Here is a 57,671-nt window from a genome sequence, read left to right on the forward strand (position 1 = left end):
TGTTGAAGGCGAAGTGAATTACACCACCAACAACATGAAAACCTTAAAAACCAATGGCATTACCATCCGCCAGGATAGTCATAACCCCGGTTTAAACCTGAAAGGTAAAACCTATTTCATCGCCGGGTTAATCAATGGCTTTTACGAACCGCTGGCGTATGAAAATGACGGTAACTGGACACCTTATATTGGTCTCGGGCTCGGTTATGCGAAAGTCAAAAATACCCTGAGTTTTTATTATGCCACAACCCAATTCGCCAATGGCAACGACTCGGCCTCAGCGCCTATCGCACAAGGCATATTGGGGGTGAGCTGGTTTTTTGATGATGTCATTGCCTTCTCCATTGACGGCAGGTATATGACCACCAAAAAAATAACCGCACTGGATGAGCGGCTCACTGCCGGAACCATTAATCTGGTTCTTAACGTCGCGTTTGATCAGTCCGATGCCTGATTTAATCGCCCCTTCTTTATTATCCGCTGATATGACCCGTCTTGGCGAAGAAGTCGAGGCGGTTATTGGCGCGGGCGCGGACATGGTTCATTTCGATGTTATGGATAACCATTATGTTCCTAATCTGACCCTTGGCCCTTTTGTATGCCAGAGCCTGAGCAAGCGTTTTCCCAAGCTGGTGATTGACGTACATTTAATGGCGAATCCTGTCGATTCGCTGATTATGCAATTTGCCAAGGCCGGCGCTTCACGAATAAGCATTCATCCGGATGCAACAATTCACCTGGATCGTAGTCTACAATTAATACGTAGCTTAGGGTGCCAGGCTGGCCTGGTACTTAACCCCGCAACATCGCCTGACTGCCTGACCTGGTGCCTGCACCGTCTTGATTTTGTGCTGGTGATGACGGTTAATCCCGGTTTTGGCGGGCAACAGCTTATTCCGGAAATGGTTGAAAAAATCCGCTTTATAAAAGCACACTACCCTGCTCTGCCGATTAGCGTTGATGGGGGCGTTACTGTAGATAATATTCAAATGCTTGCTCAGGCAGGAGCGAGTCACTTTGTTGCCGGATCAGCAATTTTTTCATCTGCGGATTACAGTAAAACAATTGCAGAAATGCGGGCTAAAATCGGTTGACCAGGGAATGAAATGAAAAAACTTGTTTGTTTTTATTTGGCGGCTAGCCTGTTTGCCTTGCCCTCATGGAGCGGTGACATTTCTGGTCAGGCTTATACTGAACGGTTTAACAATTATTTAAAATGGCGTCAGAATTTACCGGCCCAGCCTGATAGCGAATTTCTGGCTTTTATCAGTGATGATACTCCTCTTGCCGTGAAACTGCGGGAGCGTTGGCTATATCAATTGGCACGGCAGAAAAACTGGGGGGAATTCAGCAAATACTATAAACCTACTGACGATATCGGGTTGCAATGTTTTGCAGGCCTTGCTGATTACTATCAGGACAGGCAAGCCCAGGCATTTGAAATTGCCAAACCATTATGGCTCAGTGCCGAATCAAGGCCGCAGGCGTGTAATCAGTTATTTGATTTAATGCTCAAAAGCGATAATTTCGATGAAAAATTGTTATCACAGCGTATAAACCTGGCGCTTGAAAAGCGCAATCTGGCACTGGCGCGATATCTGTTAAAACAATATCGACAACCACGGCACAAAGATGAACAATTATTAGTTACCATTCATCAGAACCCTGCCCGCATTACCCAAGTCACATCGGGTGATCTGCATGATGAGTTTTATCTCTATGGGTTGAAACGCATGGTCGCAATCAATATGGATAAAGCGATTCAATACTCCAGAAACGATCAGGCAAAAAAACTGTTATCGCCAGCCCAGAAGCAGGCTTTTCTAGCCCATGTGGCGTTATACAAAGCCATGCGTAACCATGATGATGCCAGCGATTGGTTTTCCAAAGTTCAGTCCAGTTACTACACTGATATTTTACTCGACTGGCAAATCCGTTATGCCTTAAAGCGCTTGCAGTGGAAAGAAGTCAAAAAACTGGCTAGTTATCAGGATCCGGAAAGTCCCTGCTGGCAATATTGGTTAGCTCGGGCAGAAGAAGCAACCGGCGATTCGGCCAAGGCAAAGGAAATTTATCAGAAACTGGCTGAAACCCGAAATTATTATGGCTTCCTGGCCAGCCTGCATTTAAACAAAAAACCGGCTTTCTGTAACGAAAATCCAATTAAAAACATGGCGCTGCTGAAGCCTTATCAACCTGTTATTGATAACATTAAATCGCTGTATTTTTCAAAGCAAACGGTAGAAGCATCCCGCATGCTCAATGATTTTGTCAGTGAGCTGCCTAAAGAAGATAAAAGCGCGGTGATATATTGGGTCTCCAATGAGCTGCAATGGCACGGCAAAGCGATTTATCTGAGCAGTAATGAGCAATTAAATAATCAGTTGGCGTTACGTTTTCCATTAGCCCACCATGAAACAGTCAGCGCCTACGCCAAGAGTTATCAGCTTCCTGCTGAATTTATTTATGCCATTATCAGACAGGAAAGTACTTTTCGCGATGATGTGGTATCGTCAGCTGGCGCACGCGGTCTGATGCAGATTATGCCGCAGACGGCCAGTCAGGTTGCCAAGCGGGAAAAAATCGCCTACACCGATAAAGCGCAACTGTTTTCAACGCAAAAAAATATTAATATTGGCGCCGCTTATTTAAAGCATCTGGCCAAGCGCTTTCGATACCATCCGATATTGGTTGCCGCTGCTTATAACGCAGGGCCGCGGCAGGTTAATTATTGGCTGAAAAACCATCCTCCAAAGCAAATTGATATCTGGATTGAAACTTTGCCCTGGCAGGAAACACGGAATTATTTGAAGAATGTGCTGGCTTTTTATGCTGTTTATCAGTATCGAATGCAGCAAAAGCCGGATTTGAAGATTTTTATGGAGCCGTTGTGAGTTGGAAGGCATTAAATTTCCGCATTTCACTACTACGTTCGGGCTGAGGAAGCGCTTTAGCGCTGTCTCGAAGCCTGTGGTACGGTGCCACGCCTTCGAGACAAATGCTCCGCATTTTCCTCAGGCCGAACGGCTATGGGCTTAAAAGCCCAACACTCCTTAAAATAAATTCAAGGCAAATATAGGTTGAGGCGTCTGTTCAACCGGTCTTTTATAACTGCCATCAACCATCGAACAAATTATCGTTACCAAATCATGAGACGAAACAATAGATAAATGCGTGTGCTTTTCCAATTTAATTAATGAATCAGGGTTATGCTTCACATATTCAGCAATATAAGCCAAACCTTTACGAACAATACCGTCTTCACCCGCTTCAAAAAAGTAGTACTTTACCGAAGAAACTAATACTTTCTTCGTAAGTTCACAAAGAAACTCGCTACCAGGCTGCATTTGTTCTACTGATGTAGAAAACCACGCTAAAAACTCAAAGGCAAGATCAGAACCGCCATATGGCGATGCGAGATTAAAAATTGCATGAACACGTATATTATGTTCCTGTGCCAGATATTCCGCAGCATAGCTGCATACCAGCCCGCCACGAGAATGGCCTAACAGGTAAACCTCCGTATAACCGGCGTCTTTAATTTGCTGTATTAACTGTGCGGCAAAGAATTCGATACCATGCCCCGCACCACGTCCTTCGAAGCTGACCAGATGAATCTTTGATACCGTTTTTGGTAATCCCTTTTCAATCAGACGCCTGGCGATAGGCCCCAGACCATAAGCTCTGTCGGCAGTGCCATGAACACAAAAAATACCTATTTTTTTACCGCTCTGTTCTGAATGGGCGGAATTGATATATTCAAGTTCACCGCCGAGGCTAGCCCAGAAGCGGGCATGGCCAAGGCCAACTGCAGTCATTTTTACTCTACCCGCAGTTTTTTTTAAACTGGAATACATAGCAGCGTCCTTGTTTTTGTTAATCCTGTAGGTAGAATGCCATGAAAATAAACTAACTTAAATGACTGGAAAAAATTTGTCATCCCCAGAGGCGCCTTCATCTGCCATTAAGTTAAGAAATTTGTCATCCCCGCAAAAGCGGGGATCCATCCATCAAACAAGGTAAGGAGCCAACTTGAGAAATGGATTCCCGCCTTCGCGGGAATGACAGAACTTTTATTCAACAAAGCCTTGCGCGGGGATGACGAATTGCTTAAGTTAATAGCACTGCCGCACAGACAGTAAACTCTACGGCCCTGATGGCCGCTCAGAAGGATCTGCCGCATCTATACCATAAATTTCTAAATTGTCGATAAGTAAAGCACGTTGTTTCTCTGTTGAGATACATGCCAGTAACTCACGCCATTGCTCGTGGATTTTATCGTTTTGCGTCAAGACATTGAAAGCATGGGTCGGTTCAGCGCCCAGGCCTATCATCTCTTTAACCCGTTCAAAATTACCTGCCGCTGCATAACCTTTTAAAGCTAAATTTACTATCAGCTTATAATTATCCGGTTGCTTTTCATATCGTTTCAGTAAACCATTGACTATACCAGGCTTATTCAATTTTGCTGCCCGTTCGGCAGCATCCAATAACAAGCGGGTATCGCCTGCCACCAATAATTTATCCAAATTATCCTCTTCTACAGCTTCCTGAATATTTTTAATAACAGTGTCAGACCATAGAGATACATTATTTTTCATTTCAGTCTCCATTAATGAGTCCTGTTGCCAGTTTTTGCTGCCGGCTCATCAGTTAATTCTTCCATATCCCCTGATTGAGGTGGTTTACTTGCCCATATTTTAACTGATTTCGCTGGCTCAACAGGCTGCGCGGCTGTTGGTTGATGAGCCGTTTCAAGTGTTAAGCCCGTCTTTTTACCTACTATAGCATAGGACTCATGAACCGTGTCATCCTCTACTTTAACTATCTCACTTGGCGTTTTCTGTGCTGGCGCTTCTTGCACAGGCTCAGACCTGGCACGGCTCACTCCGGTAATAAATTCGCCAAAGGTCATTGCACCGCTGCTCCAGGCTCGTAAATTAGGGAATAATATACCACGGCCAGCTACCCAGGCTCTGAAATCCGCAAATAACGGTTTTTGGAACCAGGCTTTGAAGCTGGCGCCAAAGCTTGGATAAAGGACGGCTTTACCATCATAAGCCGGATAGTATTTTGGTGTAACCGGTGTTTTGAGAGCAATAATTTTTTTAACATCAAAACCGGTTAACAACTTTTCAGCCTGCGCCGAAAACTCCAGTTTGCCTGCCGGATTAGGCTGTATCACTGCTGCCTGCTCTTTACTCGGACCAGCATTTAACTCAGCCTTTAATTCAGCCCAACGCTCAGTTACATAGCTCTCGTACTCGGCAAAATGATTTTTAATTTTATCCAGGTCAGGATCAACCTTATCCATTTCACTACCAATCTTGCGCCATGCCTCATTCCATTTCAGATTGGCCGCGCCAATGAATTTCGCCCATGTTCCATTAACAGCTTTCCGCTGGTTGGCATCAACTTTAGGGAAAAAATCATTAAAGAAATTATCAGTATACCTTTTCATATAATCGGCCGCTGTAAATTTAATTAATCGCTCAACCTGCGATTTACGGTCCATAATTGCCTGTTGCTGCCTGATATAAGCTGTTGATGCGGTATAAAAACCATCGGTCAGGGTTTTTTTACCCAGTTTTTCTTTTAGCTCGCGTTTGGCAACCACAATACCGGCATCGCCGTTCTTGCCAAAACGCCCTGCACGGCCAAATATCTGATACATTTCACGTTCTGACGGCAGAAAAGTCGCCCTTACTCTTAATCCACGTCTGTCCGCTTCGCCATGGAGCGGGATATCGGTACCACGTCCCATTTTACCGCCAGTCGACACAGTAACCATTCCCGGTAAACCGGCCCGATGTTTAATATGATCGGCTTCAACGGACTGCTCGGTTTTGGCATGAATTTGCGTTAGCAACGGATCGTCAGGAAAAGCGGCTTTAAGTTGCTCAAAAAGGGTGGTTGCCTCGACATCATTTTCACAAATCAGCAATACCGGCTGATTATATTTTCTGGCCTGTTTAATCTCTTTAATCAGCAGCGCAAGTTTGGCGCGCGGCTTTTCAGCGAGGTATAACGGGAGATCTTCCCGGTTTAGTCCTTTGTGTCTTGGTACGGTAATAAACTGCATGGGCGCATTATTGCCAGCGCCATACATCATACTGGCTTCCTGCTGTTCTTTAATCGAACCAGCTGTACCAGTCACCGCACACAGCATGCCCTGATCGTAATCATCCAGAAGCGCTTTACTCATCGTTGAGTAAACAATCTGTTTTTCATCATCAACATAAAAATCATGTGCACATTTAGCCAGTTCGTATTCAAACTCTGTTTCCGGCTCTTTGCCCTCCAGCTCCTTTTTACGCTTGTTCAGCAGCGCTTCAAGACATTGATGCACGCCTAATGAAAACCTGGCATGAGGATTGGCTTCATTTTTGGTGATCAAATGGGCCTGACTCACAATTTTCGGCCCGGTTGAAGTCTGAATTTCAATATTACTGCTCAGAACAAAATCCTTTTTGAAAGTAAGAGAAAGCGCGGTAACTGCCGAATCTTGCCAGATTTCAAGTTGCGCGTCGGAAACGCCTTTGAGTTTCTCAGTGCCGGGTTTGCCTTTTTTAATTTCAATATAGTCTTTCAGTAAGGTATTGCACCAATCAATATCGTTATAGTAAGCCTCTATGCGTTCCTGTTTCATTTCCGGATCAGAAAAGAAATCAAGCATCACATCATATATCCACGGCATACCGCGAATGGAGTCATCAGCCAGAGCGGAATAATTGTAGCGTAAATTGGCACAGTCAAAATAAACACTGTCGGCCTCATCAAGCATTAATGCACATTTGGTTTTGTCAGGATGACGGACCAGATGTCCTTTACCTTCGCTGGCTGCTTTATTGCGGCACAAGCTCAGATTATGGGCATCTGAAAAGTTAATTCCGCCGATTTTATATTCACTGGCCGGAGTATACTGATAGATCAGATTTGTTTCCGCACCCATAGCCTGGAAGAAGGGCTTGAATTCCAGATATTCACGTAAAGCCAGCTGAACATCTTTGGTCACGAAATCCACTGTTTTACCGCGGGCATACTGGCAAGCCACCAATAGCATCATAATTCTTGATTTACCTTCGCCGGTGCCGATTTCACTGGTGACATGCTGACCGGACTCAAGGGCAGAATGGATAGCCAGATATTGGGTTGTATGAATTTCAAATGAGTTGCCGTTACCGCCCTCTTTTCCTTTGGTGCGGTATAATAATTCGGCAACCAGCGCGGTTAACCGGGCATTGCTCAGCGGTGGTTGCAACAGTCCTTGCCGTGATTGTTCCAATTCCTGCCTAATCGCTGCCGAACCAAGTTCTTTAACTGCTTTAATTTCGTTATCCAGCTCAGCAATCTTTTCTGGGGTATAGTGAATGCCCGTCATTTTTTTCGCTTGCGAAGCCGCATAGTCCGGATTAAAACCGTTGTTCTCCTCGCGTGGGCAAGGTTGTTTGTCAAACTGTTGATAACGTTCGAGCAAATAAACGCTTTTTGGCTTTTGCTCCGGCTCAGCGGCATAAGCTTCTAACCACGCATTAAACTGGCTTAATGAAGGATAAGGCGCTGATTGATAGATCGCTTTCAATACGTCAACAAGCTCCTTATCGTCTTTTGATACATGCATTAATTGAGTTAATTCCGCCATTGTGCACGGTTTGCCGTTATTAATAAGCGAAGTCAAGATATTGAGAAACAGCACTTGCTCCGATTTTTCATGCGCGGTGTAATCAGGATGCGTTAACAGTTTCAATAAAGAAGTTGGCGTGTACTCGCCTGCTTCTTTATTAAAATGAGTGCATAATGAACGGACCATATCCGCGTTATCAATCGTAATAAACGCGTTGCTTAACAAATTGACGTTATTCCATGCAAGAACAATTTTGTCAAAATGTACCGCATTCCCCTGAAAATCTTTCTTTAAAAACGGGCGCAGGAAATTAATAATAATTTTCTTATCGCCTTTATAATGCTCGGCAGTGCGCTGGATGGTTTCGAATAAAGCGACAAATACCCGATCATATTGGCGGTACTGACGCTTGATATCGTCGATTTCCGCAATTGCAGCCCGAATCAATTTGTCATCGATCAAACTGGCTGATCCAGCAGCAACAACTGGTTCGGCGGCAACTGCAGTAACTGGCTCAGCCGGTATAGCAGGAGCCGGTGGTTGCTCCGTATTTTTGGCGCCAAAACCAAAGAAATTTTTTACCCCGTTAGCAAATGTGCTAGCCACTGAACTGACTGTATTAACAACCACTTCTACTGCTTTTTCAAGCACCCCCCGTTCTGGCGGCGCTACCGGTTTTGGATTATTAATGTCATGCAAATGATTTTTCAAATGCATGGTCATGGTCAGGTCATTACCATTATCTGGCAAGGCCGACAGCGCTTCAGTTAACTGCTGCTCCAGTTCTTTATTGGGGATTTTACCTGCCCGTGCAATTACCTCCAGTAATGGATTGTATTTAATCTCTCCTTGCTGTGTGATACCGGTATCTGCGTTAAGACTGTTCTTTTCTGATATCAGCAACAAATCAATCACGGGATTAATCAAATCCATTTTGGTAACTGCTTTTTCAACTCGGGCGTCTTCATTAGGCGATTGGACAAGCTTATTAATTGCCGGCGACAAACGGTTCAAATAAAGCAGCGTTTTTTCAAGCAGTCCTGTTACAGGTTTTGGTTCAAATTGCTGAGCCTTTTCTGCAAAAAACATGAATTCGTCAATCAGGTTATGTTGACGAATTACGGCTAATAATTCCTGAAATTTGTCAATGCCCGCATCGTTGATCAAATCAGGCGAGCTTATCCGGGTCAGAAAAACCATACGCTCTTTAAAAGGCATCTTATCAATAATGGCAAGGAGGCTTTTGGTGACAGGCAAATAGGAATCCGCTGAACCTGCCGCAGTAAAATTAGTTAATATCCCTATAATAAGGGATTTTTCTTCTGGATCGCGCCCGTTTAATAACGCATTTACCTCGGATGGAATTCCTTGCGAACGGTATTGCTCAAAAAATTTCTCAGGAAAATAATCTTTAAACCAGCTTTCAACTACCTGCTCAGGTTTCTCAAGCGCTTCATATTTTTCAATAAACTCACGTAATTCCTTAGCGCTTAAAGGTGGTTCGCCTCTATGTTTAATCTTTTGCAATATCTCGATTGCGCGATGAAAATGAGAACCATACTTATTACTTGCCTCTTCAAAAGCCTTATGGATTTTTTCAGCATTCTGAATACTAAGCGCCTTGGGCTCCGAGGTCAGACCAAACGTGCTGATAAGGCTAATTAAAAGCCCTCCGGCCCTCCACTTGCCTCTATCAACCGAAGAATCATTATCAACCTCAATTGGATGCCCATAAATGTAATCGCCATCATGCCCAGTCAACAATATGGCGCTGATATCAAGATGACGATAAAACAGCGACTCCTTCCCTGATGTATAATCCTGCTCCCTATAAAATGTCATACCTTGATAGATAGCCTGATCCAACGGATGTACCGTCATCATGTCAAGTATGTTACATTTTCTTGCTAACATTTCTGCGTTTGCTTTTATTCCCCATGCGTTTGCAACCGCTTTTGAACATAATTTTACTAGCTGATCCAATGAAGTAAGAGAGGGGATCTGATTCAAGCTAAAAAGGGTAACAATTATCTGCTCTCTCACCTTGCCTCTTGCTACTTTTAATACCGAAGGTAAAGGCAATTTATCAAGTGTGTTAATAATTTGCTGGCACTGTTGTTCCAATGCAGGTAAATTGTTTACATCCATTTGATCAACATTAGAACCAACAGTTGCTTGCACAAGAATCGACATGACCATTGCCTTCTCAGCATCTGTCCAGTTTTTAGAAGCTATGGTCTGCTCAATCGATTGATAAAAAGCCAGAGGTAAACGATCAGGTTGATGAGCCAGGTAGCGGTAATAATTTTCACGTGTTTTCTCAAGACTGACAAATGGCGTTGCGATGATCTTCCATCTTACTTCTGGCGATACAGCGCCATAGGCCAGTTTATAACGATCTTGAGGGTCACAATGCAGGGCTGAAGTTTTCATTTCCGGCACCACAAACGATGCGTCTCTTTCTGCAAAAGCTCTTGGAGCAGCATTACTATCCAAATCCAACTGGCTAATAGCCTGCCACTGCGCAGGTCGATCCTCTGATCGTGTTTTTGCTATGATAGACAGCATACGTGCCAACGCTGTCGGCATATTTTTTACCCCACTGAATTGCGGCGGCGTATCGATTTTCAGACGGTATGCATTAATTTCACTCATGAACGCTGTAAAACTCTGCAGCAAGGCAGGCAATTCCTCATAACCTGCGACTTCGGCATGTTGCTGTAATAACATCTTAAACCAGCTATATTCAACATTGCCTAGCGATTTAAGCAAATTGATTGCTCTACTGAGTTCGTCGTTTGCAATAAAGTCGCTAAATGAGTCCGATTTTGAAAACAGGATGGGATACAAATCCTTCATCAGCCTGGGATCAATATCTTTCCACTGCCTGAACAGTTGGGTTAAACCGTCAGCGGAATATTCGGAATAAACCTGCAATAAGGCATTTAACTGCTTGTTGCCAAAAGAAAGTTTTTTATCCCACTGCGCCAGCTCAGTTTTCTGTTCGTCATTCAACAACTGCCATAGAATATGCTGTTCAGGATCGTTTTCGGTAAGCTCGTTGGCAAATTTGATATAATTATCTAACGCTTCAGGAGGCAAGCGCTGAAATTTTTTCAGCAAGGCAGTGTAAGCCATACTATTGATTTCATCAGGCCCGTTGCCCTTAAATAGCGTTTTTACCCGCGTGGCATTGGCTAGCATATAATCCATTAATCCGCTATCCAGATTGCCCTGTTCATCAGTGGCCAATGTAAACAATGTTCTGATTTGTCCTTCATTCAATAACAATAACCCGGGCAGCGATTTTTTGAATATCGCTTCGCGCTCGCGGTTATATGGCCCCTCGACCATCTTTTGCCATTGCTGCAAAATTTGTCTATCACGGCCGTCATCAGGCTTGAGCTTGCCCTTGATTGTATTAAACGCAAATGTTGAAAAGCCCCCCTCTTTGTCCGCTCTTATTACGGGCCGCAAATAATCATTTACGGAGTCAATTGTTGGGTCATAATGGAGAGTTTTTCCGCCTTCATTGTTCTGGATTATGACAAAACCGGCAGCAAGCCGATGCGGATTCAAGCCATATTCAAACACATTGGCGTTATTTAATAATTGGGCGCCAGCGCTTGCCGTAACTTTATCAAAAAAGGCATTAGGGTCTTTATAAACCGCCTCTCCGCCTCGCAGCGGCTCGTCTGACCGGAGCATATCCATTCTGGGATTTGCATTATTGTTAATAACAATATCCCCATGCCAGCGATGCCAATTTTTACGGATATCTGATTCCGTCAGTAATTCTGCACCAGGCTTTAAAGTCAATTCGTTTCTGCTGACCCGGCTAATCAGCTCAGTTAACCCAAAACCTTCTACCCCGCTATAATCGGCATCAGCGCCATTAGCCTGTGCAATCTCGGTGTCAACCGCGACATCAACCTGTACCTCTTGCTCCTGTGCAATTTCAATTTCGATGGATGCTGCATCCGTGTTCTGTAATTTTGGGCGTGTGCGCTTCGTGCGCTTGGTCTCGGGCTTGGACTCGGTGGGCTCAGGGGAGGTTTGCTCTGTTGCAATTTCTTGCTGGCTTTGGCCTTTTAGCTCTTGGCCGCGCCTGGCAATTAAATGACTGGATATCGCTTCATCAACGCTACGTTGGAGATTGGATTCAAAATACGGCATTGGAAAATCAATTCTGCCAATTGCAACCTGGTTTTTCTCTTGAATAATAAATGTTGCTAAATCTTTCCAGTCCTTTTCAGACAGGAGTCCGTTTTTATCTACCAATACAAGTTTGCTTAATCCATTTTTCGATAAACCCGACAAGACCATTTTTAAAGTGTGGATATCAATATTTGCTCCAATATCAACAACTAGCTCATCAATAGCCAGCCCCTCCTCTTTGTTGCAATAAGCATTTAAACCATTAAGTAATTTCTTATCACACGGAGAGAGCTTTAACTGTTTTAAATGCCTTTCCTGTTCAATCAGCTTCTTCTGCAATTGGCTAAAGAATGATTCATATTCCACATCGCTTACTGAATCAGGCATGTTTCCATTATTGGGAAAAATAACTACCGTGTCACTGCCTCTCAAGCGGCCTATACACGCGCTGATCAGCTTATGGACAAGCTTTGGTTCAGACTGAACACGAATTTGGCTATCGTTTTCCAGAAACTCGACCAATCTCTCAGTCTGTACTACAGGGCCATCGTTGTTAAGCGCACTGAAATTTTCTGCTGCATTACTGCTCAGGATTGCATAATCCGCTTCGGGAATAACGTAGTCTTCAAGCAGCGCCTTATAAAATCCGTTAACCAGAGCTTTACTATCGCTTGGTAAATCGCGATATTCCCTGGCGATGTCATTAGCGGCTAGCCCGTCTACCTTACGGAATAAATTATGCAACGCACGGTAACCGCATGAATAGCCATCAGGCTGTCTGCCACTTTCTACTTTGCCGGTAATTGTCCAGTTTGAGAACGCATCATAGCTTCGGCCATTTGAATTTTGTTCAGAATATTTGAGCGCTTCCGACATCAGTTGTTTATATTGCTCTTCTTGTTCTTTATCAATCTGCATACTGTCAGTTAGCAGGTAATTAACGGTATGGTTTACCGGATCAACTGTAACAATTGCTGAAATCCAATGGCTTCCCTGGTCGTTTGTTACTCCCATAGCGCTATTATTCAGCAATAAGGGAATGACATAAGGCTGCGCCTGATCTTTGTGTTTTTCACGTTGAAAATGTAAGGCAGTGCCTAATGATTCCTTGTCAAGGAGTGAACGAACAATTTTGTCTTTGGTTCCGGTAACTTCAAGCATATCGTCAAAATCTTTATCGGCCAGCCATTCCTGGCGCGATAAGTTGTTACCCTGCTGTTTATATTTTTCCCTGATACCTAAATTATTCGGCACAGCATGCAATTCTCTGTTGCTGACATTAACGGCATACAAGCTGCGGATATTTTGTATTTCCTTAAGGGCCAATTGCTGATTAAAGCGATAACCTTGCTGGGCAGAGAGGCTTTTATCAAGGATCTGTTTTAACAATTCCCATTGTGCTTCGTGTAATTTGCGCGTTCGTGAACTTAAGCTTGCCAAAGGCTCAAGTGCAATCAACTCGTTATCGACATTTTTTTCTATGAATTCAATAGCAAGATTAAATTGCACCCGGTCCAATTTATCCGGTTCATTCTGCTCTCCTATTGAACTTTTATAATATCCAAACAGACTTTCAATTTGTTCAGGCGTCATTCGGAAGCACTCCAGTTGGAAATTGGGTTTGAGCTTTAATTAATTATAGTGATTATTTATTAACTATATATTAAGTAATGGAAAAATGCTTAAAAATAATGCTTGTGGTTAAAATAGTAATTATCAAGGATGTTGAGTTGAGTGTTGGGCTTTACAGCCCATGGCCGTCAAGCTAAGCCAGGTACACAGGAAATTAGAATAGTAAATGTACAAAATTCCTTAACTGCCTGCTATGGGTTTTACAGCACATATTCGTTCGGCCTGAGGAAAATGCGGAGCATTTGTCTCGAAGGCGTGGCACTGTACCACAGGCTTCGAGACAGCGCTAACGCGCTTCCTCAGCCCGAACGATATTGTGAAATGTAGAAATTTAATTCCTTAGCTTGACGGCTATGGGCTTTACAGCCCAACACTCTTTGTTGACGATGCCAGTATTTATAAAATCGAACACCAATTAGCTGCCGTCTCAGGTAAGACATTCTCCTGGAACACTTCAAGATCCCTCTCACATTCTATAAGCGTTTCATTTAGTTTTTGAAGAATGGGCTGCCGGTAACGAAACTTGGGATTGCTTTCAAATTCTCTTATACACTCAGCCAGTTTTTCCAGGAATTCGGTCAACTCATTTTTATTTAACTTATAATTATTGGGATGCTGGAATAAATCACGGAGCCTCAGGATTAAATGCCCTGGCGCATAACTTATCATCAGTGTTAGAAAAAACTCAATAACTTTATTAACAGTAAAAACCTCCACTATTCCCTGCTCTTTTAATTCCTTCAGATATTTTGTTCTTTTAGGCGAATTTTCATCCAATATAACTAAAAGAATTTCAAATATACCCTGGCAATTAATTAATGCCATGCTTGCTGTATTATGAGAAAGGCAAGCATTAACCGATGCGGCCTCATTTGGCCTCATGGAACCACCGCAATAGGGAGGAGTCAATAGATAACGTACTAACTGATGATTTCCTGACTCTGCAGCACATACTAAAGTATAATAATTTGGCTTTAAGCCCAGGCTTATTAAATAAGTTACGATGGCCAGGTTTCCTGACCTTGCGCCAAAATCAAGAGTGGATTTATCAGGTATTAAATTAAATTCTGAAATTATTTCTTTTAAAAGCTCAAGATCTCCTAAGGGGGCAATCCATTCATTAAGTTGAGCCAGGTCAATAGAAATACTGCTGTATATCAATAATATTTTTACATTGAATGAATTGTTTGTATATTGAGCATAATTAAGTAATCCCGGTGTTATCTGCCTCGGCACCCGGTTTAAAAGATATAAAAGCATATCGCTATTAGGTGAACGGGTAGCGCGAAAAACTTGTGAATCAGAAAATGGAATATCTAATTTTTCTTTAATAAAGAGCAGCATCTCAAGGCTGCCTGAACTGGCAGCAATATCTAATGAATGTGATTTCAGACTAGCGCCCAGATTAATTAATCTATCGACTAAATCTATATTACCTGATTCAATAGCCCCATAAAGAGGATATGTTATTTTCCAAAATCCATTATTATCCGGATTTAAACATTGATCTAAAGATAACTTTAGAGATTTTAAACGTTTTTTCTCCACCAGAGCCATTACTAATGTTTCGTTACCGGATTTTGCGGCAAAATAAATTAGTCGCTGATATAGCTTTAAATCAATGACCGTAAGTTGGGGAAGCAAAAATTGTACAAAATACTCATGCCCAGCCATTGCCGACAAGAATAAGAAAGAATATGTAAGCTGCTCTGATTCTTCACAGTATTTATGCCAGGTGAAATACGGGTGAAACATTGGAGGGATTATGGAATTTCTTTGGCTATCATAAAATGCCTTGGGAATATTTATACAGTCTGCAAATAAGCTTAATTCAGCCCAAAGACACCATTCCTCTGGTAAAACAATTTCAAAAAACAGATTGTCTTCATCAATACAACAAAGCAATTGGTAGAATTTATTTTCTTCTGATTGATAGGCATGTTGTAAATAGCGAGGTAATTTTTTTTGCCGATCAGCTAATGTCTTAAGTCTAAAATACACTTGCTCATAGGGCAGTTGGCTAATCTTACCTCCCGTCATAACTTGCTTTAATCTTGCAAATGCTTCTTTCATTTTAAATTCTGTGAGGATTTTGCTTAAAAATAGTGAGGAATTTTTATTACGGCCACTGATAAAAAATATACTTGAAGCTTGCGAGCGTTTATCATTTTTTGCGAAAAAGGATAACTTCATTTTGGCTTAATATTACTGGTATTGGAATAAAAACGGGTAATAGCAAAGTTGGCACGCTCTGCAGCCTGGTTAATCGCTTCGGCTGGCGATTTAATACCGGCAAAGACTGCTTCCAACGCTTCATCATTAATCAGCCGCACCTGGTTCTGCGGTACAGCCGCATATGAGATGGCGTTGCTCTCTTCCTTTGTTAAATCAACTTGTGCCAATTGCAGAGTCGCTTCCCCTTGTAACCGGCTATAATCGCCTGTTGTTCCCAACGGCAGGTAACCCGTTTGATGGTGCCAATGCTGCTGGGTATCAGGATGAGCGATAAATTGAAAAAACAATGCCGTGCCGCGATATACATCCTCTGACTGGCCGGCAACAACCCATAAGGCAGCCCCGCCAATGACATTATTCGATCGCGTGCTGGTAACTGTGTTGTCAATCGGGATAGCGGCCACACCCAGCGGAAATTTTACCAGCCCATCCAGGCTTTTATAGGCACCCGATGACTGGCTAAACACTGGACAATGACCACTGGTAAATAACACCGTCGCATCGCTTGCCCTGCCGCCATACTGGAAATAATGTTTTTTCTGCCAGGCCTTCAAACGTTGTAAATGATTGATAACAGCCTGATTATTATAAGCAACTTTGCCCTGGTTAGTAACCACAGGCAAGCCATTTAAAGCCGAATAAGATTCTATCTGTATCCAGCCGGGATAAGCGCTGGTATAAGCGCAGGAATAACCCGCTTTCATTAATTTGGCAGCGGCTCTCTCCATTTCGTTCCAGTTTGAAGGAAAATGATCGATCCCGGCTCTGGCAAACGCTGCCTTGTTGTAGTACATGACTGGGATTGATGTGTTAAACGGTAAAGCCTGCAGCTTGTCGTTTTTGCTGTAAAAACTGCGTAACGCGGGCAAAAAGTCGTGTTCCGGCAGGGGAAGTTTCTGCTCCCGCATTAAATCATCTACCGGCTTGACTATGCCGGCAGGTGAAAGCATGCTGGCAGTACCCACTTCATACACCTGCACAATTGCTGGCGGTTTACCAGCATGAAAGGCAGCGGCGAAGCTGGTTATTGAATCCGTGTATTCGCCTTTATAAACCAGCTTGATTTGATAAGCGGCATGCTCGTGATTAAATTGTCGGGCAAGCTGATTGATCTCATCCCCCAAGTGACCGGCAAGAGAGTGCCACATAACAATTTCAACCGGCTTTGCCCAAAGCAATGCGCTAATGCACTGCAAAACGAGCAACAGAAAAAAGCGTTTCATGACAACAGATCAGGGTAATCGCTAAAGACGGCATCAGCCCCCCACTCCAGCAATTTACGCGCCTGCCGCTTACGGTTTACAGTATAAACATACAGCTTATATCCCTGCGATTTGATTTCCTGAACGCGATCGGAAGTTAATGCCCGACGATTCATATGCACTGAATAACAACTCAAATCACGCGCTTTGTCATGCCAATTAATATCCCACTCATCCAGCAATAACCCCAGCGGCATTTCAGGCGCCAGAGAATGGCAAAGCGTTAATGCCTCCAGTTCAAAACTGGAGATCAAGGGCAACGGTTTGCCTGACGGCCAATAACGGTTAATATGGCTCAATACCGCAACCGCAGTCTGGGCTGCAGTTCCAGGATAAGGTTTAATTTCAATATTGGCATTGAGATTAGTAAAAGTAAGCCATTTTAATACTTCCCTGAAATGCGGGATTTTTTCGCCCTTAAAATGACGCGAAAACCATTTACCTGCATCGAGCGAACCTAAATAACTTGCGTCAACAAGACCAAACTCACCTTTACCATTAGTAGTCCGTTTTAAACTTTCGTCATGAAAAACAAAAGGTTCGCCGTCAGCGCTGAGCATCACGTCAAATTCAATAAAGGTACATCCTAAAGCCAATGCTTTATCAAAAGCCGCAATGGTATTTTCAGGCGCATACCCTGAAGCTCCGCGGTGCCCAATTACGCCATTACTGATTTGCAACGCTGCCACTCCCCTGTCTGTTTGAAGCCGCTTCAACCATAGCGCTCATAACCAGTTCATTACTCACAGCCATAGGAGCAGGCGCCGGCACGGCAGCCATTACCATCGTTTTCATTTCACGAGGCTGATAATTTTTAGGCTGGCCCTGGGGCTGGCCGTCGATAATATAAAGCCGGTTCACGCTATATTGCTGCGTAGTATAAACCTTGTTAAGCCTTGCGATCTCATCATTAACCTGACGATACAATTTTTCGCGCAGCTGATTTTTAATTTGTTCAACGTCCTCAAGCCCCGGTTTAAATTCTATGCTGGCAATAGTGTATGTCGCACCTGGCTTACTGACATCTTTGGCGGATTGATAAACATTAGTCAAATTCGCCTGCGGAACCCTGAGCTGCGCTTCAACAAACAATTTTTCGAGCCCCGAGCTATCCTGTGAGCGCTCAAACTGGGTAATATGCCACTCGCCAGCCGCAATTTTTGCCAACTTGCCCATAATCGCCGCTCTCGTCTTTACCAAATCGGAATCAGTAAGCGCGGCATTAACATTCACAGTTAACAACGCAGTCTGGGTAGTAACCCATTGTTTGGCAGAAACCTGAAAAACAACCTTATCCAATACCGGACGATTACCCGCCTCGGCACTTACAGCGGCAACTCCTAACAAGGAAAAAGCCAACATCCCGGCAGCTTTTCGCATTACTATCCCCTGACAATGATTAATGTGTTGCGATTATTGTAAATGAAATATATACAGCGATGCCATAGCAGCTGTTAATATTTCTTTTTTCGCTCCCGGCAAGATACTGTGTCATCCCCGCGTAGGCGGGGATCCATCCAGCAGACAAGGTAAGGAGCCAACTTGAGAAATGGATTCCCGCCTTCGCGGGAATGACGGTATCCTGACTTAAAGGCAGTAAGGCTTTCTCCCACTAAATTTGCGCAGCACAATGGCTAAATACAAACCAATATAACTGAATATCCTTTTTGAATCAGGACAAAATAAATTTAATTCATTGATTTACGAAGCGAATCAGTCTATAACATTGGCATAAAAAATTTCATGGAGCCAGAAAGATGATGTCCATTGAGAAAATAACACACACTGAAACTATCGCTATGCCCAGTAACGATTTTATGCAATATGCGCTTAGCCATGGATTTGGCGATCTGCATTTTAAAGCCGATCCAGCCACCGGCATGCAGGCTATTATTGCGGTTCACAACACCAAATTGGGCCCGGCCCTGGGCGGATGCCGCTTTATTGAATATGACGATCTGTTCAGCGCTATTCATGATGCCATGCGCCTTGCCCGCGGCATGAGCTATAAAGCAGCACTGACAAATCTGCCGCTAGGCGGCGGTAAATCGGTCATTATCAAACCGAAAGGCGGTTTTGATCGAGCTAGTTATTTCCATACTTTTGGAAAATTTGTGAATGAACTGAACGGCCGATATATAACCGCGTTAGACAGCGGTACCGAATTGACCGATATGGCGAATATTGCCAGCCAGACATCGTATGTTGCCAGCCGGCCGGAACATGGCGATCCTTCGCCGTCAACTGCCCTGGGCGTTTTCCGCGGCGTACAGGCAGCGGCTTCGTTTAAATTCGGCAACGATAACCTTAGCGGCCGCCATGTCGCCATACAGGGATTAGGTCACGTAGGATATAACCTGGCTCGTCATTTACATGAAGCCGGCGCAAAATTGACCGTCAGCGATATCAATAATGCAACTGTTGAGCGTGCCGTCAAAGAATTCGGCGCTACTGCAGTTACTGTTGACGCCATTCATAAAACAGATTGCGATATTTTCTCGCCCTGTGCTTTAGGCGCAATTATCAATGACCTGACCATTAACCAGATTCAGGCGCAAGTTATTGCGGGGGCAGCCAATAATCAGCTGGCGCATACCTATCATGGCAAGCTGTTGCATGAAAAAGGCATTTTATATGCTCCGGATTATGTGATTAACGCTGGCGGACTGGTATTTGCAGCCAGTAAATATCTCAATATGCCCGAAGATCAGTTGCTTCAGAAAGTTAACGGTATCGCCGAGTCATTGTTAGAAATATTCCAACGCTCCAGCGATGAAGACCTTCCGACCAGTGAAATTGCTGATTGCCTGGCGCAGGAGAAAATCGCCTGATGAAACAGTTGTTAATGACTCAGGAGCTTCACGACTACATGCTTGATGTATCACTGCGCGAGCATCCTGTGCTTGCCGCTCTTCGTGAAGAAACCGGAAAAATGGCGCTGGCCAATATGCAGGCAGCGCCAGAACAAGCTCAATTTATGCAGTTTCTTATTCGCCTCATCAGAGCGCGCAAAGTTTTGGAAATTGGTACATTTACCGGCTACAGCTCGCTGGCAATGGCCTTGGCCTTGCCTGACGACGGTGAATTGATAACCTGCGATATTAATCGGGATTGGACAGCGAACGCGCCCTCATTCTGGCGTGAAGCGGGCCAGGATCACAAAATTAAACTTAAACTCGCGCCTGCACTGGATACTATCAACGATTTGCTTGCGCAAGGTTATAGCCAGCAGTTTGATTTTATTTTCATTGATGCGGATAAAACAAATTACGTCAATTATTATGAGATGGCTTTAAAGTTAATCAATCCGTCGGGGCTCATTGCAATTGATAATATCTTTTGGGACGGCAAGGTAATTGATAACAATGAAACAGGCGGACAAACACGGGAAATTCGCCGCTTAAACCAGTTACTCAAGCAAGATGACCGGGTTGATGTCAGCTTATTGGCAATAGCCGATGGATTATTTCTGGTCAGACCGAAATCTTAACATATATACATGGAGCAGCAGCTATGGACAAGCATGCGGAAAGTAACCCTTGTGGATTGGATGGTTTTGCGTTTCTTGAATTTTCGGGCCCTGATGCGGATCTGCTCCACAAGCAATTCAGCGAAATGGGATTTCAACAGGTTGCAGTACACCCCGATCAGGACATCTGCCTGTACCAGCAAGATCAAATCCAGTTTATTGTAAACAATAGCCCTGACAGTCAGGCGCAAGCCCATGCCAGAACCCATGGCGCAGGCGCCTGTGCAATGGGTTTTAAAGTAAAAGACGCAGAAGCAGCCTATAATCATGCGATCAAAAATGGCGCGACTCCGTTTCAGGATTGCCAGCATGCCAACCATCACCTGCCGGCTATACAGGCGATAGGCGGCAGCGTGATTTATTTTGTTGATGACAAACACCAGCCTTTTAACTACCAATGGCAGAAACGCTCCCCTGCAACAAAAAGCAATTGCGGTCTGGTAGCAATCGATCATCTGACCCATAATGTCTATCGCGGCAATATGGATAAATGGGCGCAATTTTATGAATCTATCTTCAATTTTCATGAAATCCGCTTTTTTAATATTGTCGGTAAAATGACCGGATTAATCAGCCGTGCCCTGTCAAGTCCCTGCGGTAAAATCAAAATTCCACTTAACGAATCAAAAGATGATTTTTCACAAATTGAAGAGTTCCTGCATGAGTACAGTGGTGAAGGTATACAACATATCGCCCTGACAACTGACAATATTTACCATTCGGTACATACTTTACGCGATCAGGGCGTCAAGTTCCTTGATGTTCCTGACACCTATTACGAAATGATTGAAAATCGTGTTCCCTGGCATAAAGAACCTGTTGCCAGACTACAGCAGGAGCGGTTGCTGATTGATGGTGAAAAAACCGAAGACGGCGGTCTGCTGTTACAGATTTTTACTGAAAACGTGTTTGGCCCGGTATTTTTTGAAATTATCCAGCGTAAAGGGAATCAGGGGTTTGGCGAAGGTAATTTCCAGGCTCTGTTTGAAGCCATTGAGCGCGACCAGATCAGACGTGGAACACTGCACGAAGCGCATCAGGAGAAATAATGAAACTGGCGACACTAAAATCTGCCCGCAGCCGTGATGGCGAGCTTTGTCTGGTTAACAGACAGTTGACCAGGGCGGTCAAAGTCACTCAGATTGCACCGACATTACAATTAGCGCTTGAACAATGGCCAGATGTATCCGGCCAACTGCAAGAAGTTTATCAGGCGCTTAATAATAATCAGGCTAACGGTGTCTTTGATTTTAATGCTGCTCAGTTTGCTTCCCCGCTGCCGCGCGCCTATCAATGGGCCGACGGCAGCGCTTATGTGAATCATGTAGAGTTAGTACGCAAAGCTCGTGGTGCGGAATTGCCAACCAATTTCTGGACCGATCCCTTACTCTATCAAGGCGGTTCAGATACCTTTTTAAGCCCGACAGAAGCAATCCCGGTTGGCGACATTGATTATGGCGTTGACTTTGAAGCAGAAATTGCGGTGATAACCGATGATGTACCTATGGGCATCACAACTGAACAGGCTGGCAAACACATTAAATTACTGATGCTGGTCAACGATGTGTCATTACGTAACCTCATTCCCGATGAATTGGCCAAAGGATTTGGTTTTTTCCAATCGAAACCATCCAGTTGTTTTTCACCGGTAGCGATTACACCTGACGAGCTTGGTTCACACTGGCAGGATTACCGTGTTCATTTACCTTTGCTCAGTTATCTGAATGGAAAATTATTTGGTCAGCCAAATGCGGGCGTTGATATGACTTTTTCATTTGCCCGATTAATCGCGCATGCCGCCAAAACAAGAGCGCTCAGCGCAGGCAGCATTATAGGCTCAGGCACGGTATCCAATCTGGATCGCAGCAAAGGCTCATCCTGCATTGCTGAAAAACGAATGCTGGAAATTCTGGCAGACGGCAAACCATCCACGCCGTTTATGCAATATGGCGATACCATCAGAATTGAAATGCTGGATGATAACCAGCAAAATCTGTTTGGAACTATTGAGCAGACTGTAATACCTTATGAGGGTTAATTGTGAAACTTTATGACTATTTTCGTTCTACCGCAAGTTATCGGGTACGGATAGCGTTAAATTTTAAAAATATCAGCTATGAAAAGATTGCTGTCCATTTGATCAATAACGGCGGTGAACATCATCATCCTGATTATTTACAGGTTAATCCGCAAGGTCTGGTACCTACACTGGATGAAAATGGCCATATTATCAGCCAATCCCTGGCCATTATTGAATACCTTGAAGAAATCTGTCCTGAACCAGCGCTGCTGCCAGCTAATCCTTATAGTAAAGCCCAGGTAAGAAGCCTGTCGCAATTAATAGCCTGTGATATCCACCCGCTTAATAACCTCCGGGTATTAAATCAATTGCGCGAGCAATTTGACGCGAATGAAGAACAAGTCATGACCTGGTATCACCATTGGCTGAAGCAAGGCTTTGACGCATTAGAAGCCCGTTTGCAGGCAATACCGCATAAGAATCAGGTCTGTTATGGCACTGATGTTTCTATGGCGGATATCTGCCTGGTTCCTCAAGTATACAATGCGCGCCGCTTCAACTTTCCACTGTCTGCTTATCCATTGATTACCGAGATCGACGCTTATTGCAATACTCTGCCGGCTTTTGTCAAGGCTCGGCCAGAATAAGTGTGTTGGGCTTTACAGCCCATAGCCGTCAAGTTAAGGATTAAATTTCTATATTCCACAATATCGTTCGGGCTGAAGGAAGCGCTTTAGCGCTGTCTCGAAGCCTGTGGTACAGTGCCACGCCTTCGAGACAAATGCTCCGCATTTTCCTCAGGCCGAACGAATATGGACTGTAAAACACATAGCATTCAGTTAAGGAATTTTGTACATTTACTATTCTAATTTCCTATGTACCGCGGCTTAGCTTGACGTCCATGAGCTTTACAGCCCAACATTTAATGCATGATATTATCTGTTTGAAATCAACAAAAAATTATAGTATTGAATATTATAATTAACAAATGTACTATTAAAGCACAAAGCACTCTGGATAATCACAATGTTAGATGTAAACGCAATTTTTCAAGAACTCTTTAACACATACCCTGAACTGAAAAACTATTTCGAGAGCAATCCGCCAAAAACCAGATTGATAACGGATTTATTAAATACTTATAGGGTTAGTAGTATTGAAGGATCGCTTACACTGGTTGATATATGTGTTATTGGTGGAAAAAATGACCACATTAAGGCTTTGCCGTTTGAGACAATAAGAAAGGCAATGAAATATAATAATTATAGCGCTGTTTGTTGGGTTGCTCAGACAGGTAATATTGCCATTCTTCAGCACCTCGAAAAAGCCTTGGCAGCGGATCAAAAAAAATCTGCCTTGAACGTAAATAATTATATGCCTTTTGTTTTGGCAGCGGAAAATGACCATATGGACGTCATTAAATTCTTTGAAAACTGGTTGAAAGATGAGGACGAAGAGATAAGAATGGCCCTGAAGCGGTACGAATATAATGTTTTTCGTAAGCTTAGTCACACTGATAAACTCGACTTTGTTAAGCATTTTGAGAGCTATTTGACCGATGAGGATAAAAAAGAGCTTGCCCGTGCTTCTAACTATTATGTTTTACGGCAAACAAAACTGAAGAATCAACCGGAAATGCATGAACATTTCAAAGCCCATTTGCGAGTTGAAGATTTACTCAGTCAGGTTAAAACGATTTGTGATAATGAAGCGTATTGGAAAGATAAGGATTGTGATAACGCTGTAGCTCTGCCGGAGACAATTAAAGCAGTTCAAGCGATCATTAAGGAAAAAGACGCTGACCCTGAGGCATGTATTATAGCCATTCAACAGTACTGTCAAAAACAGCATGACCAGCATTCCCGGATGAGTCCTCGTATGTTCTCGGGTCATCAAAAATTTACTAATGAATTTTGTAGTCTGCTTGCAGAAATTGATATTCAGGATTTAAAGCCGAGTGCAGATAAGATCAGTCAACAACTTGATAGAAAATTTTCTGAGGCAATTAAATATCAGACCCATACGATGTAAAATATAATGGATCGCCATCTTCAATGACTCCAACCTGACGGCTATGGGCTGTAAAGCCCATATTCCATCTATCAAAAGCTATCCTTTTACACCCAAGCAAGATATAATTTAAACTAAGTGCTTTTTTTATACCCGAATGTTTAATCAATTTAATTTTTTCAACAACCTTTCTAATGAGCTCCTGCAGGAAATATATGCCCATATTCCAGCGTCAGAACTAGCCACAACCTGTCGCAGGATCAGTCTACGCCACTCAAGTGCGGCGACTATAGCTTTATTTAGAAGACGTGATAGCAATGCAGTTTATTATCAATATAAATTACTAAGATATTGGTCTGCAAAACCGCCAGAATGGATTACACCGGATATCGCCCGCTGCCTGTATTTTTCATTGCAAAATCCGCGAGTGGATTTCAAACATCGAGTTACTGGCTTACTGCTAATCGCGCGCAGCCTTAACACTGAACAGGAAACCGCTAAAATTACCCTTGATGAATCCAGGCAAATACTATGTTTGCTAATCGAGGGAGAGCTTGATTTATCATTTGTTAGCGATTCATTTAATGCGCTGTACATAGAGCGCTTATCGTCGCAGGTTATAGCTAAATATACCAGCCTAACAATTAGCGAGATGGAAAGGCATCTGTATGGCAGTCTGCAATTGGCCTGTCTGATTCAGAAATATTATACCCCGGTACAAAAAAAAGAAATAATCCAGCACATTATTATTGGCCTGACCCGAGAAACAGGATATACCCCCAATTTATTTTTGTTGTTCAAAGCAGTTATTGAATTTGCTTTGTCAGAAGAACCTGCCGATAAAAGCTCAGCGCTTATAGCCCAGGACATTATCAAACACATATTAAATTACGGTATTGTTGGTTATGTTGATCATTCATTACAAGTGAAAATACGGACCAAAACCCTCAAAAAACCCAACATAGCGGACGCTTTTTGTATCCCCAATTTGCTTACCACCGTCATGAATAATCTGAGTAATGCCAACAGTCAAATTTCTCTTACTGCATTTCTTTTTTTGTTAGTATTATTTGCGCGTTGTAATGAAGAACAAAGAACATTCATTATAAAAGAAATTATTCAGCACAAGAGCAAAATTAATCTCCCGCTGATTAACACCGTCAAATCTACCCCGCAAGCGGGATTAGTCATTGATGTCCTGATTAGGCAATTAATTCGAGCCAAAACCGGTTCGGAAATTTTTTCTGCCATTCACTACCTGGCCGAGCTATCGCATGATATAAACAATAACCAAAAAGAAAAAATCCAACGCTACTTGCGAAAGCTGATTGATTTAATTATTGCTGGCAATACGATTGATAATCAGGATACTTTTGATGTTATCTCCCAAGTCCATAAAATGGCAGCGCTTTATGATTGGAGCTCTGAACCCCGATACTATAATTCAGTACTGAATAGCCTCGATTCCGGGCAACCTGAAAGAGCGATCCGATTATTAATTATTTCCAGCGCCAATATGGCAAATGAGAAAGCGAAGCAGGTGCTAACAAAAATTGAGCCCATGCTTAAAGGACCTGAGCTGACATTCACACTCTGCATGTTATTGAGCCAGCACACCCATGCGAAAATTAAAACCCGGATTTGTGAAGCAGTTTTAAAACATATTACTGATTTAAAACGTCTACCGAATAATATCGCTAACGCCATTGATTTCTTTTCGTGGTCTCAGAAGCGGAAGCTTATTGAACTAATCAGTAATAATCCACAGCTTACATCATCTGCTGTAAATCTGCTCTGTAAACTGCTTTCCGAACAACCTTGGGATATCCGAAAAACAGCAATTAAAGCTTTTCTGGAAAAACATAACGGCCATGATATTAGGCAGCAACGAGCCGTAACACTCCCCTTGCTTAAAGCAGGACTCATAAACATTACCGACATTCAGTCCGACCGCCTGCTTAATCCAGTGGAAAAAATTATTTTTGGCACAGATATCAAAGCGCTGGAAAATCAGGTGTTAAGGGCAATCGAAGCGGCAGAAACCGAACCAGAACCTTCCAAGCCCCGGGTTCCGTGAGCGGATTTACGTGCTGAGGAGGGCTAGTTAGCCACTGCCATTAAGTTAAAGATGTTGTCATTCCCGCGAAGGCGGGAATCCATTTCTCAAGTTGGCTCCTTACCTTGTTTGATGGATGGATCCCCGCCTTCGCGGGGATGACACTTTACCTTTGGAGCTAGAACCAGGCTCTGCTCACCAATGCCGACTCAACACGGCCATCGGAAAAATGCTCCAACATACTCCATTCCGGTTTACAACGCTGTAACTCCCCCACTAACACAGATTGATTTTCACACTGATAATACGCCGGCAAGCCGCCAGCCTCGCTACCCGCATCAATCGCCTGGCATTTAATTCCGCTGGCCAACTCTATGCCCCAGGGGTAAGTACGCGACATATCCAACGCCAAATGCTGACTGTTGTCTGCCGGCTTGCTCATATCAATCATGATACTTGCCCCAGACCAGGGTGACGCCGGACAAATAGCCTGATCGCGGCGGCCGTAACGCTTGATAAAACAGGGATCGTAAACTCTGCCGTCAGCCACACAACGCCATGCATCCTCCCGTTTAATCCGCGTTGACTGTTGATAACATTCACCAGTAATTTTTTGATTAATCACTATCGCTTCCTGCTGCAATCCATCACCATACGGACGAAATAATCTGGTTTCTGTATCCATTGCATTTACAAAAAATGACCATATTAATATAAAAAATAATACAACGTGCCGCAGCATAGTTCCCCCAGTAGTTTTATCTGGTATATTATTCGGCTTTCTCATGCCAGTTTCGGAGTACATAATGACAGAAGTCTACACAGTAAAACAATGCCTGGATGGAGAAATCCCGGTTGACCAGACTGTAACAGTAAGAGGTTGGGTAAAAACCCGCCGTGACTCAAAAGCAGGTCTATCATTTGTTAGCCTGCATGATGGTTCATGCTTTCCCCCTATTCAGCTTGTAATCACTGATCAAGTGCCCAATTACGAACAAGACGTATTAAAACTGACCGCCGGCTGCGCGATAATCGCCACCGGTAAACTGGTTGCTTCCCAAGGAAAGGGTCAGGCATTTGAAATCCAGGCAGAAACCATCGAAGTTGCCGGCTGGGTTGAAAATCCGGACACCTATCCTATTCAGGCCAAACGCCACAGCCTCGAGTTTTTGCGTGAAGTCGCCCATTTAAGACCACGCACCAATACCATCAGTGCCGTGACCCGCATCCGCCACTGCCTGGCTCAGGCGGTACACCGCTTTTTCCATGAGCGCGGTTATTTCTGGGTTCATACCCCCATCATTACCGCCAGTGACTGCGAAGGCGCCGGTGAAATGTTCCGAATCAGCACGCTGGACTTAATGAACCTGCCTAAAACAGCCAATGGTCATGTCGATTTTAGCAAGGATTTTTTTGGCAAAGAAACATTCCTTACCGTTTCAGGACAGCTTAACGTTGAAGCCTACTGTCTGGCGATGTCCAAAGTCTACACTTTCGGCCCAACCTTCCGCGCTGAAAACTCAAATACCAGCCGGCATCTGGCAGAATTCTGGATGATTGAACCGGAAGTCGCGTTCGCAACCCTGCATGATATCGCCAAATTAAGCCAGGATATGCTGCGCTACTTATGCAAAGCAGTCCTTGACGAGCGTCAGGATGATATGGACTTCTTTAACCAGTTCGTCTCACCCGGCTGTATTGAGCGTCTGGAAAATATTATTGCCTCGGAATTTGAAATGATGTCTTATACCGATGCCATCGGATTACTGGAAAAATCAGGCAAGAAATTTGATTACCCCGTCAACTGGGGCCTTGATCTGCAATCAGAACATGAACGCTATCTCGCTGAAGAGCTCTGCAAAAAACCGGTGATCCTGACTGATTATCCCAAAGATATCAAAGGATTCTATATGCGCCTTAACGACGATGGCCGCACAGTAGCAGCCATGGACGTCCTTGCACCGGGTATTGGTGAAATTATCGGCGGCAGCCAGCGTGAAGAGCGGTTAGAGATTCTTGACCAGCGTATGGATGAGTGCAAACTGGATAAAGACGTTTATCAATGGTACCGGGATCTGCGCCGATACGGCACTGTACCGCATGCCGGCTATGGTTTGGGATTTGAGCGGTTGGTTAGTTATGTTACCGGCGTGGGTAATGTGCGGGATGTTATTCCGTTCCCCCGTACGCCAGGGCATGCAGAGTTCTAAGCGGTTGGGTCAAACGACCCAACCTGTTGTTCGCCAGAACTGGGCGCGTGTAAACTAAAAATACAAACTTTTACACTGTTTTAATTCACATCTGCGTCATCATCTAATATCATATACAATTTATGTTTGCGTGGTGACTGCCTGATGACCTTAACTCCTTTAAATGCCATTTCGCCGATTGACGGGCGTTATTATAAAAAAACCAACTCACTCAGCCCTTATTTCAGTGAATTTGCGTTGACATACTATCGATTAATGGTGGAAATCCGCTGGTTGGAATCATTAGCGGCTAATAAGGATATTAAGGAAATTCCAGCGTTTGATGCCGAATCAAAGAAATATCTGGCTGAGATTCTGGCTCAATTCAATGAAGAAGAAGCACAAAAAGTCAAAGGATTTGAAAAACAGACTAACCATGATGTTAAAGCCATCGAATACTATCTGAAAGATAAACTCGAGAATCATGCAACGCTTGGAAAATATTCAGGATTCATTCATTTTGCCTGCACATCAGAAGATATTAACAATCTGGCCTATGCCCTGATGATGAAAGAAGCCATTGCCCAGGTCATTCAGCCTGCCCTGGCTGAAATCTGCGGCGGCATTACCCTGCTGGGCAAGCAACATGGCGACGCAGCCATGCTGGCAAGAACCCATGGCCAGCCAGCTACGCCAACAACTATTGGTAAAGAGCTGGTTAATTTTGCAGCCCGGCTGAAACGCCCGCAGCAGCAATTGGCCGAAGTCCTGATTCCTGCCAAATGTAACGGCGCCGTTGGAAATTACAATGCTCATATTATCGCCTACCCGGAAGTGGACTGGCGTAAACATTGCGCCAATTTCGTCAGCTCGCTTGGGCTGTCATTCAGCGCGTATACCACCCAGATTGAACCGCATGACGGAATAGCGGAAGTTTGCCATATCATGATGCGGATTAATAATATCCTGCTTGATTATACCCGTGATATCTGGACCTATATTTCACTAAACTACTTCACGCAGAAAACCATAGCTGACGAAGTCGGTTCATCAACCATGCCGCACAAGGTCAATCCGATTGACTTTGAAAATGCCGAAGGCAATCTGGGACTGGCTGATGCCATGTTCGGCCACTTTGCCAGCAAACTGACCCAATCGCGGATGCAAAGAGATTTATCAGACTCAACAGTCTTACGCAACCTGGGTGTTGCATTCGCCTATACCCTGATTGCCTATCAGGCCATCGCCAAAGGCAATGACAAACTGCAAATCAACAAAAAAGCGCTGATTAATGATCTAGATAACAATTGGGGTGTCCTTGCCGAAGCAATACAGACTGTTATGAGACGCTACCAGATTCCCAATGCCTACGAGCAATTGAAAGATCTGACCCGTGGTCAGGGCATAGACAGCGATAATCTGAAAAAATTTATTAACACGCTTGCTATTCCAGAACAGGCGAAAGAAGCTTTGATTAACCTGACGCCGGAGAAATACACAGGACTTGCAGCACAACTGGTGAAGGCATTTTCATGAGTACAGGCACAACATTTTCGCAGCAGGGCGCTGCCCGCGAATTTGATGTATTGGTCATTGGCAACGGCCTGGCGGCCTTGCATTACTGTTTGCAGTTACTGCAGATACAGCCGGCTTTAAATATTGCCCTGCTCAGCAAAGCCGAAGTCAGTGAATGCAACAGCCGCTATGCTCAGGGCGGTATCGCCGCAGCCGTTACGGAAGAAGATTCAACCGACTCTCATATCCGTGATACCCTGGAGGCTGGAGATGGACTGTGTTATCTACCGTCGGTAGAGCTCATTATCCATAAGGCGCCGCAAGCGATACAGGAGTTACTGGATTATTCCATCCAGTTTACCAAAAACAGTACCGGCCAATACGCTCTGGCTCAGGAAGGAGGCCATTCGCACCGCCGTATTTTCAATACTGGCGATCAAACCGGCCTGACCGTGACCCAGGCTTTACTGGCTGCTGCAAAAGCACACCCGAAAATTCATTTTTTTGAACATCATATCGCAGTTAACCTGATCACTCATTACAGCCCGCACCGGACTGATGAACAAGGCGAAGTACTGGGCGCTTACGTGCTGGATTGCCAGCAGAACCTGATTCATACCTTTATCGCGCGCTGCGTAATCCTGGCAACCGGCGGTGCTGGAAAAACCTATCGTTATACTACCAATCCCATGGTTGCAACCGGTGATGGCGTTGCCATGGCTTATCGTGCCGGCGCACGGGTCGGCAATATGGAATTTTATCAATTTCACCCTACCCTGCTGCATCATCACAGCCTGAATAATTTCCTTATCTCCGAAGCCGTCAGAGGTGAAGGCGCAATTTTGAAAAATGCTGAAACCGGCGAACGGTTTATGAAACGCTATGCTCCGGATCAAATGGAGTTGGCGACCCGTGATGTGGTAGCACGGGCAATATTCAGTGAAATTGAGCAAGGCCAGAAAGGGTTCGTCTACCTTGATATCACCCATCAACCGCGAGTCTTTTTACAAAAACGCTTTCCGCAGATTTTCAGTACGCTGATTTCGATTGGCATCGATATGAGCCAGGATATGATTCCCGTTGTTCCTGCTGCACACTATCAATGCGGCGGTGTTTTAACGGATGTCTATGGCCGTACTGATTTAAAAAGACTGTATGCTATTGGGGAAGTAGCCTTTACCGGCTTACACGGAGCTAACCGTCTGGCAAGCAATTCCCTGCTGGAAGCGATCGTGATGGCTGGCAATGCGGCGCGATGCTCGCAGCAGGATTTACTCTCTCCGCTAAAACACGCCGATGATGTGGCAAACTGGAGCTCACCTGGCGAGATCAACGCCCGGCGTGCAAGCCAGATTAATGCCCACTGGCGCGGCCTGCGCGGCGAAATGACATCGTATGCCGGCATAGTACGGACTGAAGCGGGTCTGCAGGATCTGCTACAATTAATCAAGATCCGCAAAAAAATCATTGAGGAATATTACTGGAAACACTGTATTACTCGCGATTTTATTGAATTACGGAATATAATATTAAATGCCGAACTTATTGTCCGGGCAGCGCTTGCACGAAGGGAATCACGCGGCGGCCATTATCGTGAAGATTATCCGCACAAAGATGCTTGTGCTGAGGAAAGCATTGCACGGTTAATCTCACCTCAGAGTACATTTATTTAAGAGGCAATCCCATGTTTAGCACACCCGGTATTTATCAGCCAGAAAAAACGCTTATGACCATTACCAATGACATGAGCATATGCCAAAGTGATTACCCGCTCGACTGGTATCAGGAAGAATTTATTCCCTATGCTGAAGAATACCAGGCGTTGCCCGATCGCAAGCTTACTACGGTGCTGGCCTGGATGAAGCCCTATATGGAAAAAGCGCAGGCTCATTTTGGCAATCAATTATTATTGCTGGCCCATTATTATATGGGTGGCGATATAGTCCGGCTGGTTGAGCAATTTGGCGGTCAGATTGGCGACTCCTATCAACTGGCGTTAATGGCTGCCAATAATCCGCAAAAATCAGTAATTATTGAATCCGCTGTGCATTTTATGGCTGAATCAATCAGCATCCTGGCGAATGAACACCAGCATGTTTATATTACCAACCCCAAATCTGGTTGCACGATGGAAATGCTCGCCAAGGATTTTATGGTTGAACCAGCGTTCCTTGATTTAAATGAACGTTACGGCAGCGAAAATATTTTGCCGGTGTGCTATATGAATACATCCGGCCGGGTCAAGGCAATGACCGGTGCGCAAGGCGGAGCAGTTTGCACCAGCTCAAATGTCAAAAAGATATTTCAGTGGGCGCGGCAGCAAAATAAAAAAATATTATTTATCCCTGACCAGCATATGGGAGAAAATGTCGCTTACTGGTTAGGTATTAAAAACCTCGCTTACTGGCCAGGCGGAACAGCCGGTGCGCAATACTCGTTAGCTGATCAGGATCAGAAAACACTCAAACGTTTTGACGAAGCTGACTTGATATTGTTTGCCAGCCAATGCGCGGTACACACGCATTACCAGCCAGAAATGTGCGAATACTGGCACAGCCAGGGCTACGCTACCGTAGTTCATCCGGAATGCCGTAACACGGTGATTAAAGTAGCCCAACATGCTGGCTCTACCGCATTTATCTGGGACTATGTAGTCAATGATCGTGCAGGCACTAAACGGTATGCCATCGGCACTGAAAATCACATGGTTGAAAATGTTAAACAACATTGCAAAAATCTGGGAATTGATGTCGTCAATCTGGCCGAAGCGCCAAAGAAAGCGGACGAAAAAGGCATGGGCTGCGGCTGCGCTACCATGTCCCGCAATGATCCGCCCCACCTGGTCGCTCTGGTTGATTTATTACGCCAGGGTAAAACAATGCCGTTTAACGAAGTAAAAGCCGGTGACGTCGTCAATGAATTTTCCGGCCTTCGCCAGCGTCTGCAAGTACAGGACCAACAATGGGTCATTGATAACGCTAAAAAAGCCCTGCAAAAAATGATAGAAATCACCGAATCCTAAGCAGATTATTCGCTACTCAACGTAGGTTGGGCTGTAAAGCCCAACACTGATTTTCAGCTTGCAGCGGCGCTAAACCAGCAGTCGGTCAGTGATTGCGTACACACAAACCCGCCAAAAGTATCAATCCAATTGTAATCCATAGGCGAAGGACGTTTTACCAATACTGGCCACCAAATCGAATAATCACCTACAGAAATCCGGTAAGTACAGACAACTCCGCGTGCTATCCGGCCGATAACCATAATATTGGCACGCACAAACTGAGTACCCGCCTCCCCTTGCGGTCTGTTCGCCGAAAACGGATCAAGCTGCCAGGGCGGGGGAATTTCTCCCCAGCGTAATGAGCTATTCTCTGGATCAGGACAGGTTGATGCCTGCAGCAGCGTCGTTGCTGCCAAAAGAACTGCTCCGACAAAATTTTTAAAAGTCATAATTTATCCACAGTAAAACCTTCTGACAATCATTATTTAAAAACCTGCACCTCATTGCAAATATTTTTTTTCCAATACACATTGCACATCAGCATTTCTTTGTTATAATCGCTGGGCAGTGCCGGGGTGGCGGAATTGGTAGACGCGCCGGATTCAAAATCCGGTTGTGGTGACACAGTGTGGGTTCGAGTCCCACCCTCGGTACCATTTAAACATTTCAAAACAGTTTTTATGGTTCATAAAAAGCACGTAACTTCTTAATTCTCCTTATAATAACACTGATTTCTTCTTTTCATCTATTTTGCGAAAGAAAACACAAACAATGACATTAGGGAATCACCCTGGTTGAAGCGAGACTATTACTAAATCTCAGCGTGAGCCACTAATTGATAATAAATTTATTTAAAGAGGCATCTGCAAAAAATAATGTAAAAATTTAGGGTGCATTTGCAATACACTCCTATAATTATTTACACATAGTGCTTGATTTTTTGTTACCCATAAGTACAATAAGGGCTCACTAACAATACCTAAAATGGATTTTATCAACTAGGATGATGTTATGAGCCAAAGAGTACAATCCTACCAATCCAATCAGCCCCAATGGGAAAGAACAGCATCTGTTCGCTCAAAGCCTAGGCGATTATTAACAGATGAAGAAAACCCAGGGTTTTATTTTCCCCCCGAGCAACAAATGTTATGTGTTCATCCGCTGGTTGAAAAGATGGGTACGGAAGTGAAGGAAACAATTTTAATCCATTCCCTTTACAAGTATCTCAATGATATTGCTAACATTGAAAAAGACATCATTAATCAAACAGCTTATAAAATTACTCAAAATGATTATTTTATCGATTTACCAAGAGACATAAGACATGATGCGCTGTCAGTAATCATCGATGAGAGCTATCACGCCTATGTCGCACTAGACTTTTTGCAACAGGTAGAGGTAAAAACCTCGATATTAGCTCTTGATTTGCCAAAAGATACGGCACTATCTTATGCAATAAAAAGCATAAAAGCTGAGCTACCAAAGCAATATATCGAAAATTTTGAATTAATAGCTACCTGTATCGCAGAACATGCGCTTACAAATGACCTAATTGCTGTATCAAAGTCACAAAACATTTCGCGAACATTTTTCTACATTATGAAAGATCATGCACAAGACGAGGGCAGACATGCTCGCTATTTTGAATATTTGCTAGCTATTTTTTGGGAAGCTTTGCCAATCGAGCAAAAAGAAATCATAGGTTCATTCCTACCCAAATTAATCCATCAGTATTTTAATCCTGCAATTCAAAAAACTTACGATGAACAAATCCTGAAATCTCTAAATATATCACCCGAAAAAATTCAAATCATCTTAAGCGATACGCATGACGGATGGTCTGATCACCTAATCAATCAAGAGAATATCATTGCCAAACAAATGATCAATCTTTTAAAGCGCACTAAGGTTATAGAGACGCAATCTGTTAAACAAGCTTTTGAGTCATTTTTGTTGGTTTAAAGAATCTTTTTACCTATTGAGAGGCAAAAAAATTCTTTAAACACTCTATTGTTGTAAGGATGTTCAATGCAAAATTTCAATATCTCAATCCAAACAAACGACCCTAAATTTATTCCTATCCTATTTAATGTTAATGCTTTAGGTCATAGAGTCACCATTTGCACCCAATCAGAAGAAATTATTAATTTTTGTAGCAATGAACTTATCGATTTTGTAAATAAAACAAATAGTGAACCTTATGATATTATCATCGCAAGCACAGCCTCAAAAGATCTTTTTAATCAAAACACATATGTAATTACCCCTTCGCTAAGTGCAGGGGATTTTGACTCCCCCATAGTGCCTGGCGCTTGCGTGTACTGGACTCTCTATAAACCCGATAATGAGGCACAAACATTTGGACATTACATTGCAAAGGAAATATGTGAGACCGATGAGATAATTCATTCACTGCAAGAGTCAATGATTGAGCTGATTGTTAACTGGTCCAGAAATGAATCGCTCCCCCCTTTACAACAATGTACTGCTGTTACAGATATTAAAACTACATATACTTTTGAGCTTAATGCCAATTTGCATGACGCATTAACAACATTAATGCATCGTTATTTTGATACTGATACATGTTTAATGCGCGCAAAGCACGCACTGAACTGGGCTCATTTAGATGGTACTTACGATGTTAAAAAACCTGCCAGTAAGGACTTTGAAGAGCCTAACTTATTTATTATCCATGCAAATACAAACACGATAACAGAAAAAATTGAAAAGCCAGATGCTCTACTATTTTTAAAGATAACTGCTTCAGGACCGGAATTCAACTTATATTCAAACGATATACGGTTCAAGAATCTACTTGAACACATGGCAGCCATTATTAATACTAACGACCCAACTATTGACATTTTATCCACTGATGAGCAACAAAAGATTCGAAGTTTTAATCGTCCAAAAGTAGATTTACCCCAAATCTCCATCATAGAACAATTTGAAAGAATAAGGTTACAATTTCCTGACCAAATCGCTATCGTATTCAAAGACGAACAATGGACTTATAAAGAGCTTGATAATTTATCAGATCGGATCTCATTTTACTTAAACTCGTTAAAATTATCCATTGATAGTCCTCTGCTTATCGCCATGGATCGCCACCCGCTTACGATTGCAACCATCTTGGGTGTTCTGAAGGCGAACTGCTGCTACGTACCAATCGACCCATCTTATCCTGCTGAGCGAGTAGTCGCTATGGCCAGAGATACCAATGCATTATATTGCTTAAGTACCACATCAGATATAAACCATTTCAAGATTGATAAAACGCAAGCAAAAATCATTTATATCGATGAAATCCTTGTAGCAAAATATGCATACCAACTTAATACAAAGCAAACATATCCCAAAGCATCAGATTTAGCATACATTATCTACACATCTGGCAGCACTGGCACCCCTAAAGGCGTAATGATTGAGCATAGAAACGTTATTAACCTGGTTTTTGCTGAAACAGAAGTATGCCAGATATCAGTTTCTAGCCGAATTCTAAATATCGCTTCATTAGGTTTTGACGCTGCTGGCTGGGATATTTATGGTGCATTGCTTAATGGGGGAACCTTATATATAGCCCCCAAAGAAATCCATACTTCGCCCGATGAATTACACCAATTCATTAAAAATGAACAGATTTCACTCGCAACATTGACGCCAGCAGTATTGGCATTGATGCCTCGTGAGGCTATTGACTCACTGAAGACTTTAGTAGTTATGGGAGATGTTTGCCCTCGTGATGTCATGGAATTTTGGGGCAGTTCTGTTCGACTTTTTAATGGTTATGGACCTACAGAGGCAACCATTGGTGCCACCATGTCCGAATTTAAACCCGATAAAAATTCGACCTGTATTGGTAAACCCATGTTGAATTATGAAGCTTATGTGCTTGATGAACATTTAAACATGCAACCCTTGGGTATTAAAGGCGAGCTTTACATTGCAGGTTATGGCCTGTCTCGCGGATATTTTAACAATCCAGAACTCACTAGAGAGCGCTTTATATATCATAAATTTAAAGGCGATTTAGCCCCTACCCGATTATATAAAACGGGGGATTTAGCATGTTGGAATAATAATGGATCATTAGAATTTATTGGTAGAAAGGATTATCAAGTCAAAATAAGAGGGATTCGACTTGAGCTTGGAGAAGTAGAAATTGTCTTGGAGAAAAAACCGGAAGTACAACAAGCGCTAGTGATAACTGGTGGTGAGGATGGAAATAAACACCTTATTGCTTACGTTACCCTACATGATAATATGCAAACTACAAAAAGACATCTGCTGGATTATTTAAAACATTATTTTCATCCCTCCGTACTTCCCCAATCGATCATGATCCTGGATGCATTTCCAATTAATGCTAATGGCAAGATAGATCGTAAAAACCTGCCTACCCCGATCTACGATGTATTTGAGAGACAAGAAGTTGAAGAGCCAAGCACTTTTCAAGAGAAAGCAATTTTAGCGATTATCCAATCGCTTCTGCAGAAACGCGCCATTTCAATTAAACAAAATATATTTGAAATAGGCGTGCACTCTCTAATTGCCGCCCAAATTGCCGCACGTATTAATGAGCAATTCAAAATAAAATGTTCAACGCGCGATGTCTTTGAGAAACCAACAGTTTATGATCTGGCCTTAATGGTTCGATCTCGCTCAAAGACCGATGATGAATGGACCATCCCTATAGTTTATAAACGAAAAGGTCCCTTAACCCCTTCACAGAAAAGATTATGGTTTTTGCATGAACTAAACCCTGCCAATACAAGCTATAATCTACCCTTTGCCATTGAATTAAATGGTCCACTTCAAATTGATTTATTCAATCAAGCATTTGATACGATGGTTCAAAAACATGAATCGTTTCGATTGATATTTAATCAAGAACATGGGATACCCTATCAAGAAGCACTTGCTCATTTTTCTTATGAAATCCCAATAATTTTAGTCAATTCTAGTGAACTAGATGCAACTTTAACTCAGTATTGCCAACTTACATTTTCATTAAAAGATAAACCACCCTTTTTTGCTGCTTTATTTAAATTAGAAGAGCAAAAACATGTATTCTTTATGGTAAAGCACAACATTATTACAGATGCATGGTCAGAAGGAATTATTATTTCGGAGTTGGCAAGAACCTATGAAAAACTCCTAAATAATGAGGCAGTGGTGAAACATCAACAATCACCACAAATTATCGATGCAGCCTTTGTTATTCATGAATATTTAAACTCGAAATCAATGGATGAGAGCTTTACTTATTGGACTAAAAAATTAGAACATGCCAAATGCTTCGATTTTCCAACTGATAAGGCAAGACCTATTCATTTGAAAGGACTTGGTTATAGGTATCGTCATGCGTTTACCAAAATTAATCTGGAAAAATTAAGACGATTAGCACAATCAAATCTAGCTACTCCATTTATGCTGCTTGTGAGTGCATTAAACGTTTTTATGGCAAAATATTCTGGACAAACAGATATCATTTTAGGGACTGCGTTAGCTGGACGTGATATCTCTGATTTAGAACAGATGACAGGTTTTTTTGTAAATACACTGCCTTTAAGAACTTGCTTTTCTGATAATGATACGTTTACTGAAATATTAAAACTGACGCGCTTGACCTGTATTGAGGCCTATGAGCATCAGAACCTGCCATTTGAAAGTATTGTTGAGGCAACACGGGCCGAACGAACTATCAATAAAAACCCTTTATTCCAGATTATGGTAGTTTTACAAAATGCGGATGAGAGCCAAATCCCTTCCTTTGGTCCAATAAAAACCAAACGAAGGTTGGTGCAAACCCATACTTCGATGTTTGATTTAGTATGGAATTTCTCTGAAGATAGTGAGCTTTTAACTCTTGAATTGGATTATTCTACAGAACTTTTTGAAGCAAAAAGTATTGAAAGACAAGTAACTAATTTTGAGAATTTGCTTGCTTATATACTTGAATATGAGGATACCGTTTTTAAACAACTGCCTATTGTTTCTGAGTATGAGCAACAGGTCATTAGTCAATTCGAGCATGGTTCCAAATATCAGTTGCCTTCGCTATCCATAGTGGAGCAAATTACAAAGCAAGCAGAACTAACACCTGAGTATATTGCCTTACGTGTTGGAGATAATGTTTATACCTATCGGTCTTTATTAAATCATGTAGATCTATTGGCACGTGGTATTCAATCAAAAATAAGAGATAGCAACCACCACATCGGTATTTTAATGGATCGCAATGAACACATGGTTTTTGCCATCCTAGCCACATTAAAAACTGGAAATGTTTATGTACCTATTGACCCAGATTATCCCAACGAGCGTGTACAACTCATGTTGGAAGACTCTAAAGTTTCTATGGTAATTACCGAAAAATCTCCGTTTTCATTTAAAAAAGTACCCTATTTTTCAACTCAGGATTTATTAGATGCTGGAGCCAATCAAGTTTTCAAACCGGTGGCTATTGGACCTGAAAATTTAGCATATATTTTATATACTTCAGGTAGTACTGGCCACCCAAAAGGTGTGATGGTAACACAACAAAATCTAGCTAATCTATGTATAGATTTTGTTAATCGATTGTCATTTGATAAGTCTGATCGTTTTTTAAGTATCACGACCATAAGCTTTGATATTTTTGGTCTGGAATTATATTGTCCACTCATAGCAGGAATTGAGTTGGTAATTTGCAATCAGGATATTGCCAGAAATCCAGTATACTTAGTGAATTATATTAATGAAATTCAACCATCGCATATGCAGGCTACACCTACAATGTGGTCGATGATTGCAGACCACATTGCAATTAAAAATACCTTTACAGTGCTGTGTGGCGGTGAAGCAATGTCGAGCTCATTGTTATCCCGGCTACAACAGCGCGCCACTAAGATTTTCAATGTCTATGGGCCGACAGAAACAACCATCTGGTCAACTGCTGCAGAACTTAGCTCAGAAAAGACTATTCACATCGGCAAGCCTATTAGCAATACCAATTGTTATGTTCTGGATGATGCCAAAAATAAACTCCCAATTGGTGTATGGGGTGATTTATATATTGGTGGTGCAGGTGTTGCAAAAGGTTATTGGAATCGAGAGGAACTAACACAATCAGTATTTGTTATAGTTAATAACGAACAGGTTTATAAAACGGGCGATAAAGCAAAGTGGGATGCTGATGGTAACTTGGTTTATGGCGGACGAGCAGATAGTCAAATCAAGTTGCGTGGGCATCGAATTGAACTTGGAGAAATTGAAGCAGCTATCATGTCTTGTATATCTGCCGAACAAGTTGTTGTCGCAGTACAACCTATCCAGAATGATAAAGTTTTAGTGGCATATTTGGTTTTCAAAGCACAGAAGCCAATGTCGCTTAGTGTGGATGAGTTAAGAGTTCGTTTAGAAGATAAACTGCCATCTTATATGATCCCATCTGCTTTAGTCGAACTGGCAGCCATTCCACTTACACCCAATAAAAAAGTGGATCGAAAAAAACTACCTATCCCTGATAGGGAAAATGCCAGCTCAGATGCACGTTATGTTCCACCTGCTACTTCATTTGAGGCAGAATTACAGACTATTTGGCAGAACGTGATGAAAATGAATAACCTAAGCGTTGTTGAAAGTTTTTTCAGTTTAGGTGGACACTCTTTACATATTCCGCAAATTGTATCCAATATAAATTCTCTGCATAATACGTCGCTAACTGTTAGAGACTTTATCCTGCACTCTACTATTAGAGATTTAGCTGCTTATTTAAACACTTACATTACTAACCAAGAGGATCTGAAGTGAATAGTATCAAAGTACCATTATGGATTATCGTATTAATTGTTGCCCTACCGCAACTTAGTGAAACTATCTATACGCCTGCATTGCCAGCGCTAGCACAAGGGCTTCATATTGATGAACAATTAGCTCAATGCACCCTGACAACCTATCTCATCGGATTTGCCTTTGGGGTGCTATTATGGGGTCGATTATCTGATCGAATAGGCAGAAAACCTGGGCTTTTATGTGGTTTAAGCGTTTATATGGTAGCGTCTATCGCATGTTACTTTAGCACCTCTATTGAGATGTTGCTTGCTATGCGGTTTTTACAAGCCTTTGGTGCAAGCGTAGGTTCGGTTCTCGGTCAGGCTATTGCACGTGACGCGATAAAACCAGAAGACAGGGGTCGTGCTTTTTCTATTGTAAGTATTGCAATGGCATTCGCTCCAGCTATTGGGCCGGTTATTGGCGGGATTATTACTCAATATACAGAATGGACATCAGTGTTTTTAGTACTCTGTGTTTTAGCAGGTCTTATATTTATTCAGATCCAATTGTTTCTCCCTGAAACAAATCTACAACGGGGTGTAGCTCCTGCAAATGGTAGCTTATTTTGGTCCTGCTTAACACAAATGATACGCGATCCACGGCTTTTAGGTTTTGGGGTCATGGTTGGAGGCGTGAATGGAATCCTGTTTGGCTATTTTGCTGAATCCCCATTTTTTTTCATAGAATCGTTAGGGCTAAGCAACACAACCTTTGGAATGTTAGCCTTCGGAATTTGTTTTCCTCTTGCATTAGGAGGCGCCATTTCAAAAAAATTGCATGCTCGAGGCTATAGCGCCGATAACATAATTTGCTATGGTATTAGTGCTATTATTTTAGGAGCTCTTTTATTCTACGGGTTAACAACAACTTCTGTGATAAATGCTTCTATGCCGCTAGTCTCTATAACAATATCTTTGGCTTGTATATTCATTATTATGAGCGGCATCACCATGATTATTCCTAATTGTTTAAGCCAGGCTTTACAGGATTATGGTTCCTATGCTGGTACCGCAGCTTCTATTTTTGGCTTTTATTATTACCTGCTGATTTCTCTGTTTACGGGGGTTATGGCGCTTATACACGACGGTAGTCTAAAAGCATTACCATTATTCATCTTAGTAATCTCAGGCATCATGATGTCAGTTTACTGCATGGTTATTATGCCTAAGGGTGCTGCCAAAGAGGTGGTGTAAAGCACCTCCGTCTCGCGAAAGCAGGAATCCATCATTCCACAGCATCTCATTTTGCTATGCAGATGGATTCCAGTTCGCGATATGATAGAGGTTAATGTATTTTCTTATATTTAGATGTAGGTGGCGCGTTATGAAAGAACAGTTAATGACTATTTTGGCAGCAAACGGTGCTGTTTTAATTGTTCCAGGATTAAATTTCACGCTCCTAACACGATATGCTCTGCAAAACGGATTTAGAGCCGCGATTCAATGCACTTTAGGTATAACGCTTGCGATTGCAGTGCATGTGCTATGTTCGATGCTTGGCTCATATCAATTGCTCTCTGCGACCCCTAAATTGTTCAAAGCAGTGCAAATTGCAGGTGCATTTTATATCTTTTACTTAGCAACAACGATTTTTTTAAGGATACTAAAAAATAAACCCGTTGCAGCAGATTGCGCAGCCAAAATAGAGAGACCCCTACTCCAGGGCTTGATGATTGATTTATTAAATCCCTTTGTAACTATCTTTTACATTAGTCTTTTTGCATCACTGATAAGCTCAAACACTACTTCAATGGATATGTTTACTTATCTGGGATTCATTCTAGCTATTACTTTTATTTGGTTTTCATTTATATCGGTTGTTTTTTCGCGAGCCATTATTCGGGATTATTTTTTAAAAATGAGAACAGTAATTGAACTCACTTCCACAGGCATTCTTTATTATTATGCTCAGCATTTGTTGGTTAGCTCTTGATTTTACATAGAGTACTCGGTAAATATCACACTCAACTGCTCGGCCTGCGGAATATGTTCTCCTTCATAAGTACGATACTCAAACGACTGTGTTGTTTTATTTTGCCAAAATTCTTTGGTTTCCAAAGAATGACAGCGCATATCATTTACGGCATTAACGATGCTTATCGGGGTTTTGGTGAGGCTCATCATTCCCAATTGCATGGTCTTTAAAATACTCCGATCTTTTTGCATTAACTCTTTTAAATAATTCAAGAAATCTTGTTCAAAGAGTTCCTTATATTCATCAATCAATGATTCTAACCAGCCATCACAATTGAGGGATATCATGAGCTTGCTTTCACTGCAAACAGAAACCATTATGAGCCGCTCAACCCCAATACCATAATAATGCTCAAGAAATTGTGCAATATGAAATGCGATGTAGCCTCCCATACTAATACCACAAAAAACCAGAGTTTTATTATTAAGCCCCATATCAGATAACAGTTGCAATATCGTCAAACTTAACTCTCGAAACGAATGAGGCTCAAGCGAAAACTCCTGGTTGTAACGTCCGGGATATTCAATAACATACAGATCATACTCAGTACTAATGTAGGGGGCAAAGGAATAAAATAAAGATCCTATCCCCCCTGCATAAGGAAATAGTACCATCGCTTTTGGTTTTGCATCTTGTCTTATAGATATTAATTTAGTCAAAATATCACCTTATGGCATCATCCATATCAGCTGCATTAGTTTAGTGTCCATCCATAAATAGGACTATCCCCCCCTCTTTTTTAAACTGACATCAAAATAGAGAATTAAGCAACCACATCAATCTGCCTTGGTGTTAATTTCACTAATAGCCATGTTGGGTCATTTATATATTAATAAGGCCAAAGACTTCGAGCACACCTCTATGCTTGAGCAATCGTACTAAATTAATATCGATTAAGCCAGTCAATTATTAGCTGATGAAAAGATGCGTACTTATGTACCCTTACACGAGTTCTTTGTTGTTAGCAACAGATTATTTACCCCAGCTCAAAAAACATTGCTATTTCGATTCGCTTAGAAAGGGTAATATTAGCCGGTTGAATTTCTTTGTTCAGAATTCTCCAGCTATTTTCAATGAGCAAAAAAATGGTAGACTAGGATTGGTCTTAATAAAAGACCTGGACAGGAAAACAAAAGGCCAAATATTAGATTTATTTAAAGAGACATCTGCAAAAAATAATGTAAAAATTTAGGGCGTACTAAGGATGTTGTCATTCCCCGCGAAGGCGGGAATCCCCCCCCCCGCCTTCATGTTCTTAACTTAATGGCAGCGCCCCCTACTGTTTAACGTAACCTATATGAAGAAATGACTATAAAGAGTAATTATGAAAGAAATTGAATCTTTGGCTACATTAGCCGCACGTGTACTGGCTAAAAATCCTGAATTTTATAATAAACATTTACTTGATTTTGAAGCTGCTTCGCAAGTAGATAAAGAAATTAAAGTCCTGGAATTACAAACGATGCGTCTTTTACAGAAGTTAAAAGCGATTGGTATATACTTTAGTGAGCCAAGAATAATCCTGGAGATTGATCCTCGACCTGCCAATCAAAGCTTGCTTGATGAGGAGAAAAATTTGATTGATGAAGAAATGCGTACTTATAATTTCCCCCATAAGATGACGCTTTTTCCAGCTCGTGCCGCAAGGGATGATAAGGAACAACCAGACAACTTTCTTAAAGTTTTTTTATAAAGATCAGGTCCTTATATGGGCATAGATTTTTCAAGTTACTCTACATCTCGCGAAAAGCATCATCATACTAAAGTTCAGGTCAGATGGGCGCGACTCAACATTATCAATCTTTTATTGAATTCATGCCCATTTCCTGTGACTAAGCGGTTATTTTAATATAGGTATGCTATCAGGATTATCCATAAATAAATTTTTAACTTCATCTGGAGCCAATTCAGCTATGGCGCCGTTTTTTGTTAACCAGCCCATTTCTGCACAAATTGTTCTGGTACGATTATTACTTGCCATACCATGTTCGATTATTTCCTTTAAAGTCCAATTATCCTGCACTTGAGTTTTTCGGAGACAACCAAAAAAACCATTGAGATCCTTATTAAACACTTCCCAGTGTTTTTTTAAAAAATTATCTTTTAAAGAATCTATGGTTTTTTTCCTGCCAATCTCTGCTTGTAACGCTTTTTCCTGGGCCTTTGCTTGTTGTGAGAGCAATTCGGATTCAGTAACAAAACCGCGTAAGGCTTCATAATTTGTTAAAGCAGCACCCATGTCCACAATTTGCTTAAACACGGGAATAATATCACTCACATGATTTAAATCATAAGTAAGAGTTTTTGAGCTAATCCTGAGTGTTTAACATCAAGGTCGTTACCATAAGTTACAGTACTCGATTTGAGTGTTATTTCTTGACCATTTAAGCTAATGATAGTGGCTTTATTTGTCTTAGAGTATGCATCTTTGATCACAGGCGCTTGTGTAACGGCTTTAATTAGTTTAAGCGCCTTATCATCCTCATAGCCCATTCTGTCATGAGCTCTCCAGGAAGTAGGAAAGTTATTTTGCAGATATGAGTAAATTTTTTTGTCGTCACCCATGTTAAGGACATGCACTACGCAACTGACTTTAGCTGTACCTTCTTCTAAAGTTAATGTCTGGTTTTTATCGTCTATTTGCAGTGCCGGTAATTTGATACAAATTGTAATAATACTCAACGTGCAGCCTCAATATTTAATATGTTTTTTATTATATCTTTTTTATCTTAATTTGGTCAATTGGTTTTATTTTATATTAACTAATGCAAATCGCATGGACTCGCGGTCGTAATGGTGACAGAAAGTGTTGGGCTTTTCAGCCCAACCTGCGTTGGATTAGGCGTTTTTATTGAACTATCAAGCGGATAACGCATCCGTTGCCGTCACATACTCATAGCCAAGATCACGCGCTACCGCTTCATAAGTAACCATCCCACGATGGACGTTAAGACCATTCAACAGATGGCCGTCGCTTAACAGCGCCAGTTTAACGCCTTTGGTGACCAGGCTTATGACAAAAGGCAGAGTCGCGTTGTTCAAGGCAAAAGTTGACGTTCTGGGTACTGCACCTGGCATATTAGTCACGCAATAATGCACAACGCCGTCAACGACATAAGTCGGTTCATGATGCGTTGTAGGCCGGCTGGTTTCAAAGCAGCCACCTTGATCAATTGCAACGTCGACAACAACTGAACCCGGGCGCATTGCTTTCAACATTTGCCGGGTGACCAGTTTTGGCGCCGCAGCGCCGGGAACCAATACGGCGCCAATAACCAAATCAGCAGCGGTGACATACTGCTCAACCGCTTCTGATGTGGCATAAATGGTATTTAGCTTCGCGCCGAACTGAAAATCCAGCTCTCTCAAGCGGGGCAATGATTTATCAAGAACCGTTACCCTGGCTTCCATGCCCATAGCCATTCTGACTGCATTGGTTCCCACTACCCCGCCGCCAATCACAACGACATTCGCCGGAGCAACCCCGGGTACACCGCCAAGCAGTACACCGCTTCCGCCCTGGGCCATCTCCAGACAATGAGCGCCAGCCTGAATAGACATTCTTCCGGCAACTTGCGACATGGGGGTTAACAGAGGCAGACCGCCATCATTCTGAGTCACAGTTTCATAAGCAATCGCAGTCACGCCGGATTCTTTTAACAGCCGGGTCTGCTGTGGATCCGGAGCAAGATGCAGATAGGTAAATAAAGTCTGACCTTCTCGCAGGCGTTTACACTCAACAGGTTGTAATTCCTTGACTTTCACAATCAGTTCGGCGCGCTCAAAAAGCTCATCTGCTGTTTCAATAATTTCTGCGCCAGCGGCCCGATATTGTTCATCACTAATCCCAATTCCCAGACCGGCATTGTGCTCAACTAATACGATACCACCAACTTTAATGATTTCACGAACACTGGCTGGTACCAGACCAACGCGGTTTTCTTGTGGTTTAATTTCCTTGGGCACACCTACGATCATAATAACTCCCTTTAATATATAAATCTTCTCCCGATACAGGAGAAGGAAAAAAAGTGTTAGCGCTTCAGTTGTTCTATTAATTGCGGAACTAACTCAAACACATCGCCAACCAGACCATAAGTGGCAATCTGAAAAATCGGCGCGTCAGGATCTTTATTAACAGCGACAATGACTTTTGAATCTTTCATCCCCGCCAAATGCTGGACAGCGCCAGAAATACCCAGTGCGATATACAAGTCAGGAGCAACGACTTTACCCGTTTGGCCAACCTGATAGTCATTAGGCACAAAACCGGCATCAACGGCTGCTCTGGACGCGCCGACCGCAGCGCCTAGCTCATCAGCCAGTTGCTCGACCAGTTTAAATTTTTCAGCGCTTTGCAAGCCACGGCCGCCAGAAACGACAACTTTGGCACTGCCAAGCTCTGGCCGTTCTGACTTACTCAACTCCTGACTTACAAATGTCACTTTACTGTCAGTAAACGCTTTATCCAGAGTTTCAATAGTGCATGGCGATTGGGACGCGCAAGTATTATCAAAAGCCGTGCTTCGAATAGTCAGTACTTTTTTACTGTCCAGCACCTTAACAGTTTCAATGGCATTACCGGCATAAATTGGATGCTCAAACGTATTGCCATCAATAATCCGCATCACATCAGAAACCTGAATCACATCCAGTTTCGCAGCAATACGCGGCATCAGATTTTTACCAAAAGTAGTTGATGCAGCCAGTATGGTGGTGTAGTTGTCGGCAATGGATAAAACAAGCTGGCATAAATTTTCAGCCAGAAAATGACTATAACAGGCATTATCTGCCGCTATCACCTTTGTAACGCCTGCCAGAGCAGCAGCCTGCTCAGCGGCTTTACTGCACTGATAACCAGCTACTAACAGATCCGTAGTTTGATCCAGCTGTCTTGCAGCTGCCAGCGCTGAATATGTCGCAGGACTGATTTGCTCATTGTCATGTTCTACAATCACTAAGGTACTCATGGTTTCTCCTTGGTTAAAGCACTTTGGCTTCGTGCTTTAATTTATCCACCAGAATTTCGACTGAATCCACTTTGATGCCGGCAGCGCGGTTAGCAGGCGCCTGCACTGACAATACCTGGCTATGCTCTTTTAAGTTAAGCTCAAGGCTGTTAAGTTCGAGGATATCCAAACGTTTGCTTTTTGCTTTCATAATATTAGGCAAACTGGCATAACGCGGTTCGTTCAGGCGCAGATCGGTACTGATTACCGCTGGTAAATCAATGGCAATTGTCTCCAGCCCGCCATCAATTTCGCGGGTAACCATGGCTTTGTTGCCTTCCACTTTCACCTGGGATGCAAAGGTTGCTTGCGGCCAATCCAGCAACCCGGCTAACATTTGCGGAGTTTGATTATTGTCGCCATCAATCGACTGTTTCCCCATCAGAACCAAACCCGGTTGTTCCTGAGCGCAGATTTTTTGTAAAATTTTAGCGATATTCAAACTACAAAGTTCTTTTTCGCTTTGTACCAGAATCGCCCGATCAGCGCCTAACGCCAGCGCATGCCTTAAGGTTTCCTGTGATGCAGTCGTACCTATCGTCACAGCGATCACTTCAGTAGCCAGTCCCTGTTCACGCAGCCTGAGCGCCTCTTCCATAGCAATCTCGTCAAACGGATTCATGGACATTTTTATATTCTGTAACTCAACACCAGTCTGATCCGCTTTAACCCGAACCCGGACATAAGGATCAACAACCCGCTTCACTGCTACCAGAATTTTCATAGTTCCTCGCTGAAAATCATTTTTAATCATGCATCTTGCCAGATTTAACAGTGCCAATTCAAGGGGTTAACAGACAGTAAGCGCATAATCTCCGGCAGTCACTCTTCCCGGTTGGCCAGATATTCTGCCAATTGCTCGCCGATTTCAGGATGACGCAAACCAAATTCAATCATCGCCTGCATATAACCCAGTTTGGAACCACAATCATAGCGTTTCCCATTAAACGTGTAGCCGATAATCGTTTCTTGAGGAATCAATTGCTTAATGCCATCGGTAAGCTGTATTTCTCCCCGCTCATCAGGTCCGACCTGTTTTAGCGCATCAAAAATCGAAGGATTAAAAATATATCGCCCCACTGCTGCCAGGTTGGAAGGCGCAGATCGCATATCAGGTTTTTCAACCATTGCAAGGATTTGCGAATAACGTTGCTCCGCATCATCCAGGCTGACTACCCCATAGTTATTGACCTGATGCCAGGGAACAGACTGGATGGCAACCTGGGATTGTCCGTGGAGCCTGAAATGCTCGGTCATAGCGCTAAGACAGGGAATACGGCTGTCATCAATTAAGTCATCGGCAAGCAAAACGGCAAATGCCTCATTGCCAATTACATGCTCGGCGCACAATATGGCATGTCCAAGGCCAAGCGGCTGGTTTTGACGGACATAGCTAAACTCGATGCCAGGCGGAGAAATGCTGCTGACCAGATCCAGCAATTCCAGCTTGGCTTGCTCACGCAACCGGAATTCCAGCTCAAAATTATTATCAAAATGATCTTCAATCGCCCGTTTGCTTGAGCTGGTGATAAAAATCATGTGCGTGATGCCGGCTCGTACCGCTTCATCCACAGCGTACTGAATCAGGGGTTTATCAACTATAGGCAACATTTCTTTGGGATTCGCCTTGGTTGCCGGTAAAAAGCGTGTACCAAGTCCTGCGACGGGAAAAACCGCTTTCTTAACTTGCATGGCCAGATTCCTTCTTGATTACGGGCCGGCCTACTGAGTAATAGCAGGCAAGCTTTGCCGCCCTGACATCTGCCAGATTAAAACAATTTCTGCCGTCAAATATCGGAGCATTTTTTAATTTATACTGCATATCGTGTAACGGAAACTGCTGAAATTGCGGCCATTCAGTCGCAATAATCAGTGCGTCCAGATTGCATTCCAGTACTTCTTCCGCACTATCGCACCAGACAATATGGCTATTATCCGGGAACAATTTTCTCATCGCGGCCATGGCCGCCGGATCATAAACATACAATTGTGCGCCAGCGGTTAATAACGCATTAATCGCAACCAGACTGCTGGCTTCCCGCAAATCATCGGTTCCAGGCTTAAAGGATAATCCCCATACCCCCACTCGCAGACCCGCAAGCTGATGATTAAAATGACGCGTCATCTGGTGAAAAAGCCATTGCTTCTGCCGATTATTAACCGCATCTATCGCCTGAAACAGTGTCGAATCAATCCCTGCGCTATCCGCTGTGCGGGTTATAGCTTTAATGTCTTTAGGAAAGCAGGAGCCGCCATAACCAATGCCGGCCTGTAAAAAATGCGGACCAATTCGAAAGTCCAGCGCCATTCCTGCTCTGATTTCATCGATGTCAGCGCCGTAATGCTCTGCTAACTGGCTAATCTGGTTAATGTAACTGATTTTACACGCGAGCATGGCATTAGCCGCATATTTGGTCAGCTCAGCCGAACGTTGGCTCATGGCAATCAGTGGAATCCCCCGGCTGGTCAGCGGTTGATACATGTCAGCCAGACAAGCCAATGCGGCCTGGTTTCCGCCAATCACAATCCGGTCTGCCTGTAAAAAATCTTTAACAGCCGTACCTTCACGTAAAAACTCGGGGTTAGAGGCAACTTCAAGCGCAGGATTTTTTGCCTTCATCAGCGCTTCGATCTGTGAGCCAGTACCCGGCGGAACTGTAGATTTCACAATAACGCATGCGGAGCCTGTGGTATTTTCAGCAATAAATTCAGCAACCGACATAACTTGAGACAAATCAGCGCTGCCATCAGCTAATGGCGGTGTTCCAGTTGCGATAATATGAATATTCCGGTTAGCCAAAGCACATTCAGGATTGCCGCTGAACAGCAAGCGGCCAGCGTCAATTTGCTCACGTAACAACTGCGGTAAACCATCCTCATGAATCGGGCAAATGCCATTTTGAAGTCCGGCAATCAGGTTCGTATTAATATCAAAACAAATGACCTGATGCCCAAGGCTGGCCAGGCAAGCAGCTGATACTAATCCGACATATCCTGCTCCATAAACAGCAATATTCATAAAAATTCCGGATAAAAGCTCATTATCTTGTAAAAAAGACAGCCCCGCAAGCCTGCAAGAACCTAGAATAATGGCAAATGCTGTAAAAGAATCTCGCCCTTGGTACCACCACTTAATTTATTAAATTCCTGTAATGATTCCCGAACTACTTTTGCAGCAGTATTTTTGTAGAAAAAAGAATCTCTTCTTAAATCAGCGACTTTGGTACGTGCCTGCGTTATTTTATCAGCTTCACTCAATTCCCCAGCATCAATTTCATGTATTGCATTAACTAGACTACAAACAGATTTTGCTTTCAACGCGCCATCACGCCATTCTCCAAAATACTGCTCCGCAAGCTGTTTTTTGTATTTTAAAAAAGGCTCTATACATGCTTGCAGACCTGGTGTTTTGAAATCCGAATCTAATTCCAGCAACAGAAAAGATGCCAGTTCATTGTTCGCATTATTTTTCCTGTTGCCCTGCCCATTTAAGACTAAATGATACATTTTTTGAATATAGTCGCCCACGAGGTGCAATCCACTGAAGTTAAATTTAATGGTCATCGCTATCAGACTGTTAACAATATCCGCAGTAACCCCATCGAGTTCCTGTATTTTTTTCCCAAGTGCACGGCCAAAACCTGTCCTGCTCGTTTCCAGGTATCCGCCAGCCTTTGAGGTTGTATAAATTATGGCATAAAGCATTGCCAATTCTGAGGCGCACACAGACAGACAAACGGCACTCCCTAAATAGGGAAGCGTGTTCAGCGCGGTTTCTACTGCTGGTATGGGGCTGTTTTTTTTAGCTGATTTTTGATAATTACTCCGAGCATTTAACACCGCTATCATGCAGCCATAAAGCGCCTGTTTGGTAATATCTTTGGTTTCCATTTTCTTGACTGCTAAAACATTAATAACATCTTTTCGAGTTTCACATTTTTTAAAGGGATCGTCAGATAAAGGCTCTTTACCTTTCATGTTTTTCTGATGGATAATTAAACAATCGTAAGATTGTTTATAAATTCCCTCTATATCAACCGAAGGAATGTTTTGCTTAAGAGCAGAAGCGCTGGAATCGGCTTGCAAAATATCAAGCCCTGGCTGATAAATTGCTTCGAAGCTAGCTACTTCAGTGCCGGTTGACACTAGAAAACAGGAGAAAATTCGGTGCAATTGGTAGGTAATATGGTTTGGTTCAAAATTCCCTTTTTCATTCAGACTGCTTAATTTACTTTTTAAATTAGCCAGTGCCTGCTCTTCTGTTAGCATATTAACTCCCTGTTAGCTGTCCTGTATTAGCTTAGTCTAATTCTAATCGCTCTGTTAACCCTGGCGAGCGATTTTCATATGGGCCGCCCTTTCCCTGTTTATCAGATAGAGATTCCGTGAATAAATAAAAATGCCGCTTACCTGTCCAATGATAAATACCGGATCGCGTTTATAAATGGCATACATAGCCAACGTAATACCGCCAAGCAAGCTCAAGTACCAAAATACAACCGGAATAACACTACGTTTTTCTTTTTCACTGATTACCCATTGCACCAAAAAACGGGCAGAGAAAATTGCCTGACCAAGCAGACCTATTGCAAGCCATATATATTCTTTATTCATTAACCAAAATCTCCGGAGCACATCGTCTTTTTAATAACCAGCGCACGCCTATTAAATCATGAATACCAACGAACAATCTATTCATCACACCATATTTTGACTGGCCAAACCAACGCGGCCGATGATTAACCGGTACATTAACCAGTTGATAGCCGGCCCGCTTGAAAAGCGCCGGCAAAAAGCGGTGCAGGTGATTAAAATGCGGCAGACTTAAAAAGGCGTCTCTCGGAAATAGCTTCAAACTGCATCCAGTATCCGGGCAATCATCTTTTAAAAACAGTTGCCGTACTGTATTGCCAGTTCGCGAGGAGAATTTGCGTAACCAATTATCATCACGCTTCGTCCGGTTACCCAACACAACCACTTTTTCGTTGCTGAAATGATTAAATAATAAGGAAATATCAGCCGGATCATTCTGGCCATCGCCATCCAGGGTTACCAGAACCGGATAACGCGCGGCTTTGGCGCCGCTGATTAACCCTGCGCTCTGGCCGTAATTCTGCTTATGACACAACACGCGTAAATTGGAATGGCAGGCGGAAAGAGCAAGCAATTTTTCCCGGGTACCGTCCTTACTGCCGTCATCGATAAAAATAACCTCAAAAATGAACTGGTTTTCAGGCAGGGCTGCAACAATTTCCAGATACAGATTTTCAACATTATCCACTTCATTATATACGGGGATAATTACTGATAATTCGTTTAATTTACTCACATCTATCGCCTATAAAAATTAGATTGCACGTTGCCAGGCTGGTTTTAACCAGTTTTTCTTTTGCAGCACCCAAAGCAACAAACCAATTTCCAGTAAAGTCAGGTAACTGGCTGCCAGCACATCGCTCAGATAATGATGGGTTAACAAGACCCGTGATGCCGCCACCAGGAAACCGCCGATAGCAAAAGCATAGCAATAACGAGGAAATAATACACACAAACCTAACGCAACCCCCATTATGGTTGTGGTATGTCCTGACGGAAATGACCAAAAGGGCGCTTTGGTCTGCAGGCCATAAAAACCATAAGCCTGGCTTTTGAATAACATATCGGGACGCGCTCTGCCCAATAACACCTTCAATACCCCGCAAATTACGCCAGGAATCAGAACGCATAACCAGAGAAACCACATTCTGGCTTCCCATAATGGATTTTTTTTAACATACCGGAAAAACAATGCAGCCGCTAAAAATAAAGCAAGGTAAATAACACCAAGTCCTAACTTGGTAAACCAGTTCATAACTGTCAGGTTAGTACGAAAATCAATTCCAGCCAGATCAATGGCAAGCGGTCTGTCAATATACAAAAATGCAACGACTATAAAAGTAACTATGCTCAGCGCAATAAATGGCCTGGTCATAAAAGCCAGGAAACGACTAAAAACTGATGACATTCTGTTTTTCTCCTTATACCTGTGAATTAACCAGCAATAAATCGACCCAACGCCCTTTGCTGTAATTAAATCCCCTTGTTTTTGCAACCACATTCAACGAGGGATAACGCTGTCTGGCCGATTCAAAACTGTTTGCATCAAACAACCCTAAAGCATTCCCGCCCGACAGGGCTTTATAAGCATTATCCGCATCAGTAAACCGCACCTGCTCTGTATTCAGATTGAACACCAGGCTCGGCTCTTCAAAACCAACAACAGTTAGCAACTGATTGTTATGGTTTTTGACCAATTCAGCAACATTACGGGTTAACCAGACAGGTTTCATTGCTGGCAATAACTGGTTAAATGTTATCGCAAAAACAATAATACCAAGCGCTGTTGACAGTTTGAACGCCTGATTATACTGGCCTTTCCATGCCTGTTTGACTGTTAATACAGTCAGAATCACGGCCGCTGCCAACAAACCCCGGCTTGCCCAATCAAGAGTACCTGTCATCTGATAGAAGGAGGTCACAATGGCTGCCGCAAGCCCGATACTTAAAATTCCCCACAAAATCTGCAGAAAATGCAGGAAACGCCCGGGCTTCGCCCCGTCCTGAACAGCCAGGGCAGACAATATCGCCAGTGCGGGTAATAAAGGAAGGATATATTGCGGTAACTTAGTAGGCATGCATTCAAAAAATAGCCAGGTAGGAATTAACCAGGCCAACAAAAATCTGACCACGGCCAGATTACGATTTTTCCAGGCATACTCCGCTGCCGGCCATAGAAACAGTGAGGCTGGCCAAAATGTAAGCGGCAGGATAAATAAGTGGAATAAAGGCGGTTTACCATGTGATTCATGACCGCCTTGTAATTTGGGCAGCAAATCCTTATTAATCATTTGCAGCAGATAATTGCTATGCTCAGCATGATTCACCAGCGCGAGCCAAAGCATATTAATACCAGCAAACAGGGCAACGCCTCCAAGGGGCCGCAGACCAGACACCCATTTAAAAGAACGTTCGCTGCCGCACAAGGCCGCGATAGTCAACAACCCGACCAAAGGCGTTACCCCTTTCAGTAAAAAGCCGTAACTCATTGCCAACCAAAACGCGAACGCCCAACCCCAATGCGCTTTTCGCCCTTCCATACTTGCCTGGTAGACTATCCACAAACTGCCCTGCATTAGCAGGACAGAAAACAGCAGAGAGGCATCAATAACAGCCATATGAGCCTCAATAACCAGCAGCAGACAAGCAGCCAGCATTACAGCAGCGGTGATTGCAGCCTTACTGCTAATAAACCGTTTACTAAACCACCAGGTAAAAATAACAGCCAGCAAAGCGCCAAGCGTTGACGGTACCCGGTAAGGCCAGATATCAGTTGAATCAGCATCACTGAATAATTTGACGCTGCCAGCCTGCAACCAGTTTATTCCCGGCGGCTTTTGAAACCGGGTTTTCTCTTGAAAACGAATCTGAAAATAATTTCCCGATTGCAACATCTGTCGGGTAGCCTGGGCAAAATGCGCTTCATCACGGTCAATAACAGGCAGCTTGGCAATGCCAGGCATAAATAAGAGCAACGAGAGCAGAGCCAGCGCAAAAAGAGAATTATATCGAGACAAGATCAAAACTAATTAAAAAACAGAATGTGCGATAAGGTACTTGAAATTTACCGGAATGAACAGCCTTGACTAATTTTTTTTACAAAACATTCCTCTTCATGAACAAACCTGTTTCAGCTACAATCCGCCAACATAATTTTTAAATCAAAATCATGATTGAATTAACATCTATCCAACAAGCGGCTGTCTGGATTATACCCGTCTTGTTTGCAATTACAGTTCACGAAGCCGCTCATGGCTGGGTAGCTTACAAATTAGGCGATACAACTGCCAAGATGCTGGGGCGCCTGACATTTAATCCAATAAAGCATATTGATCCAGTCGGAACTATCGCCGTTCCCATACTGGTATTGGTATTAAGCAATTACAGCTTTGTATTCGGCTGGGCAAAACCCGTTCCAATTAACAGCAATAACTTCCGTAAACCCAGGCGAGATATGGCATTAGCCACCGCTGCTGGCCCGGCGTCAAATCTGCTGATGGCAATTTTCTGGGCGATTGTGCTCAAACTGGCGACCTTTCTGAACCCGGCCCAGTCGGCAGCCGCCCTGTTTATGCTGCTGTCTGCCCGTGCTGGCATTCTTATTAATCTGTTACTGGCCTACCTTAACCTGATACCCATTCCCCCCCTTGACGGAAGCCGCATAGTTGCCAGCCTGCTGCCAGCGCGTTATGCTATGGTTTACCAGAAAATTGAACCTTTCGGATTTTTTATTTTATTGGCTATGATGTTGACCGGTGTTTTAAACTGGATTTTAACGCCACTGATGAAAGGCTCACTACAGGCTATAAGCAGCTTACTTAATATATGAAAATTATCGCTGATGCAACATTACCAGGCCTTGCCGAAGCTTTTCCGCATCCTTTTGAATTATCGCTTTTTGAGCAGGCAAGTGATTTACATAAACATTTGCATGGACAGGATATTTTACTTTGCCGTTCAACTCTGCATGTCGATGAAGCGCTTCTGGATGGGCACCATTTACGCTATGTTGCCACGGCCAGCAGCGGTACTGATCATATCGACAAACATTATCTTGATCGGCGGGATATCCAGCTAATCGACGCCAAAGGCAGCAATGCCATTGCCGTTGCCGACTATGTACTTTCCTGCCTGGCTTATTTACAAACCTACACTGACTTTAAACCCCCTCTCCCGTATCGGGAGAGGGCTGGGGAGAGGGAAACCAGGAAAGCCGCCGTAATCGGAATGGGGGCTGTTGGTTCAATTGTAGCCCAACGGCTACAGGCGTTGGGTTATCCGATACTAAGCTTTGATCCGCCAAGAGCAGAACGGGATCCGGCTTATAAAAGCGCACATATCCACGAACTGGCAGAATGTAACCTGATTTGCATCCACGCGAGCCTGCATGATAACGAACCTTACCCCAGCCGTAATCTGTTGGACAAACAATTTCTGCAACAGCTAAAACCCAATACCGCAATTATTAATGCATCACGCGGTGAAATCGTTTCTGAAGACGCGCTGCTCAAGTTAAGTACCCCGCTTTACTATTGCACTGACGTTTACGCCGATGAGCCGGATATTGACGCCAAACTTGTTGACTATGCTACCCTCTGCACCCCTCATATTGCCGGGCATAGTATTGAAGCCAAGCTTGGCGCGGTCAGGATGGTCAGTGAAAAGCTGCATCACGCCTGTAAACTGGCGCTGCCGACATTCACGCCCGCTCTTGTTGAGGAACCTCGTATTATCCAGCCTGGACAGAGCTGGCAAAATTATATTTTGTCGCTGTTTAATCCTGTTGACGATACTGTAGGGTTAAAATTGGCCAGCGACAAAACAGAGGCGTTCCTTAAACTGCGAAAAGCCCATTCGTCACGCCATGACTTCCGGGCCTATGCACCAGAAGCGGACCACATCTGGAACACAGTGTAGGTTAGGTCGTTCCGATCCAATAAATATGTCTATCAAGTATTTCAATCTTATAATCAACTCAGCGTCTATAAGGGCGTGAAGCAGCAGCTCTTTGTGCAGCAGCGGCTGCGGCAGCTCTTTGTG

General features: G+C 43.1%; 44 protein-coding genes and 1 tRNA gene (2 of these 45 cut by a window edge). 22 read left to right on the top strand and 23 right to left on the bottom strand.

The features are described from left to right. The 3 genes in view from ACFORL_RS01775 to ACFORL_RS01785 are tightly spaced (at most 12 nt apart) and all read left to right on the top strand, a layout consistent with a single transcriptional unit that may run on beyond the window. Nucleotides 1–454: the 3' portion of an outer membrane protein gene (locus tag ACFORL_RS01775; protein WP_382340508.1), read on the top strand. It extends 239 nt beyond the left edge of the window; the window shows 454 of its 693 coding nt (coding positions 240–693); its start codon lies beyond the left edge, outside the window; the stop codon is at nucleotides 452–454. Beyond that, nucleotides 447–1,094, top strand: a complete 648-nt coding sequence (gene rpe / locus ACFORL_RS01780; RefSeq protein ID WP_382340510.1) for a ribulose-phosphate 3-epimerase — start codon at nucleotides 447–449, stop codon at nucleotides 1,092–1,094. The genes ACFORL_RS01775 and rpe overlap by 8 nt, the downstream gene beginning before the upstream one ends. 12 nt (nucleotides 1,095–1,106) lie before the next feature. Further along, nucleotides 1,107–2,894 (top strand): lytic transglycosylase domain-containing protein, encoded by a 1,788-nt coding sequence (locus tag ACFORL_RS01785; RefSeq protein WP_382340512.1) that lies wholly within the window; start codon nucleotides 1,107–1,109, stop codon nucleotides 2,892–2,894. 159 nt (nucleotides 2,895–3,053) lie between these two features. On the opposite strand, the gene ACFORL_RS01790 is transcribed toward ACFORL_RS01785, so the two are convergent. The 7 genes from ACFORL_RS01790 to ACFORL_RS01820 all read right to left on the bottom strand — a co-directional run bounded on the left by ACFORL_RS01790 (nucleotide 3,054) and on the right by ACFORL_RS01820 (nucleotide 18,291). Beyond that, nucleotides 3,054–3,857, bottom strand: coding sequence for an esterase/lipase family protein (locus tag ACFORL_RS01790; RefSeq protein WP_382340513.1), 804 nt, complete (start codon nucleotides 3,855–3,857; stop codon nucleotides 3,054–3,056). Nucleotides 3,858–4,145: 288 nt separating this feature from the next. Next, complete coding sequence (locus tag ACFORL_RS01795; RefSeq protein WP_382340515.1) at nucleotides 4,146–4,601, bottom strand: hypothetical protein; 456 nt, start codon at nucleotides 4,599–4,601, stop codon at nucleotides 4,146–4,148. Between the two features lie 11 nt (nucleotides 4,602–4,612). Beyond that, entirely contained in the window at nucleotides 4,613–13,375 is an 8,763-nt protein-coding gene (locus ACFORL_RS01800; RefSeq protein ID WP_382340516.1) for a preprotein translocase subunit SecA, read from the bottom strand. Between the two features lie 435 nt (nucleotides 13,376–13,810). Further along, on the bottom strand, nucleotides 13,811–15,487 hold the full coding sequence (locus ACFORL_RS01805) for a hypothetical protein (RefSeq protein WP_382340518.1): 1,677 nt from the start codon (nucleotides 15,485–15,487) through the stop codon (nucleotides 13,811–13,813). Between the two features lie 116 nt (nucleotides 15,488–15,603). Then, nucleotides 15,604–16,872, bottom strand: coding sequence for an extracellular solute-binding protein (locus ACFORL_RS01810; protein WP_382340519.1), 1,269 nt, complete (start codon nucleotides 16,870–16,872; stop codon nucleotides 15,604–15,606). Beyond that, nucleotides 16,869–17,591 (bottom strand): glycerophosphodiester phosphodiesterase, encoded by a 723-nt coding sequence (ugpQ, locus tag ACFORL_RS01815; RefSeq protein WP_382340858.1) that lies wholly within the window; start codon nucleotides 17,589–17,591, stop codon nucleotides 16,869–16,871. The genes ACFORL_RS01810 and ugpQ overlap by 4 nt, the downstream gene beginning before the upstream one ends. Continuing rightward, the gene (locus ACFORL_RS01820; protein ID WP_382340521.1) at nucleotides 17,578–18,291 is read right to left on the bottom strand and encodes a hypothetical protein; all 714 of its coding nucleotides are present in this window, start codon (nucleotides 18,289–18,291) and stop codon (nucleotides 17,578–17,580) included. The genes ugpQ and ACFORL_RS01820 overlap by 14 nt, the downstream gene beginning before the upstream one ends. Before the next feature lie 377 nt (nucleotides 18,292–18,668). On the opposite strand from ACFORL_RS01820, the gene ACFORL_RS01825 reads away from it, so the two are divergent. From ACFORL_RS01825 to ACFORL_RS01855, 7 genes are all read left to right on the top strand, one after another. Next, nucleotides 18,669–19,742 (top strand): Leu/Phe/Val dehydrogenase, encoded by a 1,074-nt coding sequence (locus ACFORL_RS01825; RefSeq protein ID WP_382340523.1) that lies wholly within the window; start codon nucleotides 18,669–18,671, stop codon nucleotides 19,740–19,742. Continuing rightward, the gene (locus ACFORL_RS01830) at nucleotides 19,742–20,401 is read left to right on the top strand and encodes a class I SAM-dependent methyltransferase (protein WP_382340524.1); all 660 of its coding nucleotides are present in this window, start codon (nucleotides 19,742–19,744) and stop codon (nucleotides 20,399–20,401) included. The genes ACFORL_RS01825 and ACFORL_RS01830 overlap by 1 nt, the downstream gene beginning before the upstream one ends. Nucleotides 20,402–20,424: 23 nt before the next feature. After that, nucleotides 20,425–21,489 carry a 4-hydroxyphenylpyruvate dioxygenase gene (gene hppD / locus ACFORL_RS01835; RefSeq protein WP_382340525.1) on the top strand — a complete coding sequence of 355 codons (1,065 nt, stop codon included), beginning with the start codon at nucleotides 20,425–20,427 and terminating at the stop codon, nucleotides 21,487–21,489. Next, complete coding sequence (locus ACFORL_RS01840; protein WP_382340527.1) at nucleotides 21,489–22,478, top strand: fumarylacetoacetate hydrolase family protein; 990 nt, start codon at nucleotides 21,489–21,491, stop codon at nucleotides 22,476–22,478. Before hppD ends, ACFORL_RS01840 begins: the two co-directional genes overlap by 1 nt. A gap of 2 nt (nucleotides 22,479–22,480) precedes the next feature. Beyond that, on the top strand, nucleotides 22,481–23,107 hold the full coding sequence (maiA, locus tag ACFORL_RS01845) for a maleylacetoacetate isomerase (RefSeq protein ID WP_382340529.1): 627 nt from the start codon (nucleotides 22,481–22,483) through the stop codon (nucleotides 23,105–23,107). 601 nt (nucleotides 23,108–23,708) lie between these two features. Next, on the top strand, nucleotides 23,709–24,491 hold the full coding sequence (locus tag ACFORL_RS01850) for a hypothetical protein (RefSeq protein ID WP_382340531.1): 783 nt from the start codon (nucleotides 23,709–23,711) through the stop codon (nucleotides 24,489–24,491). A 136-nt stretch (nucleotides 24,492–24,627) separates the two neighbouring features. After that, nucleotides 24,628–26,547: a hypothetical protein gene (locus ACFORL_RS01855; protein WP_382340533.1), complete on the top strand. Its 1,920-nt coding sequence runs from the start codon at nucleotides 24,628–24,630 to the stop codon at nucleotides 26,545–26,547. Between the two features lie 157 nt (nucleotides 26,548–26,704). Here the strand turns inward: ACFORL_RS01855 and ACFORL_RS01860 are convergent, their stop codons facing one another. After that, on the bottom strand, nucleotides 26,705–27,268 hold the full coding sequence (locus ACFORL_RS01860; RefSeq protein WP_382340535.1) for a hypothetical protein: 564 nt from the start codon (nucleotides 27,266–27,268) through the stop codon (nucleotides 26,705–26,707). A 64-nt stretch (nucleotides 27,269–27,332) separates the two neighbouring features. Between ACFORL_RS01860 and asnS the strand changes: the two genes are divergently transcribed. The 4 genes from asnS to nadA all read left to right on the top strand — a co-directional run bounded on the left by asnS (nucleotide 27,333) and on the right by nadA (nucleotide 33,252). After that, nucleotides 27,333–28,736, top strand: a complete 1,404-nt coding sequence (asnS, locus tag ACFORL_RS01865) for an asparagine--tRNA ligase (protein WP_382340537.1) — start codon at nucleotides 27,333–27,335, stop codon at nucleotides 28,734–28,736. Between the two features lie 144 nt (nucleotides 28,737–28,880). After that, entirely contained in the window at nucleotides 28,881–30,251 is a 1,371-nt protein-coding gene (gene purB / locus ACFORL_RS01870) for an adenylosuccinate lyase (protein ID WP_382340539.1), read from the top strand. Beyond that, on the top strand, nucleotides 30,248–31,903 hold the full coding sequence (nadB, locus tag ACFORL_RS01875; protein ID WP_382340540.1) for an L-aspartate oxidase: 1,656 nt from the start codon (nucleotides 30,248–30,250) through the stop codon (nucleotides 31,901–31,903). The genes purB and nadB overlap by 4 nt, the downstream gene beginning before the upstream one ends. 11 nt (nucleotides 31,904–31,914) lie before the next feature. Continuing rightward, nucleotides 31,915–33,252, top strand: a complete 1,338-nt coding sequence (gene nadA / locus ACFORL_RS01880; RefSeq protein WP_382340542.1) for a quinolinate synthase NadA — start codon at nucleotides 31,915–31,917, stop codon at nucleotides 33,250–33,252. Between the two features lie 53 nt (nucleotides 33,253–33,305). Here nadA and ACFORL_RS01885 read toward each other — a convergent pair whose 3' ends face one another. Continuing rightward, nucleotides 33,306–33,683, bottom strand: coding sequence for a DUF3757 domain-containing protein (locus tag ACFORL_RS01885; RefSeq protein ID WP_382340544.1), 378 nt, complete (start codon nucleotides 33,681–33,683; stop codon nucleotides 33,306–33,308). A gap of 120 nt (nucleotides 33,684–33,803) precedes the next feature. Between ACFORL_RS01885 and ACFORL_RS01890 the strand changes: the two genes are divergently transcribed. The 5 genes from ACFORL_RS01890 (at nucleotide 33,804) to ACFORL_RS01910 (ending at nucleotide 42,987) form a co-directional block, all read left to right on the top strand. Then, nucleotides 33,804–33,890 (top strand) — tRNA-Leu (locus ACFORL_RS01890). 355 nt (nucleotides 33,891–34,245) lie between these two features. Continuing rightward, the gene (locus ACFORL_RS01895; RefSeq protein ID WP_382340546.1) at nucleotides 34,246–35,196 is read left to right on the top strand and encodes a diiron oxygenase; all 951 of its coding nucleotides are present in this window, start codon (nucleotides 34,246–34,248) and stop codon (nucleotides 35,194–35,196) included. Between the two features lie 66 nt (nucleotides 35,197–35,262). Continuing rightward, entirely contained in the window at nucleotides 35,263–41,031 is a 5,769-nt protein-coding gene (locus ACFORL_RS01900) for an amino acid adenylation domain-containing protein (protein ID WP_382340548.1), read from the top strand. Continuing rightward, entirely contained in the window at nucleotides 41,028–42,248 is a 1,221-nt protein-coding gene (locus tag ACFORL_RS01905; protein WP_382340550.1) for a multidrug effflux MFS transporter, read from the top strand. Before ACFORL_RS01900 ends, ACFORL_RS01905 begins: the two co-directional genes overlap by 4 nt. A gap of 130 nt (nucleotides 42,249–42,378) precedes the next feature. Continuing rightward, the gene (locus ACFORL_RS01910) at nucleotides 42,379–42,987 is read left to right on the top strand and encodes a LysE family translocator (RefSeq protein WP_382340553.1); all 609 of its coding nucleotides are present in this window, start codon (nucleotides 42,379–42,381) and stop codon (nucleotides 42,985–42,987) included. A 2-nt stretch (nucleotides 42,988–42,989) separates the two neighbouring features. Here the strand turns inward: ACFORL_RS01910 and ACFORL_RS01915 are convergent, their stop codons facing one another. Continuing rightward, the gene (locus ACFORL_RS01915; RefSeq protein ID WP_382340554.1) at nucleotides 42,990–43,688 is read right to left on the bottom strand and encodes a thioesterase II family protein; all 699 of its coding nucleotides are present in this window, start codon (nucleotides 43,686–43,688) and stop codon (nucleotides 42,990–42,992) included. A 665-nt stretch (nucleotides 43,689–44,353) separates the two neighbouring features. On the opposite strand from ACFORL_RS01915, the gene ACFORL_RS01920 reads away from it, so the two are divergent. Beyond that, the gene (locus ACFORL_RS01920) at nucleotides 44,354–44,722 is read left to right on the top strand and encodes a hypothetical protein (RefSeq protein WP_382340556.1); all 369 of its coding nucleotides are present in this window, start codon (nucleotides 44,354–44,356) and stop codon (nucleotides 44,720–44,722) included. 147 nt (nucleotides 44,723–44,869) lie between these two features. On the opposite strand, the gene ACFORL_RS01925 is transcribed toward ACFORL_RS01920, so the two are convergent. The 12 genes from ACFORL_RS01925 to ACFORL_RS01980 form a co-directional block, all read right to left on the bottom strand. Beyond that, a complete protein-coding gene (locus ACFORL_RS01925; RefSeq protein WP_382340557.1) occupies nucleotides 44,870–45,307 on the bottom strand; it encodes a hypothetical protein in 438 nt (145 codons plus the stop codon). A 5-nt stretch (nucleotides 45,308–45,312) separates the two neighbouring features. After that, the gene (locus ACFORL_RS01930) at nucleotides 45,313–45,711 is read right to left on the bottom strand and encodes a hypothetical protein (protein WP_382340559.1); all 399 of its coding nucleotides are present in this window, start codon (nucleotides 45,709–45,711) and stop codon (nucleotides 45,313–45,315) included. A gap of 177 nt (nucleotides 45,712–45,888) precedes the next feature. Further along, nucleotides 45,889–47,007: an alanine dehydrogenase gene (gene ald, locus ACFORL_RS01935; RefSeq protein ID WP_382340561.1), complete on the bottom strand. Its 1,119-nt coding sequence runs from the start codon at nucleotides 47,005–47,007 to the stop codon at nucleotides 45,889–45,891. A gap of 56 nt (nucleotides 47,008–47,063) precedes the next feature. Continuing rightward, nucleotides 47,064–47,999, bottom strand: a complete 936-nt coding sequence (locus tag ACFORL_RS01940; RefSeq protein WP_382340563.1) for an electron transfer flavoprotein subunit alpha/FixB family protein — start codon at nucleotides 47,997–47,999, stop codon at nucleotides 47,064–47,066. A gap of 13 nt (nucleotides 48,000–48,012) precedes the next feature. After that, nucleotides 48,013–48,762 (bottom strand): electron transfer flavoprotein subunit beta/FixA family protein, encoded by a 750-nt coding sequence (locus ACFORL_RS01945; protein WP_382340860.1) that lies wholly within the window; start codon nucleotides 48,760–48,762, stop codon nucleotides 48,013–48,015. A gap of 98 nt (nucleotides 48,763–48,860) precedes the next feature. After that, nucleotides 48,861–49,730 (bottom strand): UTP--glucose-1-phosphate uridylyltransferase GalU, encoded by an 870-nt coding sequence (galU, locus tag ACFORL_RS01950; protein ID WP_382340565.1) that lies wholly within the window; start codon nucleotides 49,728–49,730, stop codon nucleotides 48,861–48,863. Continuing rightward, nucleotides 49,720–51,057, bottom strand: a complete 1,338-nt coding sequence (locus ACFORL_RS01955; RefSeq protein WP_382340566.1) for a UDP-glucose dehydrogenase family protein — start codon at nucleotides 51,055–51,057, stop codon at nucleotides 49,720–49,722. Before ACFORL_RS01955 ends, galU begins: the two co-directional genes overlap by 11 nt. A 62-nt stretch (nucleotides 51,058–51,119) precedes the next feature. Beyond that, nucleotides 51,120–52,307 (bottom strand): hypothetical protein, encoded by a 1,188-nt coding sequence (locus ACFORL_RS01960; RefSeq protein WP_382340568.1) that lies wholly within the window; start codon nucleotides 52,305–52,307, stop codon nucleotides 51,120–51,122. 54 nt (nucleotides 52,308–52,361) lie between these two features. Continuing rightward, a complete protein-coding gene (locus ACFORL_RS01965; protein WP_382340570.1) occupies nucleotides 52,362–52,652 on the bottom strand; it encodes a lipid-A-disaccharide synthase N-terminal domain-containing protein in 291 nt (96 codons plus the stop codon). Further along, a complete protein-coding gene (locus ACFORL_RS01970; RefSeq protein WP_382340572.1) occupies nucleotides 52,645–53,367 on the bottom strand; it encodes a glycosyltransferase family 2 protein in 723 nt (240 codons plus the stop codon). The genes ACFORL_RS01965 and ACFORL_RS01970 overlap by 8 nt, the downstream gene beginning before the upstream one ends. An 18-nt stretch (nucleotides 53,368–53,385) precedes the next feature. After that, nucleotides 53,386–54,039, bottom strand: a complete 654-nt coding sequence (locus ACFORL_RS01975) for a phosphatase PAP2 family protein (RefSeq protein WP_382340574.1) — start codon at nucleotides 54,037–54,039, stop codon at nucleotides 53,386–53,388. Between the two features lie 13 nt (nucleotides 54,040–54,052). Beyond that, entirely contained in the window at nucleotides 54,053–55,654 is a 1,602-nt protein-coding gene (locus tag ACFORL_RS01980; protein WP_382340576.1) for an ArnT family glycosyltransferase, read from the bottom strand. Between the two features lie 146 nt (nucleotides 55,655–55,800). On the opposite strand from ACFORL_RS01980, the gene ACFORL_RS01985 reads away from it, so the two are divergent. Both ACFORL_RS01985 and ACFORL_RS01990 read left to right on the top strand, forming a co-directional pair. Then, complete coding sequence (locus ACFORL_RS01985) at nucleotides 55,801–56,460, top strand: site-2 protease family protein (RefSeq protein ID WP_382340578.1); 660 nt, start codon at nucleotides 55,801–55,803, stop codon at nucleotides 56,458–56,460. Then, the gene (locus ACFORL_RS01990; protein ID WP_382340579.1) at nucleotides 56,457–57,548 is read left to right on the top strand and encodes a 4-phosphoerythronate dehydrogenase; all 1,092 of its coding nucleotides are present in this window, start codon (nucleotides 56,457–56,459) and stop codon (nucleotides 57,546–57,548) included. The genes ACFORL_RS01985 and ACFORL_RS01990 overlap by 4 nt, the downstream gene beginning before the upstream one ends. 58 nt (nucleotides 57,549–57,606) lie before the next feature. Here ACFORL_RS01990 and ACFORL_RS01995 read toward each other — a convergent pair whose 3' ends face one another. Beyond that, nucleotides 57,607–57,671: the end of an ankyrin repeat domain-containing protein gene (locus ACFORL_RS01995; RefSeq protein ID WP_382340581.1), read on the bottom strand. It continues 2,896 nt past the right edge of the window; the window shows 65 of its 2,961 coding nt (coding positions 2,897–2,961); the start codon falls outside the window, past its right edge; the stop codon is at nucleotides 57,607–57,609.

Origin of the sequence: Legionella dresdenensis (assembly GCF_042649825.1) — a bacterium.
GTDB classification, from domain to species: domain Bacteria; phylum Pseudomonadota; class Gammaproteobacteria; order Legionellales; family Legionellaceae; genus Legionella_C; species Legionella_C dresdenensis.

Coding starts and splice junctions, on each gene's coding strand:
- galU (WP_382340565.1), bottom strand. CDS start 49,730: ATGCAAGTTAAGAAAGCGGTTTTTCCCGTCGCAGGACTTGGTACACGC.
- ACFORL_RS01885 (WP_382340544.1), bottom strand. CDS start 33,683: ATGACTTTTAAAAATTTTGTCGGAGCAGTTCTTTTGGCAGCAACGACG.
- ACFORL_RS01965 (WP_382340570.1), bottom strand. CDS start 52,652: ATGAATAAAGAATATATATGGCTTGCAATAGGTCTGCTTGGTCAGGCA.
- ACFORL_RS01975 (WP_382340574.1), bottom strand. CDS start 54,039: ATGTCATCAGTTTTTAGTCGTTTCCTGGCTTTTATGACCAGGCCATTT.
- ACFORL_RS01790 (WP_382340513.1), bottom strand. CDS start 3,857: ATGTATTCCAGTTTAAAAAAAACTGCGGGTAGAGTAAAAATGACTGCA.
- ACFORL_RS01955 (WP_382340566.1), bottom strand. CDS start 51,057: ATGAATATTGCTGTTTATGGAGCAGGATATGTCGGATTAGTATCAGCT.
- ACFORL_RS01820 (WP_382340521.1), bottom strand. CDS start 18,291: ATGCGAAAAGCTGCCGGGATGTTGGCTTTTTCCTTGTTAGGAGTTGCC.
- ACFORL_RS01855 (WP_382340533.1), top strand. CDS start 24,628: ATGTTTAATCAATTTAATTTTTTCAACAACCTTTCTAATGAGCTCCTG.
- rpe (WP_382340510.1), top strand. CDS start 447: ATGCCTGATTTAATCGCCCCTTCTTTATTATCCGCTGATATGACCCGT.
- nadB (WP_382340540.1), top strand. CDS start 30,248: ATGAGTACAGGCACAACATTTTCGCAGCAGGGCGCTGCCCGCGAATTT.
- nadA (WP_382340542.1), top strand. CDS start 31,915: ATGTTTAGCACACCCGGTATTTATCAGCCAGAAAAAACGCTTATGACC.
- ACFORL_RS01895 (WP_382340546.1), top strand. CDS start 34,246: ATGAGCCAAAGAGTACAATCCTACCAATCCAATCAGCCCCAATGGGAA.
- ACFORL_RS01825 (WP_382340523.1), top strand. CDS start 18,669: ATGATGTCCATTGAGAAAATAACACACACTGAAACTATCGCTATGCCC.
- ACFORL_RS01785 (WP_382340512.1), top strand. CDS start 1,107: ATGAAAAAACTTGTTTGTTTTTATTTGGCGGCTAGCCTGTTTGCCTTG.
- ACFORL_RS01840 (WP_382340527.1), top strand. CDS start 21,489: ATGAAACTGGCGACACTAAAATCTGCCCGCAGCCGTGATGGCGAGCTT.
- ACFORL_RS01830 (WP_382340524.1), top strand. CDS start 19,742: ATGAAACAGTTGTTAATGACTCAGGAGCTTCACGACTACATGCTTGAT.
- ACFORL_RS01920 (WP_382340556.1), top strand. CDS start 44,354: ATGAAAGAAATTGAATCTTTGGCTACATTAGCCGCACGTGTACTGGCT.
- ACFORL_RS01960 (WP_382340568.1), bottom strand. CDS start 52,307: ATGCTAACAGAAGAGCAGGCACTGGCTAATTTAAAAAGTAAATTAAGC.
- hppD (WP_382340525.1), top strand. CDS start 20,425: ATGGACAAGCATGCGGAAAGTAACCCTTGTGGATTGGATGGTTTTGCG.
- ACFORL_RS01985 (WP_382340578.1), top strand. CDS start 55,801: ATGATTGAATTAACATCTATCCAACAAGCGGCTGTCTGGATTATACCC.
- purB (WP_382340539.1), top strand. CDS start 28,881: ATGACCTTAACTCCTTTAAATGCCATTTCGCCGATTGACGGGCGTTAT.
- ACFORL_RS01945 (WP_382340860.1), bottom strand. CDS start 48,762: ATGAAAATTCTGGTAGCAGTGAAGCGGGTTGTTGATCCTTATGTCCGG.
- ACFORL_RS01805 (WP_382340518.1), bottom strand. CDS start 15,487: ATGAAAGAAGCATTTGCAAGATTAAAGCAAGTTATGACGGGAGGTAAG.
- ACFORL_RS01795 (WP_382340515.1), bottom strand. CDS start 4,601: ATGAAAAATAATGTATCTCTATGGTCTGACACTGTTATTAAAAATATT.
- ACFORL_RS01810 (WP_382340519.1), bottom strand. CDS start 16,872: ATGAAACGCTTTTTTCTGTTGCTCGTTTTGCAGTGCATTAGCGCATTG.
- ald (WP_382340561.1), bottom strand. CDS start 47,007: ATGATCGTAGGTGTGCCCAAGGAAATTAAACCACAAGAAAACCGCGTT.
- ACFORL_RS01990 (WP_382340579.1), top strand. CDS start 56,457: ATGAAAATTATCGCTGATGCAACATTACCAGGCCTTGCCGAAGCTTTT.
- ACFORL_RS01800 (WP_382340516.1), bottom strand. CDS start 13,375: ATGACGCCTGAACAAATTGAAAGTCTGTTTGGATATTATAAAAGTTCA.
- ACFORL_RS01860 (WP_382340535.1), bottom strand. CDS start 27,268: ATGCTGCGGCACGTTGTATTATTTTTTATATTAATATGGTCATTTTTT.
- asnS (WP_382340537.1), top strand. CDS start 27,333: ATGACAGAAGTCTACACAGTAAAACAATGCCTGGATGGAGAAATCCCG.
- ACFORL_RS01900 (WP_382340548.1), top strand. CDS start 35,263: ATGCAAAATTTCAATATCTCAATCCAAACAAACGACCCTAAATTTATT.
- ACFORL_RS01910 (WP_382340553.1), top strand. CDS start 42,379: ATGAAAGAACAGTTAATGACTATTTTGGCAGCAAACGGTGCTGTTTTA.
- ACFORL_RS01940 (WP_382340563.1), bottom strand. CDS start 47,999: ATGAGTACCTTAGTGATTGTAGAACATGACAATGAGCAAATCAGTCCT.
- ACFORL_RS01850 (WP_382340531.1), top strand. CDS start 23,709: ATGAAATATAATAATTATAGCGCTGTTTGTTGGGTTGCTCAGACAGGT.